Origin of the sequence: Pedobacter zeae, assembly GCF_014196715.1 — a bacterium.
Classification (GTDB): Bacteria; Bacteroidota; Bacteroidia; order Sphingobacteriales; family Sphingobacteriaceae; genus Pedobacter; species Pedobacter zeae.
In genome coordinates, this window is record NZ_JACIEF010000001.1 from 1,437,641 (window position 1) to 1,495,311 (window position 57,671).

General features: G+C 42.1%; 36 protein-coding genes and 1 pseudogene (1 of these 37 cut by a window edge). 16 read left to right on the forward strand and 21 right to left on the reverse strand.

Features of this window, described 5'->3' with window-relative positions; translation table 11 throughout:
- From GGQ60_RS05980 to GGQ60_RS06025, 10 genes are all read right to left on the reverse strand, one after another.
- Nucleotides 1–2,779, reverse strand: the 5' portion of a protein-coding gene (locus GGQ60_RS05980) for a DUF5107 domain-containing protein (RefSeq protein ID WP_183760831.1). The gene continues 524 nt to the left of window position 1, outside the view; only the first 2,779 of its 3,303 coding nucleotides appear in the window; its start codon is at nucleotides 2,777–2,779; the stop codon falls past the left edge of the window.
- A 63-nt stretch (nucleotides 2,780–2,842) separates the two neighbouring features.
- Nucleotides 2,843–4,249 (reverse strand): sugar porter family MFS transporter, encoded by a 1,407-nt coding sequence (locus GGQ60_RS05985; protein ID WP_308421186.1) that lies wholly within the window; start codon nucleotides 4,247–4,249, stop codon nucleotides 2,843–2,845.
- 510 nt (nucleotides 4,250–4,759) lie between these two features.
- Nucleotides 4,760–6,937, reverse strand: coding sequence for an alpha-galactosidase (locus GGQ60_RS05990; RefSeq protein WP_183760836.1), 2,178 nt, complete (start codon nucleotides 6,935–6,937; stop codon nucleotides 4,760–4,762).
- Between the two features lie 33 nt (nucleotides 6,938–6,970).
- Nucleotides 6,971–8,848: a glycoside hydrolase family 97 protein gene (locus GGQ60_RS05995; protein WP_183760839.1), complete on the reverse strand. Its 1,878-nt coding sequence runs from the start codon at nucleotides 8,846–8,848 to the stop codon at nucleotides 6,971–6,973.
- Nucleotides 8,849–8,880: 32 nt separating this feature from the next.
- Nucleotides 8,881–9,912, reverse strand: coding sequence for an aldose epimerase family protein (locus tag GGQ60_RS06000; RefSeq protein WP_183760842.1), 1,032 nt, complete (start codon nucleotides 9,910–9,912; stop codon nucleotides 8,881–8,883).
- Nucleotides 9,913–9,949: 37 nt separating this feature from the next.
- Complete coding sequence (locus GGQ60_RS06005; RefSeq protein WP_183760845.1) at nucleotides 9,950–12,280, reverse strand: glycoside hydrolase family 95 protein; 2,331 nt, start codon at nucleotides 12,278–12,280, stop codon at nucleotides 9,950–9,952.
- A gap of 79 nt (nucleotides 12,281–12,359) precedes the next feature.
- Nucleotides 12,360–13,571 (reverse strand): DUF4998 domain-containing protein, encoded by a 1,212-nt coding sequence (locus GGQ60_RS06010; protein ID WP_183760848.1) that lies wholly within the window; start codon nucleotides 13,569–13,571, stop codon nucleotides 12,360–12,362.
- A gap of 28 nt (nucleotides 13,572–13,599) precedes the next feature.
- On the reverse strand, nucleotides 13,600–14,796 hold the full coding sequence (locus GGQ60_RS06015) for a DUF4959 domain-containing protein (protein WP_183760851.1): 1,197 nt from the start codon (nucleotides 14,794–14,796) through the stop codon (nucleotides 13,600–13,602).
- 69 nt (nucleotides 14,797–14,865) lie between these two features.
- On the reverse strand, nucleotides 14,866–16,797 hold the full coding sequence (locus GGQ60_RS06020) for a RagB/SusD family nutrient uptake outer membrane protein (RefSeq protein ID WP_183760853.1): 1,932 nt from the start codon (nucleotides 16,795–16,797) through the stop codon (nucleotides 14,866–14,868).
- A gap of 23 nt (nucleotides 16,798–16,820) precedes the next feature.
- Complete coding sequence (locus GGQ60_RS06025; RefSeq protein WP_183760856.1) at nucleotides 16,821–20,120, reverse strand: SusC/RagA family TonB-linked outer membrane protein; 3,300 nt, start codon at nucleotides 20,118–20,120, stop codon at nucleotides 16,821–16,823.
- A gap of 383 nt (nucleotides 20,121–20,503) precedes the next feature.
- Here GGQ60_RS06025 and GGQ60_RS06030 point away from each other — a divergent pair, with 383 nt between their 5' ends.
- From GGQ60_RS06030 to GGQ60_RS06040, 3 genes are all read left to right on the forward strand, one after another.
- Nucleotides 20,504–21,403 carry an AraC family transcriptional regulator gene (locus tag GGQ60_RS06030; protein ID WP_183760859.1) on the forward strand — a complete coding sequence of 300 codons (900 nt, stop codon included), beginning with the start codon at nucleotides 20,504–20,506 and terminating at the stop codon, nucleotides 21,401–21,403.
- Nucleotides 21,404–21,674: 271 nt separating this feature from the next.
- On the forward strand, nucleotides 21,675–22,673 hold the full coding sequence (locus tag GGQ60_RS06035; protein WP_183760863.1) for an MBL fold metallo-hydrolase: 999 nt from the start codon (nucleotides 21,675–21,677) through the stop codon (nucleotides 22,671–22,673).
- Between the two features lie 405 nt (nucleotides 22,674–23,078).
- Entirely contained in the window at nucleotides 23,079–23,843 is a 765-nt protein-coding gene (locus GGQ60_RS06040; RefSeq protein WP_183760866.1) for a methyltransferase domain-containing protein, read from the forward strand.
- A 439-nt stretch (nucleotides 23,844–24,282) separates the two neighbouring features.
- Here GGQ60_RS06040 and GGQ60_RS06045 read toward each other — a convergent pair whose 3' ends face one another.
- The 5 genes from GGQ60_RS06045 to GGQ60_RS06065 all read right to left on the reverse strand — a co-directional run bounded on the left by GGQ60_RS06045 (nucleotide 24,283) and on the right by GGQ60_RS06065 (nucleotide 32,731).
- Nucleotides 24,283–26,964, reverse strand: a complete 2,682-nt coding sequence (locus GGQ60_RS06045) for a PQQ-dependent sugar dehydrogenase (RefSeq protein ID WP_183760869.1) — start codon at nucleotides 26,962–26,964, stop codon at nucleotides 24,283–24,285.
- Nucleotides 26,965–26,975: 11 nt separating this feature from the next.
- Nucleotides 26,976–27,857 (reverse strand): sugar phosphate isomerase/epimerase family protein, encoded by an 882-nt coding sequence (locus GGQ60_RS06050; RefSeq protein WP_183760872.1) that lies wholly within the window; start codon nucleotides 27,855–27,857, stop codon nucleotides 26,976–26,978.
- 1,380 nt (nucleotides 27,858–29,237) lie between these two features.
- Nucleotides 29,238–30,041, reverse strand: a complete 804-nt coding sequence (locus GGQ60_RS06055; protein WP_183760875.1) for a hypothetical protein — start codon at nucleotides 30,039–30,041, stop codon at nucleotides 29,238–29,240.
- Nucleotides 30,042–30,402: 361 nt separating this feature from the next.
- On the reverse strand, nucleotides 30,403–30,690 hold the full coding sequence (locus GGQ60_RS06060; RefSeq protein WP_221235885.1) for a hypothetical protein: 288 nt from the start codon (nucleotides 30,688–30,690) through the stop codon (nucleotides 30,403–30,405).
- Between the two features lie 97 nt (nucleotides 30,691–30,787).
- Entirely contained in the window at nucleotides 30,788–32,731 is a 1,944-nt protein-coding gene (locus GGQ60_RS06065; protein ID WP_221235886.1) for a family 43 glycosylhydrolase, read from the reverse strand.
- 456 nt (nucleotides 32,732–33,187) lie between these two features.
- Between GGQ60_RS06065 and GGQ60_RS06070 the strand changes: the two genes are divergently transcribed.
- On the forward strand, nucleotides 33,188–34,270 hold the full coding sequence (locus GGQ60_RS06070; RefSeq protein ID WP_183760879.1) for an RICIN domain-containing protein: 1,083 nt from the start codon (nucleotides 33,188–33,190) through the stop codon (nucleotides 34,268–34,270).
- 589 nt (nucleotides 34,271–34,859) lie between these two features.
- Nucleotides 34,860–38,888, forward strand: a complete 4,029-nt coding sequence (locus tag GGQ60_RS06075) for a hybrid sensor histidine kinase/response regulator transcription factor (RefSeq protein ID WP_183760882.1) — start codon at nucleotides 34,860–34,862, stop codon at nucleotides 38,886–38,888.
- Nucleotides 38,889–39,124: 236 nt separating this feature from the next.
- Here GGQ60_RS06075 and GGQ60_RS06080 read toward each other — a convergent pair whose 3' ends face one another.
- Both GGQ60_RS06080 and argS read right to left on the reverse strand, forming a co-directional pair.
- Nucleotides 39,125–39,898, reverse strand: coding sequence for a sulfite exporter TauE/SafE family protein (locus GGQ60_RS06080; RefSeq protein ID WP_183760885.1), 774 nt, complete (start codon nucleotides 39,896–39,898; stop codon nucleotides 39,125–39,127).
- Between the two features lie 78 nt (nucleotides 39,899–39,976).
- Nucleotides 39,977–41,743, reverse strand: coding sequence for an arginine--tRNA ligase (gene argS / locus GGQ60_RS06085; protein WP_183760888.1), 1,767 nt, complete (start codon nucleotides 41,741–41,743; stop codon nucleotides 39,977–39,979).
- A gap of 419 nt (nucleotides 41,744–42,162) precedes the next feature.
- On the opposite strand from argS, the gene GGQ60_RS06090 reads away from it, so the two are divergent.
- The 5 genes from GGQ60_RS06090 to GGQ60_RS06110 all read left to right on the forward strand — a co-directional run bounded on the left by GGQ60_RS06090 (nucleotide 42,163) and on the right by GGQ60_RS06110 (nucleotide 48,404).
- Nucleotides 42,163–43,608 carry an arginine deiminase family protein gene (locus GGQ60_RS06090; RefSeq protein WP_183760891.1) on the forward strand — a complete coding sequence of 482 codons (1,446 nt, stop codon included), beginning with the start codon at nucleotides 42,163–42,165 and terminating at the stop codon, nucleotides 43,606–43,608.
- Between the two features lie 124 nt (nucleotides 43,609–43,732).
- Nucleotides 43,733–44,644, forward strand: coding sequence for a citrulline utilization hydrolase CtlX (gene ctlX / locus GGQ60_RS06095; protein WP_183760894.1), 912 nt, complete (start codon nucleotides 43,733–43,735; stop codon nucleotides 44,642–44,644).
- Between the two features lie 61 nt (nucleotides 44,645–44,705).
- Nucleotides 44,706–45,284: a PhnA domain-containing protein gene (locus GGQ60_RS06100; protein WP_183760897.1), complete on the forward strand. Its 579-nt coding sequence runs from the start codon at nucleotides 44,706–44,708 to the stop codon at nucleotides 45,282–45,284.
- Nucleotides 45,285–45,955: 671 nt separating this feature from the next.
- Nucleotides 45,956–47,344 (forward strand): arginine decarboxylase, encoded by a 1,389-nt coding sequence (locus GGQ60_RS06105; RefSeq protein WP_183760900.1) that lies wholly within the window; start codon nucleotides 45,956–45,958, stop codon nucleotides 47,342–47,344.
- A 163-nt stretch (nucleotides 47,345–47,507) separates the two neighbouring features.
- Nucleotides 47,508–48,404: a DUF72 domain-containing protein gene (locus GGQ60_RS06110; RefSeq protein WP_183760903.1), complete on the forward strand. Its 897-nt coding sequence runs from the start codon at nucleotides 47,508–47,510 to the stop codon at nucleotides 48,402–48,404.
- 39 nt (nucleotides 48,405–48,443) lie between these two features.
- On the opposite strand, the gene GGQ60_RS06115 is transcribed toward GGQ60_RS06110, so the two are convergent.
- Nucleotides 48,444–48,941: a DUF1579 domain-containing protein gene (locus GGQ60_RS06115; protein WP_183760906.1), complete on the reverse strand. Its 498-nt coding sequence runs from the start codon at nucleotides 48,939–48,941 to the stop codon at nucleotides 48,444–48,446.
- 78 nt (nucleotides 48,942–49,019) lie between these two features.
- Here GGQ60_RS06115 and GGQ60_RS06120 point away from each other — a divergent pair, with 78 nt between their 5' ends.
- The 6 genes and pseudogenes from GGQ60_RS06120 (at nucleotide 49,020) to GGQ60_RS06145 (ending at nucleotide 56,044) form a co-directional block, all read left to right on the forward strand.
- A complete protein-coding gene (locus GGQ60_RS06120; RefSeq protein ID WP_183760909.1) occupies nucleotides 49,020–49,733 on the forward strand; it encodes a 3'-5' exonuclease in 714 nt (237 codons plus the stop codon).
- Nucleotides 49,733–49,993 (forward strand): Imm32 family immunity protein, encoded by a 261-nt coding sequence (locus GGQ60_RS06125; protein WP_183760912.1) that lies wholly within the window; start codon nucleotides 49,733–49,735, stop codon nucleotides 49,991–49,993. The genes GGQ60_RS06120 and GGQ60_RS06125 overlap by 1 nt, the downstream gene beginning before the upstream one ends.
- Nucleotides 49,993–51,699 carry an ABC transporter ATP-binding protein gene (locus tag GGQ60_RS06130; RefSeq protein ID WP_183760915.1) on the forward strand — a complete coding sequence of 569 codons (1,707 nt, stop codon included), beginning with the start codon at nucleotides 49,993–49,995 and terminating at the stop codon, nucleotides 51,697–51,699. Before GGQ60_RS06125 ends, GGQ60_RS06130 begins: the two co-directional genes overlap by 1 nt.
- Nucleotides 51,700–51,864: 165 nt before the next feature.
- A pseudogene (locus tag GGQ60_RS06135) lies at nucleotides 51,865–52,742 on the forward strand (sialidase family protein).
- A gap of 149 nt (nucleotides 52,743–52,891) precedes the next feature.
- Complete coding sequence (gene rnr / locus GGQ60_RS06140; protein WP_183760918.1) at nucleotides 52,892–55,024, forward strand: ribonuclease R; 2,133 nt, start codon at nucleotides 52,892–52,894, stop codon at nucleotides 55,022–55,024.
- 45 nt (nucleotides 55,025–55,069) lie between these two features.
- Nucleotides 55,070–56,044: a polyprenyl synthetase family protein gene (locus GGQ60_RS06145; protein ID WP_183760921.1), complete on the forward strand. Its 975-nt coding sequence runs from the start codon at nucleotides 55,070–55,072 to the stop codon at nucleotides 56,042–56,044.
- 111 nt (nucleotides 56,045–56,155) lie between these two features.
- Here GGQ60_RS06145 and GGQ60_RS06150 read toward each other — a convergent pair whose 3' ends face one another.
- The 3 genes from GGQ60_RS06150 to rplU all read right to left on the reverse strand — a co-directional run bounded on the left by GGQ60_RS06150 (nucleotide 56,156) and on the right by rplU (nucleotide 57,613).
- Nucleotides 56,156–56,617 carry a DOMON domain-containing protein gene (locus GGQ60_RS06150; RefSeq protein ID WP_183760924.1) on the reverse strand — a complete coding sequence of 154 codons (462 nt, stop codon included), beginning with the start codon at nucleotides 56,615–56,617 and terminating at the stop codon, nucleotides 56,156–56,158.
- Nucleotides 56,618–56,833: 216 nt separating this feature from the next.
- On the reverse strand, nucleotides 56,834–57,250 hold the full coding sequence (gene rpmA, locus GGQ60_RS06155) for a 50S ribosomal protein L27 (protein WP_183760927.1): 417 nt from the start codon (nucleotides 57,248–57,250) through the stop codon (nucleotides 56,834–56,836).
- A gap of 51 nt (nucleotides 57,251–57,301) precedes the next feature.
- The gene (gene rplU, locus GGQ60_RS06160; protein WP_039476071.1) at nucleotides 57,302–57,613 is read right to left on the reverse strand and encodes a 50S ribosomal protein L21; all 312 of its coding nucleotides are present in this window, start codon (nucleotides 57,611–57,613) and stop codon (nucleotides 57,302–57,304) included.
- Nucleotides 57,614–57,671: the final 58 nt, after the last annotated feature.

The window sequence follows — 57,671 nt, forward strand, 5'->3', positions numbered from 1 at the left end:
GCGCACTGTCAAGGTAGCTTACCGCTAGCTCGTAATTTCCGTTACCTATGGCCCGTTTGGCAAGTTCTACCAAAGCACTAACGTATTGGATAGCTACTTTACCTTCACCTCCCTCCCACGGATGGAAAATCCTGTTTTTCAATAATTCAAGGGCTTCCTCATGCTTACCCTCAAGATTCAGCAGGGTGACGTACTCCAGATAAACATCATCCCTGCCGGCAACCATATTTTTGTTTTCATGAAGGAAATTAAACCTGAAACCGAGGTCTTTATTCACCCTTTTATATAACTGATCGAGCTCCATTAAAATGCGCGCATCACTTTTATCCAGTTCAAATGCGCTTTCAAGCCATGCCACTGCCTGTTCATGCTTATCTGTTTTATTGTAATAAGCTAAAGCCAGGTTTCGCTGAACGGTTGGGAAATCCGGATCGATCGCAATCGATTTCTCCCAACAGCTGATGGCTTCGTTGTAATGTTTAAAAGCATACCAGAAATTGCCCAGGTAATAAGGTGCCTTCGCATCTTCAGGGTTTTGCAATATGGCCTGTTCTAAGGCGATAACAGCTTCGATCTGATTCGGGAAACAATAGCCTGGATGGGCAGCAGCGGCCTGGTGTAAAGTGCTTTTTGCAAGTTTTTCGTTTCCATTTTTACTGTAAAACAAAGCCAGGTAATAATAAGCCAATGGATAAACATCTTTTTGCTGCCCGATACCGGAATTTAACAATAGAATAGCCTCATGATATAAACCTGCAGCGGCATAATCAAGTGCATATTCGATGTAAGTATGAATGTTTCCCCTGATCAAAGCATGTACCTCGGTTAAATCGGATGGTTTCTCAGATAAAAGATATTTCTCGAAGCGGATACCAAAATTGAAGCGATCGTTTTCCAAAAATCCATCAATTGCAGCCTGTGCTTTTTGGGTTTTGCCCAGTTTGCGTAAAATCACCACCTGCAAGTGCAGTGCCTTTTCATCGTGGGTATTTTTGGAAATTGATTTTTCAATATGGGTCAAAGCGCTTTCCAGGTCACCTTTGATCACATCAAGCTGTGCAATATGGAAATAACCTTGATTTTGCTGAGCTGCATTCCAGATCGATTTATAAAAAGCATCATAAGCTTCTTCAAATTTATCCTGAAACTTTAACGATAAGCCGAGGTTAAAATAAGGTTCGCCATCATAAGGGTTCGGGTTGCGCGCAGTAAGCGTTTTAACTGCCTTTTTAAAGAAGGCTTCCGATTCGGCGAACTTAGCACTTCTTAATTTTAAAAGGCCCACAGCATTGTTGCACCTGGTATCGCCATCATCCCTACTTAAAGCTTCCAGGTAATAATCTAAAGGATTGTAAATGGCATGCCGGTATTGCTCCAGATGCAGGCCGGTTAAGAAAAGTTGCTCGTTGTTTTCGATATCTGCAGGGGCCTTTGCAGGTTTTGCTGCTTCAGGAATACCGGTTTCATTTTCGCCCTCCCATTTCCAATCCACCAAAACATTGCCTTTTTCATCGGTAACACTGATGTGCAATGCTTCAGGATTTCCTTCAAAATCGATTTCTTTTTCATAAGATACGGTTGGTGCTGCATCGTAGCCGTCGTTTAACAATTCGCGGTCGCCATCTTTTAGTAAAATCCTGGTATTGGGATAAAGTCCGGTAGTATACACCTTTACGGTCAGTTTTCCGTCGGCCTGTTCCATATTAAGCATGGCATTTTTGGTCGCATTTTTCACCACTCCCAAATCGCGATAAGGAATATAATACTGCACAAAATCCTTATATTCGCCCGGCATGATCCAAGAAAAATCGGGTTGGTTATCGGTATAAACACCACACATCAGTTCGATATATGGCCCGTCCTCGTCGGTAAGGTTACGGTCCCAGGCCTGCCCGAAATCGCCATTGCCCCAGGTCCACTGCTTTTTACCCGGTGAAATGTGGTGATTCGCTACATGAAGTAATCCGCCTTTACTATCGTTTTCATATCCACCCACAAAATTGTATTTAGACGAAACCGCCATATAAGAAGTTGGCACCGGGATATTTTTATAACGCGAAATATCAGTACCGGGCGAATAATCTACTTTGTAATAGGTTCCTTTGGCAATCGGGAAAGAAGACACATCGCGTTTGCCATGATCGAAAACCGCATTCACATCAGGTGGAAAAACAGACTGGTAATCATCATTTACCTTAACCGCAGGGTTTGCCCACCATAAAAATGTTTGTGGAAAAGGTGTTCTGTTATACAGCTGCCCTTTAATTTCAAGGTAATTTTTATCGGGGTATAGCGTAAAGCCAATGGTTCCTTTTGTACGGAACATCCTTTCTACCTCGCTACACCAAACGGTTGCGCTGCCATCTTCGTTTTCTTCGAACAGGGAATCAACCGGATCGAAAGTAGAAGGACGATGGTGTTGTGGCCAGTTAAATTCGATACCACCTGAAATCCACGGACCGGTTAACCCCACCAAAGCCGGTTTGATTACCTGGTTATAGTAGATAAAATGCCGGTTTTTCGTCTTATCAAAAGCCATCTGAACCCTTCCGCCCAGTTCAGGCAGGATCATGATCTTCACAAAAGCATTCTCCAGGTAAACAGCCTGGTAGGATTTATCAACTTTCTCATCGGCAATTTTCTCGATCACAGGGTAAGGATAAACAGCCCCACTGCTGCCCTGGTAAACTCTTTTTTCAATAAATACCGGATTTTTTTCCGGCAGTCCAACTTCGTAGGTTGGGATAATAACAGCTTCTGTCCAAACTTTAACTTTCATATTTTTGAATGAGCATTTTATAATGTTAATAGGTATTTATAAGGGTATTTAATCAGGAGAGGTTTAATGTCCTATTAAACTGGTTTCCAGTTCTTCTAAAGTCTGCCCTTTGGTTTCTCTCACCTTGCGTTTTACAAAAAAGAATCCCGCCAAACAGATTACAGCGTACAGGTAAAAAGGGCCGAATGCACCGAGCCATTTGGCTAAAATCGGGAAGGTGAACACCAGTACGAAATAGGCACTCCACAGGGCCACAATGGCCACGGATGAAGCTTTACCCCTGATACTGTTCGGGAAAATTTCTGAGATCAATACCCAGGTAACCGGGGCCAGTGAGGTGGCATAAGTAGCAATGGCCAGCAATACGAAAACCGAAATCAGGTTGGCCTGGGCATTACTTTGCAATAAGAAGGCTAAGATAATGTACAATACCGATAGGCCTAACGAGCCGATGAGCATTAATGGCCTGCGGCCAAGCTTATCAACCTGCCACATGGCAATAATGGTAAATACCAGGTTCACAATGCCGATGGCTACAGTTTCGAAAAGTTGCCTGTCTAAATTTGCACCAACCGCTTCGAAAATGGTTGAAGTATAGTTAAACACCACATTGATACCGCATAATTGCTGAAAAACGGCTAAAGTAATACCCACCACTACAGCCGGACGGATGGCTTTTGCAAAAACAGCCCGGTAACTCTGCTTTTCTTCACCACCATCCATTGAAGTACTGATTTTGGCAAAAGTTTGCGCTACAAAATATGAATTGCCGATTTTGTTCAGCACTTTTTTAGCCTGGTCTATTCTCCCTGACTTGATCAGCCAACGCGGGCTTTCTGGTAGCCATAAAACGCCTAACAGAAACAATGCAGCCGGCACGGTACCTAAACCGAACATCCACCGCCAGGCATTTACACCATAATCGGCCAGTTTATAATTAATTAAATTGGTAACTAAAATCCCGATAACGACGGTAAGCTGGTTAATTGCCACATTCCTGCCGCGTTTTTCGGGTGGCGAAACTTCGGCAATATACATCGGGCTTAACATAGAAGCCATACCTACACCTACACCTGCTGCAAAACGCATCAGGATAAAAACAGTGAGATGATGAGCGAGCGCCATTCCGATAGAGGATGCCGCAAATATTAATGCGGCAAGCATTAATCCCGGTTTGCGGCCCTTACTATCTGCAATATTACCCGCTATCAGGCAGCCCACGATACATCCTAGCGCCAAAGAGCCTGTTAAGAAACCCTCCCAATAAGCATTAAGGGCAAATTCGGTTCGTAAAAAGGGTAAAGCACCAGAAATTACAGCAAAGTCGAAACCGAAAAGGTATCCACCCAATGCGGATATAAAAGATATTCCCAGGATATAAGCGTTATTGTAAGCAACTTTTTGATTGTCCATTATTCGTTTTATTTGGTTAGCAGATTCGATATCAAGCTGATGTTCAAAACTAGTTATCCGATTCTAAGCATCCAATATGCCAGGCAAGCTATTTAATGGATTATTAGCGCAATAAAATGGAGAATATGATCATACCATTCCGCTCAGATTTTTAACCAACCTTATCGTATTAAAAGTAAAAAAATAATGCTCCAGGTCAACAAATCCCAATGCTGTAATCGAAGAATATTTGTCCTTTACACCTTTGTTTAATGTTTTTTCACCACATCAGTTTGCCTTCCAACACCGAGAAGAGCATAACCCTACCTATGTTCAGGCGGCTGGCGGTTATCCTTAAAAATGGATTATTTCTACAGCTACCGCATTATAAAAGCAGATAAAACATCTTCCCGGTCGATGGCTGGAAAACATGTCATCGCAGACCTCTTATTTAAAGTAACTGAGCGATGAGCAGGCAACGGTCGAGCTGGTGCACTTAAGCAAAAAAACCTTAAGACCAACAAGGTCTTAAGGTACAATGTAATGATATTTCTACCTCACCGCATGGCTGGATGCGTTAAAAACAACTTACTGTGCTTCAATTTTCAGAACCACACTCGTCCTGTTCTGGTTTACATCGGGGTTAAAGCCAATTTTCATCAGAAAATCTCCAGTATAACTTTTCGTACTGTCTATTGATGATTTAACGCCCGGATATACATTAATCTCTGATAGCTTATAATTTTTAGCGGGATCCAGGCCATTAAACCTGATCGGCAATTTACTGCCCTCACCATAGCGGTTGCTAACCAAGTAGTTGAAAACGATGCCGTTTTTTTTATCTTCACTAAGGTAAAGCATTGAGGCTACGCTGCTTTCCCTCGGATTGGAAAGCCTATACTGGTCGCCCTGCCAGATCACCGGTTTAACCTGGTTATAGGTTTTAATAGCCTCCTGGCAAAAGGCCAAATCTCCTGCAGACAGATGACCAACCACAATATCAAAGCCCATCTTCCCCATCATGGCTACATCTGTACGGAACTTAATTGGCTGTTTGCCCCAGTCGGTAACATGGTTGGAGCTGGAGATTGCTGGATAGAAGTAAGAATACTCCCATTGCATAAAGATGCGCTCTAAAGGATCGGTATTATCGCTTGGCCAAAACTCAGTGAAGTATTGTAAGGCTCCATAATCAACCCTTCCGCCACCTCCAGAGCATAACATCATCGGCACCGCCGGGTATTTCTTTCTGATGCGCTCAAGCACTTTGTACAATCCGCGTACATATTCGATATAAAAATGCGACTGGTTTTTAAGGCTTACCGAATGCGCATTGTAAATTACCGCGTTACAGTCCCATTTAATGTAGGCCAGCTCAGGGTTTTTGGTAAATAGATCATCTACCACGCCGAAAACAAAATCCTGTACTTTCGGGTTGGTTAAATCGAGCACCAGTTGATTACGGAAATAAAATTCTTCCCTTTTGGCTTGTTTAACCACCCAATCAGGATGTTTTTCGTAAAGCTCACTTTTAGGATTCACCATTTCGGGTTCAATCCAGATCCCGAATTTTACATCGTTGTTTTTGGCTTCTTTCACCAATGAGGCAATCCCGTTAGGTAGTTTCTTTTTGTTTTCTTCCCAATCACCCAAGCCGGCCACATCACCGTTACGGGGATATTTGTTTGCAAACCAGCCATCATCAAGCAAAAACATATCAACCCCGAGCTTTTTGGTATCTTTTATCAATCCGGATAGTTTATGCTCGTCGAAATCGAAATAAGTGGCTTCCCAGTTGTTCAGCAAAGTTAACCTGGTGCCTTTGCCATCCAGTAAACGGTAATTGCGTGCCCACGATTGCAGGTTTCTGCTTGCAGTACCTTTACCGCTACTTGATAAAGTGGTGAGAAAAGAAGGCGTGCGAAAGACCTCAGCTGGCTTTAAGCTATAATCAGATACATAATTATTAATGCCTGAAATGATCCTCAAATTATCCAGCTGATCCAGCTCCAGATCGGTACGGAAGTTGCCGCTATAGGCCAGTGTGCCATAAAGTACCGTGCCCTCGTTTTCTGTGGCTGGTTTATCCATCGATACCATAAATACGGGAGGCTGGAACAGGTTTGCACGCGTACCCAATTTCGAATCGAGTGTTTTGATCCCGTGGGTAATTTTACTTTCTTCGGGTTGCATTTCTTTCGCCCAATCGCCATGGTACTGGGTTAAGAAAAAGGATCCTCCCCTTAAATACAGGTTGGCAGAAGCAAATTTATGCAGGGTTACATTACCCTTCCCGTTATTTCTGATCTCGGTCCATTGCTCTACCACATTTTCATTGTAATAAACTTTATAGTAAAGGGTAGTTTCGAGGTTATATACCGGGTCTTTTAATACCATACTGGTGATGGCAACATTGTCAGATTCTTTTTTTACACTGTGACCAACATAATGCAGGTCAAGGGAATTATTGCCATCGGCATGGGTAACTGAAATGGCCGGTTCGAATAAATTCCTGGTACCGGAAGTGGTATAGGCCTCATCATTTACGCCGGTATAATCGCTCCCTTGTTTGTATGCGGTTAATATATTGGCATAATCGCTTTGCGAAGCAAGTTTTGGCCCATAGTACACCATTTTAACATTGGTTTTGGTATCTACCTGTAGCACCATGGCATTCTGTTTGGTTTCTATGGGAATAAGCGTTTGTGATTTTACTTCCAGCAAACATAACATCAGGCCCGAAAATAAAGTAACCGATAATTTCATATCATTTAGGTTCTGTGGATAAAAAAATTTTAATTAAGGATGGATAACTATTACAAAACCGCCACCCTTTGCCATATTGAGGGGCAGTACGGTTTTTGGGTTCACGGTGATGGTTTTGTAGCTGTAGGCGCTTGCATCGGTATTGGCATTTGGCGCATCACTATAAATTTCGGCCTGGAAATGTCCTGGTGGCAGGAAAGAAAAATCGACATTTACCTGATGTTCATTCCAATTGCCCATACCGCCAACATACCAGGTTTTGCCTTTCCTTTTGGCCATTACTACTTCCTCACCCAATTTAGCCGAGAGTACTTTTTCTTCGTCGTAAACTGTTGGCACTGCCGATAAATAACGCATCACGGTATCTTCTTTCATATAAGCACTTGGCGAATCGGATAACATGGCCAGGGGTTGGCGGTAGATTACATACATGGCCAGTTCGTGGCAGCGTGTGCCTTGCCCTGAAGGCAAGCCCTGATCAATGGGTTTAAAAGTTTCTTTGGTTTTGTTGCGCATTGCCCCTGGTGTATAATCAAACGGACCTGCCAGCATGCGGATAAAAGGCGTAAGCAGCTGCAGATCGGGATTAATGGTGTAATCCCATTTATCGGATTCGGCACCCCTTACGGCTTCATAATTCACAATGTTCGGATAAGTTTTTTCCAGTCCGGTGGGTTTACTGCAACCGTGAAAATTGATCATCAGTTTCCTTTTGGCCGCTGCTTTGGCAATAATTTCAAACCATTTAATGGCTTCCTGGTCGTCGCGGTCAATAAAATCTACTTTTAAACCTGCGGCCCCCAGCGATTGCACAAAATCGAGGTTTTTATCCAGGTTTTTAAGTAAGGTAGTGGCCACACACCACAAAAACACCCCTACATTTTTCGATTTCGCATTGGCAATAACCGCTTTAATATCATTTTTAGGATTAACCTGGGTAAGATCGTAATTGTTAGACCAACCTGCATCTACCATTAAATACTCCAGTTTGTATTTTGCAGCAAAATCAACATAATAGTTATAAAGGGCGGTATTCCGGTTATCCATTCCCGATGGAATCGGAGCACCCGGCAATAGGGCATCGTGCCACCACTCCCAGGCGGCTTTCCCAGGTTTGATCCATTGCGTATCCTTAATTTTTGATGGCGTAGCCAGCTCAGTAACCAAACGATTGGTTAGTAGCTGTTTATCATCTGTAGCGATAATGGCAATACGCCAGGGATAACTCCGCTCACCGCTTGTTTTGGCAATAAAAGGAAAACGTTGTTTCACCACCGATACAAAATTGCCCCAGCTACCCGGTACGGTAAGCGATGGCAACTGTGCCCATTCGCCAACAAAGCCTGCTTTCTCTTTTTTCACATACATTCCCGGATAGTCGAAAAGATCTGATTCGGCCACAATAACTTTTGTACCGTCTTGATAAGCAAAAAGTGCAGGTGTAGTAGCCCTCTTTCCCACTGCAATGCTTTCAACTGCATCCGATTTAGTGTAAACACCTTCCCAGGTAGTATAATTGTCGGTTTCCTGCAGTACTGCAGCAGCATCCGGCCTTACATTAAAAGTAGCGGTTTCGTTAATTACTTTAACCGAATCTTTTAGATGCGTAAGAAAACGGTAAGCAAACCCTTCGTTGTATAACCTGAAAACCACATCGTAACGTTTGCCAAACTTTAACGTTAAAGAATTATAACGAGCGGTTTTTTGTTCCAATGTTTTACCCGGAATATCACCACCACCCAGCTGATCATTTTCCATTTCCATGCCTATTGGCGAAAAAGCTATAATTTCATTTTGTTTGCGCGTAATCGAATAGCCTAAAGTGTTACCACAGCTAATGTTTACGCTCATATTTCCATCAGGAGATTTCAGGACATAATTTTTCTGCGAAAAAGCGGTCTTACTGGTCAAAAACGGCATTAAGAAAATAAGTAAAAAAGGTCTCATCGTTGTATAGTATCGAACTGGTAAATAATTTTTTGTTGGTAAACTGCTCCTTTCTCTATGGCCACGGCCGGTGCAATAGGCTGGTTTGGCGCATCAGGGTAATGCTGGCATTCCAGGCATAAGCCGTTAAATGCAACATAGGGTTTGCCATGATGGCCTATCCCTGCGGTATTTAAAAAATCGCCGGTATAAAGCAGCACTCCGGGACTATCGGTAAAAACTTTTAATCTCCGGCCTGAAATTTCATGCAAAAGTTCTGCAGCCAGCACCAGTTCGGCCGGTACTTTCTTTGCCAAGAGATAATAATTATTCAATCCCTTGTTATCATTTTCAGCCATTACGCTGGCAACCGGTTGCCCACTAAAAGCGTTTTTGCCTACCGGGATGATCATCCCGGTAGGCAGATAATCTTTATTCATTTCAAGCATTTCTGTTGATGGAATGCTTAAGCGGTGGTCGAAAATATCAGTATGTTTACCGCTTAAATTAAAATAGGCATGATTGGTAAAACTTACTATGGTTTTCTGGTTGGAATGGGCCTTAAAATCGATTAAAATTTCGTTTTTATCTGTTAATTCGTACGATACGGTGCAATGCAGATCGCCGGGAAAGCCACCTTCGCCTTCTTTGCTATATAATCTAAATAGCACCTTATTGCCCTTTACCTCGTAATAGAAAAGCTTATTGCTAAAACCGCTTGCCCCGCTATGATTGATATTGGCACCGTCGTTGACATCCAATTGAAAGGTTTTACCATCGAGTACAAACCTGCCCTGGGCAATGCGGTTGGCAAAACGGCCTATGGTCGCCCCAAGGTAATTCTGGTCATTAAAATAATCTTCCAACTGAGTAAAACCCAACACCACATCAGCAAACAAGCCATTTTTATCGGGCATAATTGCCGACACCAGGCTTGCTCCATAATTACTGAGCGAAATGGATGCACCGTGTTTATTGCTTATTTTAATAAGATTAGCCACACCAGGCCCTGTAACAATATTATCTTCTTTTATATGGGTAATGGTCATGATCTGTTTTTGGTAGGTTGAGGGATAAACAGTTTATTTAACCTGTTTTTTTTGAAGAAACCACATTGATCATTTTTCCGTTCACTTTAACCTTAACAGGATTGGCATTGGCCGAAAAAACCTGGTATTGGGTTACCACACCATCTTTCCAGCTTACATTAACGGTATAATTGCCCCTGGCCTTTAAACCCTTAACACTGCCGTATTTTTTCCAGGCATCGGGTATGGCAGGCAGCAGGTTAATATAACCCTCATGGCTCTGGATCAGCATTTCTGCGATGCCTGCAGTAGCACCAAAATTCCCGTCAATCTGGAAAGGAGGTCCGGCCGATAACAGGTTATCGTACAGCCCTCCGCCTGCTCCGTAATTGATATCGGTACGATGGGTAGGTTTTAACAACGCTCTGAATAGTTTAAAAGCCCTGTTCCCATCGCGCAGCCTCGCCCAGAATAAGAGTTTGTAAGCAATTGACCAGCTTGGCCCGTCATCACCCCGAACGTTAAGCGTTTTTTTAGAGGCTTCGGCCAGATCAGGGGTACCGTCAACCGTAATCAATGAGGCAGGATAAACGCCATAGAGATGCGAAATATGGCGGTGTTGCGGATCGGTTTCCTTGTAATCTTCAATCCACTCCATTATCCGCCCATCTTTAGAAATCCTAGCTGCGGGTGGTAACAAACTCAATTGATGCTGAAGCAATTTTTGCAAAGTTTCATCTTTACCCAATTTTTTAGCTGCTTCAATTACATTGGTAAAGAGCTCCCTTACAATCTGGTTATCAATGGTTGGGCCCATCGTTACATTGGCTGTTTTTCCATTGGGCAGGTAAAAACTATTTTCGGGCGATACTGAAGGGGAAGTCATCATCCAGCCGGTTTTAGGGTCTTTAACCAATACGCTGCTATAAAACTGCGCAGATCCTTTAATAATCGGATATATTTTTTTCAGGTAGTTGATGTCCTTACTAAAGGCATAATGATCCCAGAGGTTATTGCAGAGCCAGCCCGAGCCGGCATTGGCAACACCCCAGGAGGCACTTTCACCCGGTTCGGTAAAGCCCCAGATATTGGTAATTACGTGTGCAATCCAGCCATCGGCCTTATAATAAGCCTTCGCTGTTTTTTGTCCGTTAGGCACCAGGTTACCTACAAGATCAACTAATGGAAGATTAAGCTCAGAGAGATTTACCACTTCCAGCGGCCAATGGTTCATTTGAACATTCACATCTAAATGATAGTCCCCATTCCATGGGGTATGAATTTGGTTGGCCCACAGCCCCTGTAAATTTGGGGGCAACAATCCTACACGTGTACTCGAAATGCTCAGGTACCTTCCATATTGAAAAAACAGGGCTGGCAACTGTAAATCAGATTCAGGATCCTTATAGTATAGTGCTAAACGTTTATCGGTACTCAACAGGCTGTTTTTGCCTGTACCCAGATCAATATCCAACCGCTTAAACATCTGCTGAAAGGCCTGCCGATGTTTTAATTTTTCGACAGCATAATGCTGTTTAATGGCCTTATCCAGCAAAAGTGCTGCATGCTGCCTGAATTGATGATCCTTATAACTGGTTTTTACCGATAAATAAATGGTAAGCATATTGGCCTTTGTGATTTCAAGTGCATTACCATCTTGATTGATTTTACCTCCCGAGATTACAGGATCCAACAATGCGAGGTACTCCATCCCTTTACCATCTATGCCATTATCAAGCTGGCCGGAAAGCGCAATCCTGTTGCCTCTTACCTGGCTCTCCCCACGTTCAGGACGGCTAAGTGAAAGTTTACAATTGATCTGTCCAGGTTTATCGGCAGTCATCCTGATTACGGCCACATCGCCGCTGAAACTGGTAAAGTATTCCCTCCTGAAATGTACATTATTCAGCGTATAATCAGTGGTAGCCATGGCATCGTTAAGCAAAAGTTCCCTTTTGTAAGTAGCAGGTGTTTTTTCCTTCCCTTCGTATTGGTATTGGATATCCAAGTTGCCCAGTACCTGAAAACAGCCCCAGTTGGCACCACCGGATCCCTTTCCGGTACACACAAAATTTTGATTAACCAGGTTTTGGGCCTCGTCATTTTTCCCTTCAAGAATGAGCTTTCTGATGTCGGGCAGGGTTTTATAGGCTTCGTAATGATTAGCATCCTGCGGTGCGCCAGACCAAAGTGTAATATCATTGAGTACAATATGCTCGCTGTTTATGCCACCATCGGGCATCATGCCCAAACGGCCGTTGCCCAGAGGCAATGTTTCTTCCCAGCGGCTTGCAGGTTTATTGTACCAAAGTTTAAAAAGTTTACTTTGGGCAAAACTATGCGATAGTGCAAAAAGCAAAATAAGAAAGCTACAGATTAATTTTTTCATGGAAAGTAGTGGGCAATCGGATCGGATAGATAAGCTACGCCATCTGTTGATCGCTCAAAGATGGCGCAGCAGTATAAAATTAGTTACGTTGATAAAAACTGAGCTCGCTAAAGTGGAGATAACCTTCGCCGCCCCAGGTTTCGAGTACCTTAAACCGGACATACCTGTATTTTGGAATGGAGGCAGGGAATACAAACTTCTCGCCCGCCTGCGCAAATGCCCTATCCTGATCGGTATTCTGGCCTTTAGGCAGCCCAGATGGCTTAAAGGAAGTAAAAGTCTGGAGTTTTGTCCAGCTATCCCAAGTGCCGTTTGGATTGGGATTATTGCTGGCCCAAACCTCAAATGTTTTAATGTTCCCCACGCTGTATAAAGCATTTTCGCGCTGCCAGAGCCTAAAGTTATCCAACTGCACCTGTACACCAAGGTCGATACTAAACCATTGTGGCATACCCGATCCTCCGGTATGGAAACCCTGGTCTTGCCCCTTAATGTTATCCCAAACATTTGGCAATACCCAACCGTATTCTGATGGGCTATCGGTGGGCAGGTTTAAATTCCTGAAAAGTGATTTATCACACTCGGTAACTTTAATTATTGTCGGAAAATCAGAAAACTGTGCGGCACTAAAAGTATCAATTGATCCGGCTTCAGGATAATATGAAGAACGGTATTGAATGGCGGTACCCGCTTTATAATTCGGAATAACAATGGCATTATCATTTGCAGGTAATTGCCTTTCCTCTATTGCGCCAAGGATATTCGTATAGCGAATCGTAGTCGACACATTCATCGTATCCCTTTTATTAAAGTTTAACTTTAAAGTACCATCTGCCTGGAACACATAGGGTTCAGTGCTATTCACTCCCCTGTTTAATAAGGTAGCAATATAGGTTGCTCCGTAAACCCTTACATTGTTGATTTCGGTTGCAATGGATTTATTGCCATCGCTATCGTACGATAGCACCGAAAAGCTGTATACATATTCGTCCAGGTTAGGAATAATGACCTTTACTACATCACTGGGATTATGCGTGGTTGCCGGCACTTCCAGCTTACTGGCTCCATTGTTCCAGGTAACCATGTATTTGGTAATACTCGGATCCGGACTCGGGTTCCATACGAGCTGTGCCCGCAGGTTACCTGTATTGTAGCCTGCGTTGGCAATTTTACCTGAATATTTGATCTCTTTGTTTTCCAGAAAGGCCTTGTAATCATCATCGTACTTTTTACAGCCAATGAAAATAACGGACACGAAGCAGATGAAAGTGATATTAAATATAGTTTTCATGATCTAGTTCTTAATTGAATATTATTTATTACAACGGACTTCCATACAGGCTGATTTCCATGGCATTTACATAATCCAGTCCTCCCCAGGTTTGGGTACACTCATACCTGATGTACCGTACCTGCTGGGCAGCCCTCGGCATTCTGAAATTTACGCCCCTGGCTACAAAATCACGGTCTGCGGCATTGGCCTGGTTGGGTGCTAAACCCGAAGGCGGATTGGGGAAAACAAAATTACCGAGGTTAACCCAATCGCCTGCTACAGTACCTTCTGCCGAGTTGCTTGGCAGGCTTACATCAGCTGGGTTTACTTTGTTAGAGCCCCATAGGGTAAATTTGCGGGTATTCTGGTAGCCATAAAAATCAGATGGTCTTTGCCAGATGATGAAACGGCTTATTTTAGCCGATACACCAAGGCTAAAAGTGCCCATACTTTTAGGTGCACTTAAGGTATGCCAACCCGGATCGCCAAGGTTACCATCAAAGAAATAGCGAAATTCCCAGCCGTAGCCAATCGGGGCATCACTGGGTAAACGGTAAGTAGCAAACTTGCTTTTGTCCAGCAGGGTCTCAAATAAAGGTGTAACAGTTTTAATCACGGTATCGGATGTATTACCGAAACGGTCTTTAGTGTACACACCCACTTTATGGGGTACGGGATCAAGATTTCGGATGGAAACGTCTATGGTATCTGAGCTTACATACTCCGGTTCCTGCTCATCATACGATTTTGTTTTATCGTTATAAACCAAGAGGTGCACCGAAAGCGGCGCCCTGTTTTTGTTCAGCCCGAAAAAGTTCGCCCCGCCAAAATCAGCAGTAATGTTAAACCCGGCATTAACCTTAATATAATTCGGGGTTTTGGGATGCACTTTTACCACTACCGGATCAGACATTACATTGGCGCGGCTTACCGCATATAAAGTAACCTCGTAATCCTTTTCCTTTGCAAAGCCATCCACCATAATGGTATCGGTATAATAGCTTGATTTCGTTTCCCTGGTACGGTTATCGTTTATGGCATAACGGGCTAAAACGTATAAAAGGTTTTTCGAATTGGGCAAGGTATAGGTAATTCTTGCGGCACCATCGATGTTTTCGACCTTGGTATTGCTTACCGGACCTGGTTTTGTCATATCGTCAGAAACTGCCTCGAAACTGTTTTCTGCAGTTTTACAAGATGCAAACAGCAGCGATACCAGGGCGAGTGCCCATGTCAAAGACATCAGGCTTTTTCTGTAATTATTTTTTTTCATCATCATCTATCATTAAATGTTCATCTGCAAAATTCATTTCTACCAGAACGGGTTCTGTACAAGGTTCTCATTAATCACCACTTCCGAATTCTTGATCGGCCAGAAATAATCTTTCAGGCCAAAAAACGGTACGGCAACCGTTCTTGGCCGGTAATAATTTACGGTACTTCCCTCGTTTACATTCCAGCCTTGCAAAGGTTTGCTCAATACACCTTGCAACTCTTTCCAGCGGCGTAAATCCCAGCCACTCTGGCCTTCAAAACAAAGCTCTATTCTTCTTTCCTGGTGGATGATCTCCCGGCGGCCTTCTTTGGTATCTGGTTTGGTCGGATTTTTCGAATAGTTTTGCCACGAGGTGCTTACGCCCTGTAAACCGGCCCTGCTACGTACTTTATCTACCCACGATAGTACTTCGGCCTTAGGCGCGGTTCCCTCTTCATTCAGTGCCTCGGCATAAAGCAAATAAAGACCGCCAAGACGTACCACCGGCAAATAGAAGGTTTCGAACTGGATACCATTATTCATGATAGAAAGGTAAGGAACCAATTTTTTAGGCCAGTAACCGGTAATGTTGGTGGCAAACTGGCTTTTTGGTCCGGCTATGGCAAATGGTCCCCTGGCCTGCACATAAAATGCATCGCTTTCGTTACGCTTATCGTTCCCGAACCAGATCCCCCCGTCAAAACCTAAATCGGCATAAAACCTGGGTTCGCGGTTAAAGTTTGCTTTTGCCGTTTCGTAGCCCAGTTTGATATACGATTGATTATCGGCATCGCCAAACTGCGTGGTATTGCGGTTGGCATAATCGAATGTACCGGTATTATCCTCGTTAATGGGTACACCATTTTTAGTATAGAACAGTTCGGTAGTGGAAAGCGGAACCGACCAGTTGGAAGGCTGTTCGTTACCAAAAGAAACCGCATCTGAAGTTAACTTGGGAAACGCATAACCCTGATATTCGAAACCATACTGCGATCCCCATATCAATTCGCGGTTCTGATCGCGCTTTTCGCCGGTTACCATCTGTATGGTCAGCACGCGTTTTAATTTATCCGAAACATTTTCGACCTTGTTGGTTGGCACCTGGTTATACAAAGCGCCTCCCTGTGCTTCAAACTCATCAATAGCGGCTTTACAGGCTTTTGCCGCCAGGCTCCATTTCTGCGGATCAACAACCGTAGAAAAAAGGTTTTTGCCATCCTTATCTTTAAAGTTCGCAAAATCCGGATTACCGTTAAACAAAGGGCTCGCTGCCGTGGTTAATGCCTCTGCTTTTAAGGCCAACCCCATCGATTTGGTGGCACGGCCATATTCTAAAAGCGGATTCACCACCACTGATGGCAGATCAGCAACAGCTTCGTTGAGCAATTGATCTACGTAAGCAAAAGATTCATCAACAGTAGCTCGTTTAACCTTTGTGTTCTCAATCGAACCATCAATGGGGCGGTTTTCTTTGATGAGTACGATCGGCCCGTATAGCCTGATGAGGTAATAGTGATAAAAAGCCTTTAAAAATTTGATCTCGGCAATCCATCTTTTCTTTTCATCATCTTTCAGATCAAAAGGTTTATTGATGTTTTCGAGCATAATGTTACACCTTCTCAGCGCAACATAAATATTCTGCCCGCCGTTATTACCGGTCCAATGGTCGATTACCGGGTTTGATACATTCTGTACCCCACCCCTGATCAGTTTAAAACCCGGGCCCGTAATTTTATTGAAAGGATTATCGTCCAGATTTGGATAAATAATTTCAGAAGAGGTAACAAAGCCCACATTGTTTACCACCTCGCGGTTTAAGCTCTGAAAGGTGTTGTAGCAGCCAAAAAGGTAATTTTCGGCCTCATTTCTGTTCGAAAAAGCATAATCGAGCGTACCAACATTATTGGGAACAACATCCAGGTATTTTTTGCATGATGTACCTGAAATACCAAGTACAAGCAGGCACACTATTTTATAATAGAATTTCATGTCATTTATTTTATAGGTAAGCATTATAGATTTACATTTAACCCGAAATTGAATACTTTCTGGATCGGGTAAGCGAATCCGTTGCCGCCCAGTTCAGGATCCCACATTTTAAATTTACTCCAGGTAACCAGGTTAAGGCCATTCAGGTAAAAGCGGCAATTGGAAAGCCTCAGGCTTTTTAAGACGTTTTTCGGAAGGGTATAACCAATTTCTATCGATTTTAACCGGATAAAACTTCCATCCCTTAACCACCATGAACTTGGCTGCATGTTATTGGCCACTACCGCCGAGCTGGTACCCAAACGCGGATAGGTGGCAAATAAATTCTGATTTTCTTCCGACCAGTGGCTATCTGCATAAGCCTGCAATACCTGCGCCCTGCCTTCTACATAAGGTACAGTACGCTCCAGGAAGGGGCTGGTTTTTGCCGGATCGATAAAAAATGATACCCTGGCCTGTCCCTGAAAAAATGCAGACAGGTCAAATCCCTTGTAACCGGTTGAGAAACCAAATCCATATACCGTTTCCGGTGTGCTGGGATAGCCCATAAATGCCATATCGAGATCATCTATCCGGCCATCGTTATTTAAATCGCGGTATTTAATATCTCCCCCTCTCGGTACAGCACCCGTAATCACATTCCCATAAGCATCACTGGTGTTAAATTGCTGTGTAGGAGAGTTTTTTACCTCGGCGTCATCTACGAACAAACGTTCGGCAATGTATCCATAGCCCCTGCTAATCGGCTGACCGATGAAATGCCTCCAGGTTTCAGGATAATTGGGCTCTTCTATATAGCCATACTTATTGGTAGAGTAAGTAAAGTTTCCTCTTATCGAACTCCAAAGGCCATTATCAAAGGTTTTCTTATAATCAAGAGATAAATCGATCCCCTTCGAGTCTACTTCACCCAGGTTGGTTAACACATCCGTTTCAAAACCCTCGGTAGCGGGGATATTACGTTTACGTAGAATATCATAACGGTGATTTTTATAGATCTCGGCAATGATGTTAAAGTTTTTTAACAGCGTAATTTCTGTCGCCAGATTGGTTTGTCTTGAGGTTTCCCAGGTAATATTGGCGTTGGCATAACTCCTGATGGATACGCCATTAAGCTGATTGCCATTATTGATACCGAACTGGGCAAAGTTACCGCCATTCAGGTTCACATCCGAAAGGTAGAAAAAACGTTGCGAGCCAATGGCGTCATTTCCAACCAAACCATGGCTAAAGCGAACTTTTAAGCGGTTAACAATATCATTTTTAGGCCAGAAGGCTTCGTTTGATGGTACCCATGCACCGCCAATGGTAGGGAAAAAACCGTAACGGTGTTCTGATGAGAAACGTTCAGAACCGTTGAAACCAAAGTTAAATTCTGCAAAATACCGGTCTTTAAATGAATAGGTTGCCCTGCCGGCTACCCCCATGTTACGGAAAGGCAATGAGTAAGGCAGTGTAGTGGTATTGGTGCGCGGATCTTTCGCACTGGAGTATAGTGTCTGCTGCGCGGTGCCGATAATGGTCGAACTTATGGTATGATTGCCGAATTTGCGGTTATAATCCAAAGCGCCCTGAAAATAGAAAAAAGAGTTGGCATTGGGTTCGCTCCTGTTGTATACCAGGTATTCGGTAGGAACATTGTTTGCCACATTATTTTTAGGGTTAAGCCAGGTTAGGGTATAACTATTGCTTAATTTATCGTAACTGCCGGCACTGTAAAAATATGGCGAATAGGCCAATTGCGAATCGAAATAAGAATACCGGTTGGTATTGAATATGGTTCTGAGTTTAAGCCCCTCGGTAATGAATCTGAAATCCTGATTAAGCTCCAGCTGGGCCGACATTCGCGATTCTGAAGAACTTTTATGTCCTTTCAGAAGCTGCGCATAAGGGTTTCCGTTAGGATAAAGTATGCTGTTATTTTGGGTACCATCAGGCCCGCCTACATTTCCGAACAGGATGTGGTTTGCACCTGCATTTGCCGCATCGGCAGGATAATACGCGGGGAACAATACCGGGCTTGCATGAGAGGCAATTGCATACAAGTCAGAAGCAAAGGATCCGTCTAAGGTAATTGGGCCATTATAATCGCTAAAGGTACCAGATAGCCTTACCACCAGCTCAGTTGTTTTACTGAGGTTGATATTGATATTGGAGCGCAGCTGGTAATTTTTAAAATTAACATTGTTCTCGTTGTTGTTGCGGATATCTGTTTTTAAGATGCCGTTATCAATATTATACGAACCTGAAATGTAATATTTGGCAACACCGCCACCACCGCTAATACTTAAATTATTCCTTTGGGTACTGGCCCGGTCTTTAAACAGCATATCGATCCAGTTAACGGCAGGGTATACATAAGGATTACTACCCGGACTACCGTTTATTGTTGCACGGGTATTGTCTATTTTAGTCTGGTTAAAAGGCAGTGGCAGCGATGGATTGCGTGTTAGAGACGCCTCGTTAAAGAGTTCCATATACTGGATCGGATCAACCAGGTTAAGGGTTTGGGTAGATTGTGACAAGGAATATTCACTTCTGAAATTGATCTTCGCCTTACCTTCCCTACCTTCTTTGGTGCTCACCAAAATTACGCCGTTGGCACCGCGTGCACCATAAAGTGCGGTAGCACTGGCATCTTTTAAAATCGAAAAACTCGCAATATCATCAGGTTGTAAACGCGCCAGATCGTTTGGAGTTAACTCCACATTATCGATCAGGATCAAAGGATCTTGTTTATACCCGAATGTAGTTACCCCACGTATAAAGAAAGAAGCATTATCCTGCCCGGGCTGTCCGCTACGCTGGTAGGCAATAATACCAGCGGCCTGGCCGGCAAGTGCCGTGGTGAGGTTACTGGCCGGAATTTTTAAATCGCCGGGCTTAATGGTGGTTACAGAACCTACCACCGCTTCTTTTCGCTGTTTCTGCCCCATGGCAACAATTACCACCTCATCGGCCATCTGTACCACTGCTTCTTTTAATACGATATTATATACAGTACTTTCGGTTATTACAACCCGTTTTGGTGCATAACCTACTAAGGCTACCCGGAGTGCACCACCTTTGGCTACATCGATTACAAACCTACCGTTGTTATCGGTCTGTGTACCGGTTTTACTGTTTTCGACCGTTATGGTTACGCCGGGCAAAGCCAATCCCGTGGTATCGCGAACAGTTCCGGTAACCGTTGTCCTGGTCTGCGCAGTTCCCTGCAAACCAAGCAAAACAAAGAACAAAAACGGGATGCACTTCAGCATATTCCCAAAAACATGCTTCCAGCAGAGCCACCTCATGTCCAGGCTAGTAAAAAATAACTTCATAAATGATTTGGTTAGGAATTTTTAATTATTGTTTATAGGTCTATTCAACTCATTTTAACCCTATTGTATCGAGCGGGTAAAACTTTTGTAGCGTTTGGGGAGATTTTGTAGGCTTGTTATCATATCAGTTATATTTGGTATGGTAAACTTATAACAGACAACTTCCTTTTAAAATGGATAAACCCCGAAAAAAGATGGACAATACGATCATTACATCAGGATTTTTCCCTTAGAAAATAAATAGCCTATTTTATGTAAAATAAATTCGGTTTTAACCTGCAAAGGCCTATATTTATTGTCGCGTTTTAGCCATAGGTCAATCACCTAACGTTCTATTGGCAATCGCTAAGCGCATCCCTGTATACCCATTCCTGTTAAAATTAATGGAGCAAAAAATCATCGAGCCTCGTAAAAAAATTAAAGAGGGTTTTATCGGCCAGAAACGGATTGTACTTCCGCCCAATATCAGAAAGAAGGTGGTGAACAACCCCATTATCAAAACTTTTTACTTAACGGCCATAGGTCATTATCCGAAGGCGGCAAATCATGATATTGAACGCAAACTGGGCAGTAAAGATTACATTTTCATCTATTGCACAGAAGGTTTTGGCTATATCCACATTCTGGGCAAAAAATTGCTGTTAAGTCCAAACGCTTATTATATCATTCCCAAAAATGTAAGCCACCGTTACCAAAGTCATGAAACAAACCCATGGAGTATTTTTTGGGCACATTTTAGCGGTGAAATTGCAGAAAGCATTTTTAACCGTTTTGCAGAAGGGAACCTTACACAGGTTCAGGAAGTTCCGTTTGTAGAGAGCCGCATCAGGCAGTTTAACTTAATTTATACTTTGCTCGAACAAAGTGTAGCTGAAAAAGACATGGAAATCATCAACATTAAGCTGCTCAATTTCTTGTCTTCGTTCATCTATTATAAAGAAGTAAACCCCGATGTTTACAATACCAGTTCCATCAGCAAATCCATCCTCTATATGAAGAAAAACCTGAAGGAAAAGTTTACCGTCGAAGACCTGGCCATGCAGCAGAACTTATCGGCATCACATTACCTCAGGTCATTCAAACAGAAAACAGGCAGCTCGCCTATCAACTATTTTAACCAGCTTAAAATACAGGAATCCTGTCAATACCTCTATTTTAGCGACATGAGCATTAAAGAAATCTGTGCCGAGTTGGGTTTTTCCGATCAATATTATTTCTCCCGTTTATTTAAACTCATTACCGGCATATCACCATCCCGCTATAAAAAACTACACAAACGCTAACCGTTGTTTTTTTTTTTGACAAAGTATTAGCGTTAACGCAGATGCAGCCCATCCTATAAAGGCATCAATCCCCTATTGATGTTTTCTTGCTTTCAGCGCCTGTTCAGGTGTGCAGGAAATACTCTATTATTTAACTGGCCGGCATCCGGGCACCTGCGATCATTAATCCAAAATAAATTATATTTAAAGTATTAAAAATCGAAATGTAACTGGCTCAAATTAGTCGTTAACCCTATGCCTTACGCTAACCTTAAAAAACATAATCTATAAAATGAACAGAAGAACACTTTTAAAAAGCGGTTGTTTCGTCGCAGCCGCATCCTTAATTCCACCAACTATCTTGGGTAAAACCCTTGCTAAAAAAGAAATTTCTGCCGGCAGACAACCTGCAGGTTTTAGGAAACTTAAGCTGGGCGAATTGGATTTATTTGTCCTCTCAGATGGCTATATCAGGGATACAAATGTAGCCGATTATTCGCCAAGGGCTGATGTGGCCCGTTTGAAATCTATCCTCAAAAACAATTTCCGGCCGGTTGAATATATTGATATGGCCATGAATATTTTACTGGTAAAAACCAATGATAAACTTATCCTGTTCGATAGCGGAATGGGCATTTTCGCAGATGCAAACACAGGCAAAATTTTAAAGAGCCTGGCAGAAGCAGGTTTCAGCCCCAGCGAAATTACCGATATCTTTATTTCTCACGCCCATCCGGATCACATTGGGGGTTTAATCGGGAAAAATGGAACGCTTATTTACCCCAATGCAAAGCACCATCTCTCAAAAACCGAATTCGATTTTTGGATGCGCGCAACAGAAAAAGATTTCCAAAACAGCGGGTTGATCAAACAGTTGGATTTTTTAAAAACACTGTTGCCGGCCATCAGAAATATTTTAACCAAAATTCAGTCGAAAATTAGCTATTACGATTACCAAAAGCCTTTGTATGGTAATTTCAGTTTTATTTCCGCACCAGGCCATACCCCTGGAATGACTTTGGTTAAAATAACATCGGGTAACGATGAGCTTTTAGTCGTTGCCGATTTGGTGCATAATGACCTTATCCTTTTTCCACATCCGGAATGGGGATTCAGTGGTGATACCGATCTGGACATCGCCATTGCCTCACGAAAAAAAATCTTAAATCAGCTGGCCGAAACCAAAACCAGAATAATTGGCTACCACTTACCATGGCCAGGCCTGGGTTATGTTAAAAAAACAGGTGATGGATTGGCGTGGGTACAAGAGGTGTTTTATACCCCTACATAGAAATTTCGCTTTTTTTTTGATTCTGTTGTTTCTGTAGTCGCTTATACCTGATGCATGGGATAAAAGATGTTTTAAGGTGATGCTGTTTGTATTATGGCCGGGTTAGCTTATACCTGACCACTAAATTTCAACACTGCCCGATCTGGTCAGTAAGAAATTTTTAGAATAAGCAAATGCGAAACGCATGTACACTTTTGCCGAAATACCCTCATTGATATGGTCTAACTCTCGATTGCTCAAGTTTGTTATGTTTTAAGTTAAACATAAGATATAGAATTTTTATGAACTTGCAATTTTAGAAATCTGAACTATATTTGATTTTATCAATGATGACTAGTGTAAAGTAATATATCATTGCCTTCAACAATTATTAATTTGTGCGAAACTGCACGCTAATCAGCCCCTATGCCCTGGAATCCAGAAACATACGACAAATTCAAAAACCTGCGTTATCAGCCATTTTTTGATTTAGCTAACTTCATCCAGCCTACTGAGAAAATGAAAGCCATCGATCTGGGCTGTGGAACGGGAGAGCAGACGGCGATTCTTGCCGAAAAATTCGAAAACGCGATATTTCTTGGCGTTGATACCTCTATTGAAATGCTCGAACAGTCTAAAAAACTAGAAAGCGATCGGCTACATTTTCGACGATCGTCAACTGAAGCGGTCATCGATAGTAATGAGAAATGGGACTTGATTTTTAGTAATGCAGCCCTACAATGGTCAAAGGACCATAAAGAACTGTTCCCTAGCCTAATTCGCATGTTGAATCCCGGAGGACAGTTTGCCGTGCAAATACCGGTTCAAAAAGAGAATGTACTGAACAAGATCCTTTTCGAATTGGTTCAGGAAGAACCTTTCGCTAACTTCCTGAATGGATGGAACCGTCCCTCCCCGGTCTTAAGCATGGACGAATATACGCAGTTACTTTTTGACCAGAGACTCAAGGATATCCAGGTCATACAAAAGGTTTATCCACTTATAGCCCAGGACCACCAGACATTATACAACTTCATTTCCGGTTCATCATTAATCCCCTATCTGGAACGTCTTGAAGGCGAACAACAGGATTTTTTTATAAAAACCTATCAACAAAGGATAGCGGAACATTTTCCAAAGCTACCTGCTATTTATGCATTCAAAAGATTACTTTTATTCGGTCGGCTATGACTGGCGACCGAGGATCATAAATAAATATAAAGAGAATGTTGAGCTACCTAGGGCCTCATCGTTAATAATCAAGTTTTTTGTTGAAAAGATAATTTGAAAGCTATCATAACCGCTTCAATTAAAAGCATGCGTATAGACAGCTTAATGCTAGTTAATGCTAGGTATGAATGGCAAAGGAACCACTAGCTGTGCAACTACGAGTTACAAATTGCTGCTTTTTACCTAAAAATTGATTTACAAATTGTGCCTGACTAAATTTCAAAACTGCTCTGTCTGGTCAGCATCAAAAGAAATTTTTAGAATAAGCCATTTTGAACAATAATGGAAGAGGCAATTTCTGTTTCCAAAAATTGCCGCTCCACCTAAAAATAACGACTTCTTAAAAACATGTTCAACTTCTATCAGTTGGTAAGGGGCTTACCATTTGATCCTATAAAATTTACCGGGGAACCATATTTATAGCCTTAACCTCTACCCCTGCCTGTAAAAAAACAAGATAGATATCGAATACACCTTTGCTATTTTCGATGTCAGCAAGCGCTTTATTTCCAATGGCATGGCCTGTGCGGCCGATTAGCTTTCCGTTAGGTGAGCCCAGGTGAACCTCAACCTGACCCGGTGCTGATTTCTCGCCAATTATTTCAATCGCTTTTAGATCGGTAAGGTCTGTTTTCGGAAACACCAGATAAGCACCTTTCGCTGAAACGGTAACCACCGACCTGTCTTTACTGAAGTTAAAGTCTTTATGGTTATCCCATTCGTTAACCGGATAGTAAGGGCTCCTGAGTACCACAACATCTTCAGCCAACTGTGAGGGTAAATTTTTAGCACCTTTATCTCTGTATGCCGCCCTAAATATAAAATTCCCGTGGTTGGTCTGGCCAGGCGGAATAGTAGTGGTATAGGCACCCTTCACCGGAAGACGCTCCTGGGCAGTCTGTTTATCGTCCAGACTGAGGATGTATTTTACGATGGCATCAACCTCTGCCACCGGCAATGAAGAATGTGCCGGCATCATCGCGTCTCCCCAAACACCCGAACCGCCATTGATTACTTTTTTGACCAAACGATCCTGGGCTGTTTTATCGCCTTTGTATTTTTGGGCAACAAGGGTAAAAGCAGGTCCTAATGATTTAGCGGTGAGGTCATGACAGGCTTTACAGGTACTTTTTTTCATGAGCGCCTTCCCAATCTCAAATTGTGCAGATGCATCAAAGCGCTGCTGATTCTGGGCAATGGTGGTCATATCATAACCTTCAGAAAGATAATTGATCGACACCGAAACCTGCGATGGCTTAATTCTTTTATCTGCTAAACTTCCGTCTTCCTTATCATTTACCTTTACGCTATAAGTAATGGTCTTGCCCGGAAAGTAAAAGCTCGAATTCCCCCTGATAAAATCGAATTTTACCACCGGAGATGCATTACCTGCTGATACCTCAACTGCTTTACTGTTTTTTGCACCCGATGGATCGGTAACAGTAAGTGTTGCTTTGTAAATCCCGGGGGCAGATAACAGCATTTCAGGATTTGGCACCCTGTAAACCCACTTGAGCATCTTGTCTTTGGTAATGCGCCATTCATATTTTAATTGATCACCATCATAATCCATTGTTCCAACGGATGACAATTTCACTTTTAAAGGCAGTGCTCCCGAAACTTTATCTGCGCTGACCTGCACGATGGGTTTCCTGTTTCCTCCATTATATTCTATTTTAATGAGTTCTGCTTCGGGGTTATCCTTAAAATAGCCGTTACCATATTCGAGTACATATAAGCTTCCGTCCGGACCAAATTTCATATCAATGGGTCCCCTTAAGGTGAGATCTGGCATAAAGCGTTCCATAGATTTATAGTTCCCTTCCTCATCCATTTCTACAGTGAGTATCCATCCCCGTACCCAATCTGTAATAAACCACCTGCCTTCATAATAGGCAGGAAAAACGTGTGGACCAGCAGAAAAGTCAGATTGATGAAATATCGGTCCGCCAACGGCACTTCTTCCTCCACTCCCCATCAATGGGAAATATTCACTTGCCCCATAAGGATACCATATCAATGAGGTTTCAGCAGGTGGCAGTACATTTAAACCGGTGTTGTTCGGGGAGTTATTAACCGGACGGAGCGGATCGTAAAGTTCGCCTGATTTTTTTGTATTAAAATCGTAATAGCGGTAAGCAAGGTTGTTCCCGATAAAATAGGGCCAGCCAAAGTTTCCGGCTTTTTTGGCCCGGTTAAATTCATCGTATGAGGCCGGCCCTCTCGATTCTGATGCATTGGAGCCATCCGGACCAACTTCGCCCCAATATAACCAGTTGGTTTTGCTATCAATGCTCATCCGCCAGGGATTTCTGTTGCCTATGGTATAAATCTCGGGCCTGGTTTTGGCGGTGCCTTTTGGAAAAAGGTTACCTTCAGGGATGGTATATGTCCCATCCGGCTCCGGATGGATCCGCAGAATTTTGCCTCTCAGATCATTCGTGTTTGAAGAAGATTTCTGTGCATCGCGTGCACTTTCGCCGGCACGTTCATCTATTGGTGTAAAACCGTCAGATGACCTCGAAAAGGTATTATCGCCTGTACTCAGCAATAAATTTTTATCCTTGTCGAACAACATTCCCCCTCCCACATGGCAGCATTCTTCACGCTGTACCGGCACTTTCAACAATACTTTTGCAGAAAGCTGGTCAACTTTGGCCCCTTTCCAGGTATACCTTACCAAACTGTTAACAGCCTCACTCCCCTTAACAGAGTAATAAGTATAGATCCAATGGTTCTTTTCAAAATCCGGATCCAAGATCACGCCCTGAAGGCCATCTTCACCTTCTTCCCTTTTCCCATTCTTATCAACATATTCGGTACTCACAGGAATTTCTGCAATAATATCAAGGTGCTTAGTAACCGGGTTGTATACCTTTAGCCTTCCTTTTCGCTCAGCATAAAGAACCTTTCCATCTTTCAAAATCTGAAACTGCATCGGCTCTTCTAACTTTTGTGCCAGCACGATTTTCGTAAACCTGTCTGTCTCCGGTTTATTCCCTGCCTGGGCGTTCACAATGCTTCGAAGAAACAAGCTTAAAAAAAACAAAAGGAGCATTCTTCTGAAAAAAAATATGGTCATGCGATATAACATTAAGGTTTTTGAATAGATTCGCGGAAATAGGCAACGCTTTTTGCAACATCTGCGGTATTATTATCCCAATTATACTCATATTCTGCAGATATGATCCCTTTAAATTTCTGCCTTTTTAATTCTTTAACAATTGCGTCGACATTGGTGGCGCCAGTGCCCCAGTGTACATCGTGTGCATTTTCGTCCTTTCCGTTCATATCTTTCATATGCAGGTGGAGCACATGGCCTTCAGCCTTTTTTAAACAATCAAGCGGATCAAGGCCCGAATGAACCCAATGCCCGAGGTCTGCACACAGTCCCAGCTTTTTACTTTTTCCTTTAATGGCATTCAGAATAATATCAGGGTTCCAATACCTGGAAGGTTTAGCATGATTGTGGATCGCAACCTTTATGTTATATTGCTCACAAAGGTCTGAGAGCAGTTGCATATCCTTTTCTTCCGGCTCTGCGGTGATCGTCTCTAGCCCCATGGCCTTGCCAAATTCAAATATTTTAATCCAATCGGCTTCATTGTCCGCCCCGATTACACCAAAGGCAACCATTTTTACATGGTGTTTCTTAAGCTCTTCAAGAATAAGGTTCCGCTTGGCCGGCTCCATATGGTAGTCCATTTTCCCAGGAATCCCGCCGCCTATTTCCTGTCCGGGAAAGGCTTCGATATAGCGCAATTTACAGCTATCGGTCTTGGCCGCGGCCTCCATAAAACTGAATCTGTTAAAAGTAAAGGCCTGTGTTCCCAATTTCCAGCCCCGGCGTTCTTCCTGGTAACCGGTTGTAGAGGTACCGGTAAGCCCTGTGCTTCTGCAACCGGCGGCAACTGTAATCAATAAAAGGCCCATACCATAAATCAGGTGGGAAAGTTGGTGTTTGTGAAAATTCATATTGTATACTGCATTATTTATAACAGGCTGCACGATAGCGTTTACCGATTTTAATTAGGAGCCACTGCATACCTGTGTTTTTTGTGAACGGAAGGTTATGGAGTTAGTGTAGCGGAATGCCCCAGGTGTTGATCTGCTTCGGATATTGCATTATTCTGTTTAATTTCTATTGCAGAACCGGGTAACGATTGAGGAAAAGCCAGACCGGGCCATTCTCTTTTTCCATTGGCCATGGGTTTTTACTAAATCTGCAAGCTCTTACGCAATAGTAATTGGATCCGAGCCCTATTGCACGGACTTATTCCTGCGCACCTTAATGGATAAAATGCCACCGGCATTAAGGTTAGAAACATGAGTAAAGGCCCTATATTGAGCAAGGATTTTACAATATCATTCAACATACCACAGCTATTTGATTAGTGCGGTAAATCTACAATGAAAATAAAACAGGATAAATGGATGATCACGGCCAAAACATGGACAATATTACCACAGCAATCCGGGTATAAAATATGGCTGCATCATCATTAGGGTTCTGCCTTACAGCAAATGAAACCAGCTAAACCGATCATCTATATGGCCGAAGCCAACCAACATGCCGGCGAAATTAAAGAGCAGATCGGCAATTTAGCGCAACCAGGCATCCCCTATTAAACTTTAGTTAAGGTTAAATAGATCCGAACTCCTCAGCCCTGCCCGGCGCAAAGCTTTAGCTGTGGCATTTGTTTCAGCGAAGGAGAAATAGGGTGGAAAATTTTATCATATTGTAAACAAAATAAACAGCTAACCATTATTTTACCTAATCCTAATGCTTAAGACAATACGTAGATGGGACTCCTGACCAGTTATTACCTGCGGCATCCTAATTTAACTATTAGGATTTTAAATTGAAATACGCTTTTTATTTCTTAAGTATAGGATTAAGTTCGCACCACTGAGCAAAAACACAGCCACTGTTGATAGTTCAAGTAACTCACATTTTTCGAACGTTTTTTTCCATTCCACTACCTGGAGCTCCCAATTTCGATAATATTCTTCTGTGGTGATAGAGTGGCTTTTTAATTTGGCAAACAATTGTAACTTGTATGCATCGATTTCTCTATTCTTTTTATAATAATGATAATAACATCCACCTAGCGATATACCTATTGCAACAAGGAGTAATTGTATTTTATGATAGATTGATTTTATCATTGAGACCGTTGAACTTTGCAAAGCTAAGTCATTTAGTCAACTGTCGCAACAACTAACAATTATCAGTACTTCATTGCCGATTTAATTGCTCCATATGGTCTTAGTCTAAATATCGGATGCAACTATTTTCCTGAAATATCTAAATAAAATGAAGAAACTATCATTTATTTCAGTCTTCAATATCTTTTACTGTTGTACTTTCCCCGGAATAATGCCTTTCAATAAGGTTCCGATTGTTATGCCCAACCAAGGACTTTTGCGGTATACCCATGCCCTTCGTGCCTCTCCTGTTAGAATATCCATGCCTCCAAGTAGACCAAACTCAATACCTTCATATCGGACTTTGAAGCCGAACACTGGCGAGATTGCAACGGCTTGTGCTTTGGTTGTGTAAACTCCAGGCACTGTCTTTTCGTCTACGCCTACACTGGTCGCATTTAAGCCTAACACCAAATCAGCACTCTTGTTATCGAGCATTCCCCATTTATCTAACCTGTAATTGTAGGCAAAACCGATGGTAACAGCCTGCGTTACATCAAAGTTGCCTCCCTGGTGATTGGAAAACCGAATCTTCATCGGGATCACTAGCCCATCCAATCCAACTATACGCGGCTCTGTAAATCCTGTAACTGCATATTTTGAAAGATCATTTTCTGTGATATAGAAGAAGTCATTATTGTCAGCTTTATCTACATAATGTACTTTAACCGGAATTGATTTTGTACTATCTACAGATGGATCAGTAACATCGCTCTTTGAAGGCAGTATCTTGTATATCCAATTATTCCCTTCTTTGTAACGCAGCTGGAATTTGAGCAGCTTTGTGGAATGGTCGATCTGCCCAGCGATTCTTTTCTCCGTCTTTGTGCCACCATCCCAGCGTTTCATTTCTATATCGGCATACTTGAACGCATAAATCTGATCTTCTTTCTGTGCTTTAGCAGCATAGACAAAACCTAGCAAGAAGCATAATGTAATTATTTTTTTCATGAGATTTGTGTTTGGTTTAGGTATGATTCTGCCACGAATTTATTCCTAAAAGTGCTAACAGAAAATACCCAGTAATAGGTATATTAACCTAAGCAGGTAGCTAAAAATATCAGAACTTAATTAATGAAATTATATTATGCAGCACCAACCCATCATTTACAAATTGTGACTGATAAACTACTGATATTTTTTTTGCCTCTGAATTCTAATTCTTCAACGACATTTGGTTATCTGAATTTTAATTTCTATTTATACAACATACATCCTCAAAATATCATAAGCAAATCTTAAAATCGTTCCAAAAACAACGATCAGGAAAAATACACGTACAAATTTGTTTCCTTTAAGCAAAGTCAGTTTGCTACCGAAAAAAGCACCATGGGCTGAGCATATTGAAATAAGATATGCCGGTAGTATTGAATGAGATAATGGAGGCTAAATTAGTGGCCAGGTTTACAATTTTGGCATGTGCACAGGCAGCAAGCAGCAGGTAATTGAACTTAACCTGCCTGGCATAGTTATAAGCGGCAAGCGAGCTACCTGCCATGGAGGAGATTTGGGTAGTGCCCAAAGGGCTAGCCACCGGGTAGTGTGGCAGATTACGTAAAATGGTAGGAGTTTGGCATAAACCACCGCCATCTACCAGCATCTATACATCCGGTTGCGAAAGTAACTGCATTTCAGAAACAGTTCGACATATGGCCGGACGACCACCAGCAATGAACCGCATTAATGTACCCCACTCATTATTTCTTTCCTACCCCTTCGCTCGACATGATTATTCTTTTAAGCGTTCCGTTTTTGTTATAAAAAATTTCATCTACACAGACCGATCTATGCGTGCTCCCGCCGCCGGGCTGTATGGCCCCATTGTGATAAAAGAAATACCATTTGTTTTTAAAAGCCACGATAGCCTGGTGGTTGGTATCGCTATTCCCGGCAATTTCATTCAGGATACCCTGATATTTCCATGGGCCATCAAGGGACTGACTTGTGGCGTAAGCGATTTTTTCAGGGAAACCAGTGGCATAAGACAGGTAATAGGTTCCCTTCTCCTCATGTATCCATGGAGCTTCTGTAAAATTAAAACCTTTAAAATTGACCCTTTTTACCGCCCCATCAATTTCGATCATATTTTCTTTTAATTTCGCATAATAACATTCACTATTGCCCCAAAATATCCAGGCCTGCCCTTTTTTATCGAGAAAAACAGTTGGATCAATACATGCCCAATAGTTTTTAGAATCAAAACAATCTTTATTGGTAAGAAGGGGTTTGCCGAGCGCATCCTTATACGGACCTTCTGGTTTATCAGCAACGGCAACACCTATGCCCAGCGCGTTGGTGCTGATGTACCAATAATATTTGCCATGGCGTTTAATTACCTGGCCGGCATAAGCATCGCCACCCTTTGCCCACGAAAAATCGGAGAGCTTAAGTGGAACAGGGTATTGTGTCCAGCTTTTCATATCAGTAGTAGAAAAAACCGACCAATCTTCCATTTTAAAACTTTGCTTTCCAGCCCCTGCATCATGCCCGGTAAATAACCATAGTTTTCCCTGATCAACAATTGCTGCCGGATCTGCGGTATACTGGTGCGTGATAATCGGGTTTCCATCTGCTACGAATTGAAACCGATCGGCGGGAAGCTTAGGAATAAGCAACTCACCCGGAACACCTTTCCAGATCGCGTTCAGGTGCCGGGCCTCCTGGCCGGTAAGCCCGATAACGCTTCCATGTCTGGGAAAAAAATTCTTTGTAAATGACAATGGGCTATCACTAAAGTTAAACAGATCAGTACTTTTCTGATATTCGTATCTACCTTTTGTATACAGATCGTACATCAGTACATAATCAGGAGAATTGTTTAGCTTAAAAATGCCCGACCCTTCTACAGGTGTAGTGGTTCCGGCATAAACATCCAGGTATTTAAAATCTTCTACCCAGGGGCCTTGTAACGACCTCGAAGTGGCCTGCTGGATACCATTTTTCACTTCCTTGCCCTCTATTTTGGTATTTCCTTTATAAAAAAAGTGGTATATGCCATCCTTAAACACAATATCGCCATCGATACCGCCGAATTTTGGACTGAACATTAAAGTGGGTTCCTTTTCAAAACCGGTGAAATCCTGATTGGCATAGGCACAATAAAAATCAAGCTTATCATTGTCTTCAAACCTGATGGTAAAATACACCAGGTATTTTTTTGCTATTGGATCATAAATGGTTTGTGGTGCCCATACCCATTTCACCCTTGCAAAAGTTGCAGGATACTGCTTGGCCAAATCGATTGCGCTATGGGTCCATCGGGTTAAATCCGTCGACTTTAACATTACAATCCCGGTATTCTTGGCCCAGCCGTTTTGATCGGTGTTCATATCTGTAGCCGTAATAAAAAATCCGCTGGCATCTGCCTTCCTGATGATATGCGGATCGCGTATGCCTCCGGAGTGAGCAATGGTATCAGATTTTATTACCGGATTATTGAAGTTAAGTGCAGACCAGTTTATCCCATCGGCGCTGGCCGCAAAACGCAGGTGCTCTTGCCCGGCACCCGGCCCCGACCCTTCAAAATAGGCAAAAAGATACCCATCAAATTGATTTGGATGGTTTACCTCCTGTGAAAAACCGCTAAAACAAACCATTATCAGAGCGGCAAGCCCTATGCTACATTTCGTATAAAACTTCATAAGTTCAGATTAAATTACAACCAATAAGACGTTTAAAAAATAGGCCCATGATCAGATCCTGATTAAGCCATACCAGGTGCGAATGTAATTACTTATTGCACTTTGTTCCTTAACTTAAGGCAAAATGGTTGATTTCACCCCCATAATCGGTTGATTTACATCCCCACCTGAAATTTATTGGCTACTATTTTTGAACTGCAAGCGCCATTATTACAATTTCCTTGTATTACCTAACCCAATATAATTATGAGTCAAAAATGTTTACAAACACCACCAGCAAGGCAGCGGCTACACCGGCTAAAAATTATTGCCCGTTAAAGCGGTTTGCCTGGGGCCATCTATCACCCGCTAATACCCGGAGATTTTTTTGCATGCAAAAAAATATTTACGCCTTTGGGAAATATAAAACCCTTGGCAGTTGCGTAAACTGCCATATAAAACCTTAACATAATAAATATGAAAAACCAAATGCTTTTTTTAAAGTTCGCAAGTGTGATTTTGCTTACGGCTTTATGTATGACCAGTTGCAAGAAAATTGCCGAGGTGAATTCCAAAGAGGAAGAAACGTTTAATTCGGCCATAACCAAACGGAAAATCCAAGCCATACAGGCTATTGAAATTCCGCAAACACTTGCAAATGGCACCTTTTATATCATGAGTAGAACCAGTAGCAAGGTAATAGATGTGCCCGGAGGTCAAAATGGCAACAATACCAGTGTATGGCAATGGGGAGGAACAGGCGGAACGAACCAGCAGTGGAAACTTACCGCCTTAGCTGGTGGATACTATAGCATAATCGGCGTGGAAAGCAACCGGGCACTGACTGCTGCCGACAATACAGATGGGGGTAATATTCAGATAAACGACTATACCGGGGCTAATAACCAGCAATGGCAGTTTGTAGCCTTAGGAAGTGGCTATTACCGCATCGTAAACAGGGCAAGCGGAAAGGTACTGGATTTATGGGGATCTTCATTAGATGATGGCGGCGATATCAACCAATATTCCTCGCATGGTGGCGAAAACCAGCAATGGGTTTTGGTGAAGATAAAATATAACGGACAGGTTGGCTGGACATGGACATCAACAAACGGTGTTCCTGCTGATGTGATTACCAGGATAACAAATGCCATGAACGATGCCTGTGCACGATACAATGCTGGTGCAGACTGGGCACCAAGAACACTTAATGTAAGTTACAATACCGGTGTGCCTACTGCAGAAGCCAACGTAAACGGCGATATCCGTTTCGGAGGAAATACAAGTTACCAGAACGTGCGTACGGCCATGCACGAGATGGGACATTGCTATGGCGTAGGACAAACCGGGGGTTGGTATGACCTGACCAATGGAGGAACATACACTGGTGCGAATGGTATTGCAACCATCAGGGCGCTTGAAACACCCACCAGTAATATCAGTGCCGGAGGTGGCCACTTTTGGCCTTATGGATTGAATTATGACTCGGAATGGTCGGAAACAAATGCATTCAGACACGTTAAAGTTGTACGTGCCATGGATTTAGACGGCGTTTATTAGTTAGTTAGATAGATGAATGGCTTATGGGAGCGTTAGTGGAATAACCCAGGTTATACATTGATGCTCCCAAGCTATTTTCCTCAAGGAATATAGCTTGGCCATCTTAAGAGAACGCATTGATTGTATAAAAATCAAATAGGAATGGCGCATCATTAATTTCCTTTCTTTACTCGTCTGTCTTACTTCGGCTTGCTGCCGCCAATGGGCTTCTCCTTTGGTACCAACAAGACCAGCAACCAAGCTAAATCTTTCTGGAAGCTATCAACCTGAACTTGTTTCAGGTTTTTTTATGCGATCAGATTTTTACCTCCCCTTTCAGGTGGGCGTTTCGCTGTTTCTCAGTTGAAATGCCGATGCTGTTACCGGAATATCGCTTGGTATCTTTTACCATGAATACGGCCACGAACAGCGCGTTGATTTCTCAACATAAATGAAAGAAAAAATAAATTAAACGTTACCATAACATTTAACTTAAAATAACTAATTTAGAGGTAACAATGCAGAGCTTATGGCCCATCATTGCTGCTAACCAAATTCATAAGTCTAACCGGGATAGGATCATGGATTCTTCAAAAAAAACTGATTAAGTATGCCAAGATGCCTGCCATTATTATTATGCTGCCTGTTATTTATCACCGGGAATATTACGGCCGATCCATACGAAACGCGCCTTTTTGGTATAAATGAAGGACTCTCCAATAATTCGGTAAGATGTATTTTTCAGGATCATTATGGTTATATGTGGTTTGGTACTTACGATGGACTGAACCGCTATGATGGGAGTGTTGTGAAGGTGTTCCGCAACCGGCTTAAAGATGATTATTCACTTCCGCATAACTATATTTATTGTATTGCCGAAGATGCAGAAAACAACCTCTGGGTTGGCACGGGGCAAGGTTTAACCCTATACAATGCGCTAAGTGGAAAATTTGCGCCGGTATATTATTCATCCCTGCGAGGCAATAAACCTTTCAAATTGCCGATTGCAGTGAATGCCATCGTTTGTGACCTTAAGGGTAATTTATTTATTGGGACCAATGGCGCCGGAATGTTTTACAAAGGTAAGCAAGACAAATACCCTTACCAGGTATTCAATAGTGATAAAAACCATCTCCTAACCCATGCAAATATCACCAGCATAACGGTAGGTGATCAGAACCATATTTGGGTTACGGTAAGCGGGATGGGGTTATACCTTTTCGACGCCAAACAGAAAAAACTGGCTCTGGTAAATACCGGGTTGAAACTGACCAATTGTGTGCTGGCGAAGGAAAATTATTTATGGGCCGGAACCAGGGAGGGCCTCTACCAATTCTCGGTGATTTACGGCAATAAAATGCCAAAGGTCTCGCCCGGGAAAAAGCTTTCCGGCGGAAACATATTGTCACTCCTGCTAAATCCAGGACATCAACTCTGGATAGGAACCGAAGGCCATGGTTTGTCTGTTATGGATTTAAAGACATTACGGATGAACCAAACTAAACCCGCGCCGCAAAGCGCTGCTTATACTAATGGCGAGACCATACCCTACCTGTATAGCGACAGAGATAACCGTAAATGGATAGCCAAATTAAATGGAGGCCTTGTTATTATCGATAGTACAAAAAAGCTTTTCCAAACATTCAGCAACAATCCACTTACCCAAAATAGCCTGATTCACAACTATGTATCCTGCCTGAATGAAAAAGATAACGGCGACATTTGGGTTGGAACAGATGGCGGTGGCATAAGCTTGTATTCCATAAAAACAAATAGCTTTACCCATTTCAGGCACGACCTGGCTAAACCAAAATCGTTAAGCAACAACCTCGTTACCAGTATAGTAACCGATAAAAAAGGTAACACCTGGATAAGCACTTTTGGGGGTGGTATTAACAGGTACAATGAACAGACCCAATCCTTTAACAGGTATCGTTGCATGAATAATGAAGGTAGAGAGAGCAATTATATCTGGCTCATTTACCAGGATCATAAAGATATGATTTGGGCCACCTCAGTTGTTGATGGGGGCATATACAGACTGAACCCTCAAAATGACCGTTTTGAACTCTTTGATGCCAGCCTTTACGATCTTAATGCACTGAAAGAGGATTCTTTCCATCAGCTCTGGGCAGGTACTTCAAATGATTTGGTAAAGATCGATACCCGGGCAAAAAAGCACGTTTATTATCCAGTGGGCAAGCCGGTAAGAGCAATATTCGAAGATCGTGCTAAAAATTTCTGGATTGGTACTGAAGGTGGTGGATTAATCCTTTTCGATAGGGCAAAAAGGAAAATAAAGGCGCAGTTTTCAGATGCGGATGGCCTGTGCAACAATTCAGTACTGAACATACTGCAGGATGACCAGGGATATCTCTGGCTCAGTACTTACAATGGTTTATCCAGGTTCGATCCGCTGCATAAAACCTTTAACAATTTTTATAGTGAAAATGGCTTGTCGAGCAATCAATTTTCTAACAATGCGGCTGTGCGACTAAAATCGGGCGAAATGGCATTCGGTAGCGTGAAAGGTTTTACACTTTTTAACCCGAAAAACTTTCAGGCAAATACTGAAAAACTCCCTGCCCCATACCTGTCTTCGGTATATGTGAATAATCAATTGATTAAAGCGGATGATGAATTAGTAGATCAGACCAATGAGGAAAGGATTTCTGAATTAACCGTACCCTATAATGATGCGGTATTTTCATTTACCTTTTCTGCCATAGATTTTGCAGACAGGGGTACCATAAAATTTGCCTACCATCTGGAAGGAGCCAATAGTGGCTGGATGGAAACCAAAGCTGCGAACCCCGTCACCTTTCTCCGGTTAACTGATGGCAAATATACCCTACACGTTAAACGAAATAATGATATCGGTGGATGGGGACCGGATAACCGCCTGCTTATTATAAATGTACGCCCACCCTGGTACCGAAGCTGGCTGGCCTACCTTTGTTACGTTATTTTCGGTTCTGCGTTAATATATGCTTACAACGGTTACCGGGTACGACAGGCAAACCTAAACTACGAAATTAAAACAGCTCAGGTAAATGCACAGAAGGAAAAAGAACTGAGCGAAAAAAAGTTTGCTTTCTTTACCAATGTTTCACACGAGTTCAGAACACCCTTAACACTGATTATCAACCCTTTAAAAGATTATATACAACACCATCCGGGTGCTGGCAGTAAAGGGGGGCTTGATCTTGTTTACCAAAATGCAAAACGATTGCTTAAACTGGTCGACCAATTGTTACTGTTTCGAAAAGTTGGTGGCGAAAGCGAAGACTTAAAGATTTCGAAACTCCCTTTTTCTGAAATCTGTAAAGAAGTTTATACCAGTTTTTCGGGCCAGGCAGCGTTAAAAAACTTAAACTATCAATTGATAGGCGCGGATACTATGATAGAGCTCTATGCCGACAGGGAAAAGATACAGGCAATCCTTTATAACCTGATTTCCAATGCAATAAAATTTACCCAGCCTGATGGTGAAATTGTAATGCAGCTATGGGAAACGAAAGATACAGTGGAATTAAGCTTAAAAGACAGTGGAATAGGTATTGATGGCGATGTTAAAGAAAAATTATTTGATCGGTTTTATCAAGTCGGGGAAAACAGCGCTGCCTCCGGTTTCGGTATTGGTCTGTACCTCGTAAAGCAATTCATGGATCAGCATTGCGGACAGATTTCTTACCAAAGCCTGGTTGGAATCGGGACTACATTTTTTCTATCTTTCAAAAAAGGGAAAAGCCATTTTGGTAAGCTCCCTGTTTACGAAGACCTTCCATCGGAAACTTACCAAGCCGGAAATCCAACCAAACTAAGCCCGCCAACATTAAAAACGGATCCAAATCTCCTGCTGAATGTACAAGACCTTATCCTGGTGGTGGAAGATAATCAAAGTATCCGGGAGTATATCCAGGGCATATTCAAGAACGATCACCTTGTTATTACGGCTTCAAGTGGCAAAGAGGGACTTGAGCAGGCCATCCAGCATTTGCCCGATATCATTATCAGTGATATCCTGATGGAAGATGGCAGTGGCTTAGAACTCTGTAACGCCATTAAGAACAGCCCCACGCTGGGACATATACCTGTAATTTTACTAACTGCATTATCAGATGTCGAAAACCGGTTAAAAGGGACGCAATGCGGTGCAGATGATTACATTACCAAACCATTCGAAAAGGAGCTGTTACTGGCAAGGGTTAAGGCGCTGCTTGAAAACCGGACCAAACTCCAGCAATATTTCTATAATGAGATTACTTTCAAAAAACAAAACTTTAAAATCTCTCCGGAGTATCGCGAGTTTTTATCTACCTGTATCAGCATTATAGAGCGAAATATCGCAGATGAATCTTTTAATATAAAGAAGTTTTCGCAAGAGATTGGCATGAGTCATTCAGGCCTGTACCGAAAAGTAAAATCGATTTCCGGTCAATCCATCGCCGGATTCATCCGTTTCATCCGTCTTAGAAAATCTGCAGAACTGATGGTCGAATCCAATTACAGCATTAAAGAGATTGCCTGGGAAGTCGGCATTAATGATATCAAATATTTCCGGAAACAATTTAGCACATTATTCGGGATGAATCCGTCTGATTATATTAAAATGTATCGAAACACTCCTAAAAAATAATTATTAGGTTTTATCAAATTCCAGTAGTTTTCGACCAGACCCAGACTAACAACCGCTTTGCTTATTTAATGCTGTGGGTAAGTGTTATTGCTATTTGTCGCCTCCCCCATCCGGTAACTGGTTTAAGCATTTCAGCTATGAAAAAGCATTCGGGATGCGCCACCAACAGGACTAATGGAGCACACACACCAATTGATTTTAATCGCTTGTTTTAAAAAAACTAGGAACAAGCGTTTTTACAGGACATGTACTTTAAAAATATCGTAAGCAAATCTCAAAATCGTTCCAAAAACAACGATCAGGAAAAATACACGTACAAATTTGTTCCCTTTAAGCAAAGCCAGTTTGCTACCGAAAAAGGCACCACCAAGGTTAAAAAGCGCCATGGGTAGGGCGTATTGAAATAACATATGCCCGGTAGAACTGAAATAGATAATGGCGGCCAAATTAGTGGCCAGGTTTACAATTTTGGCATGTGCACTGGCACCAATAAAATCGAAACCCAGCACCGCAATAAAAACCAAAATCAGAAAGGAACCTGTACCTGGGCCAATTAAGCCATCGTAAAAGCCAATACTTAAGCCAAACAAAGCAGCCAGTAAAACCTGCTTAACCAGCGAATGGGTTTTCTCCTGGTGAATACCGAACTGTTTGTTAAAATACGTGTACAGGGCTACTAAAATAAGTACAAGCAATATAAGCGGTTTAATTACCGAATTATCGATCCGGCTTACCAGGTGCGCGCCTAAAAGCGCTGCAAAAAATGCGCTTACCGCACAGGCGGCAAGCACCCGGTAATTGAACTTCACCTGCCTGCCATAGTTATAAGCGGCAAGCGAGGTACCTGCCATAGAGGGGATTTTGGTCGTGCCCAAAAGGGTAGCCACCGGGTAATGGGGCAGAATAAGTAAAATGGCGGGAGTTTGCAATAAACCACCGCCACCTACTATAGCATCTATAAATCCGGCTGCAAAAGCAACCGCACAAAGTAAAATTAACTCAGTTGCCATCAGCCAAGGTGTAGATTATTTCCAATCCTACATCTCCCATTTTTCCATTTTCCATCTCCCATTTCACATGCTCCATCCCTACATCCTCTCCGGAGAAGTGATACCCAAAATTAACATACCGGCATGTATCATATCGGCCGTTTTTTTGCTCAGGTTTAAACGGAATTGTTTTTCCTCCCCTTCTTCCATTTTGAGAATTTGAGGCACTTCGTGGTAAAATTTATTAAACAGCTTGGCCAGTTCATATAAATAATTGGCCAAACTCGCCGGGCTGTAAGCTTTGGCAGCAATGGCAATTTCTGCAGGGTATTTGGCCAGCTGCAAAATCATTTCGAGTTCTACAGGTAAAATCTGGGCAGGTTGGCTGGCTGCCAGCTGGTAGTTTGCCTTTGCCAGCAACGATTTGATCCTGGCGTGGGTATACTGGATAAACGGACCGGTATTGCCCTGAAAATCGATGCTCTCTGCAGGATTAAATAATAAACGCTTTTTAGGTTCTACTTTGAGCAGGAAATATTTAAGTGCGCCCAAACCGATGTTCTGGTAAAGCTCCTCTTTATCCTCTTGCGGAAAATCGCCGGTTTTGCCTAATGCTTCGGTTTTCTCGCGGGCGGTACTTACCATGCTTTCAATCAGCTCATCGGCATCAACCACCGTACCTTCGCGGCTTTTCATTTTGCCGTTGGGCAGATCGACCATGCCGTACGATAAATGGTATAAGCCTTTTGCCCAGCTTTTGCCCAGTTTCTCTAAAATGAGGAACAATACCTTAAAATGGTAATCCTGCTCGTTGCCCACCACGTAAATCGACTCATCCATGCCGAAATCATCGTGTTTCATTTCTGCAGTCCCCAGATCCTGTGTAATGTAAACCGAAGTACCATCGGCACGTAAAACCAGTTTTTGATCCAAACCATCGGCAGTTAAATCGATCCATACCGAGCCATCTTCCTTTTTAAAGAAAACACCTTTGGCTAAACCCTCCTCAACCGTATCTTTTCCCAACAAATAGGTGTTGCTTTCGTAATAAAACTTATCAAAATCGACACCGAGGTTTTTATAGGTAATATTAAAACCGGCATAAACCCACTCGTTCATGGTTTTCCATAGCGAAACCACTTCCTCGTCGCCTTGCTCCCATTTTAAAAGCATGTGTTGCGCTTCCTTAATTAAAGGGGCATTTTTTTTGGCTTCTTCTTCGCTTTGTCCTTCGGCCTTTAACGCATCGATTTCCTTTTTGTACTCTTTATCGAAAATAACATAATATTTTCCTACTAAATGATCGCCTTTTAAACCGGTACTTTCGGGAGTTTCGCCATGGCCCCATTTTTGCCAGGCCAGCATCGATTTACAGATGTGAATACCCCGATCGTTAACCAGGTTTACCTTTACCACCTCGTAACCATAGGCTTTAAGCAGTTCGGAAACCGAATAGCCCAGGAGGTTATTACGCACATGCCCCAGGTGAAGCGGTTTATTGGTGTTGGGCGAAGAATATTCTACCATTACCTTTTTACCGTTCGGTTTATAAACACCAAATCCCGGTGCTAAAATTTCCCTGTTAAATTGATTAAGAAAATAACTTTCGGCAATACTAAGGTTTAAAAAACCCTTTACCACGTTAAATTTGGTAATATCGGCTACGTGTGCCACCAAATATTCGCCAATCTCGGTAGCCGTTTGTTCCGGCGATTTTTTCGAAATTTTGGTAACCGGAAAAACAACAATGGTTGCCTGTCCTTCAAACTCTTTACGGGTTTCTTGTATGTTGATTACACCCTCGGCTATTTCTTCGTTATAAAGTTCAAAAATGGCTTTCTGTGTTTCGGCAATAATAAAATTCATGTGCCAAAAATAGAGAAAAAAGTCCGAAGTCGGGAGTCCGGAGACCGAAGATTTTTTATCTTAAATTTCAATTTTCCAAGCATTATTAGGTCTCAAATCTATCATCTCAATACTCATGTCTGATTTTTTTAAGGGCTTGGAAAGGTGCTGCAGTGCTTATCGGAACCGGTTGCCCTTCTTTTCGCTATAGTCCCGATTGAAGAAATCGGGAGCTGACTCTTCCATAAGGTTTAAGGAGGTTGGTGCTGTGCGGTAAAAAGTCAGGAGTCTGGAAGTCCGCAGTCAGAAGTCTGGTGTCCTATTATTTATCATAAGCTAAACCTCCTGATTTTGTTTTACGTCCATCAAAACTTCGGACCTCCAACACCTGACTTTCTGACTATAAAAAAAATGATAGATTTGTAACAACTAATTTATTTATGAGCGAGCAGAACCCACATTTTAAAGTGAGCGTAAACACCGAAATCGGCAGGTTGCGTAAATTATTGATACACAGTCCGGATAGTGGTTTGGGCAAAGTAGTACCCTCTAAGGCACAGGATTGGCTTTTCGAAGATATTGTGCATTTAGATACCATCCGTAAGGGCGAATACGATTATTACATTAAACTGCTGCTGTATTTTCTTGATCCGGAAAAGATTAAAGGAAAACTTGCTGAAATCGATTCAGAAGCATCCAACCGTAATTTTTACAAACCCAACCACCCTGATTTTCACCGTTCTCAATCAGTAATCGAGATCCAGAACCTGTTAAGTGAAATGCTGGAAGACGAATCCATCCGCAAAAAACTGGTGGCGGCCGTTTGTGCCATTGAAGGCTGTACCTATAAAGTACAATTGGAATTAACCAATACCGACCCCAAACAGCTGGCCGAGATCTTCATCTCAGGTACACTGGCCAACGATACGATGATTTTTGCGCCCATACCCAATTTAATCTTCACCAGGGATGTAGGTACCACGATCAACAACCACATCCTGTTGAATAAACCGGCAAAAAAGGCCCGTGTGCGTGAAACGCTTTTAATGCGTTATATTTTCTTTAACCACCCCTTATTCGAAGCCTACCGCAACAATATTCTCGAAATACCGGATGTAACGATGCACTTTTTACGCCCTGGCGACGAGCCTGCTTTTAGCACTACTTTGGAAGGTGGCGATGTGATGATGGTAAGCCCTAACCACGTATTAATCGGGTGCAGCGAACGGACTTCAGAACACGGAGCCAACGAAGCCATTAAACTCTTGTTTGAGCAGAACGTGGTCGAAAAAGTAACTGTGGTTAAAATACCAAGCAAGCGCGATTACATGCACCTCGATACTGTTTTTACACAGGTTAAACGCAATACATGGGTGATTTTAAATTCGATTGCACACTCTCCTAAATATAACCCTTACGAGCCGATTAACTTTTTAAAGGAACCCGAAAAACTCGAAGCCACCACGGCCATTCAGTTTACGAAAGCTAATCCACAGGAACCGAAACATTTTGAACATGTAGAGGCTTTGTTAGACGATATTAGCCGGAACGACTTAAAAAGCACCGAACCTACTCAAATTATTTACAGTGGGAATAATCAGTTCCCTTACGATTCGAGAGAACAATGGACCGACTCGTGTAACCTGCTGGCCATTAAGGAAGGCGTGGTTTTAGGTTACGACAGAAATGATAAAACCGTTGAAGCATTTAAAGCAGCAGGTTTTGATGTGGTCGATGTAAAAGATCTGATTCAGGATCTGGAAAGTGGCAAAGTAAATACCGAAACCCTAACCGATACGTTAATTTTAATGCCTTCGGCTGAATTATCGCGTGCACGTGGAGGCTTCCACTGTATGAGTTTGCCGATACTTAGAGACAACATTTAAGGTTCAAGGCCTAAGGTATAGGGTTTAAGGTTTATTTCGCCTATATACAAACGCCTGATTTAATGAAAACTCTTTAGGCGGTAAGCAACCTTAAACCTTACGTCTTTTTTTACCTTTAACCATTATGCAGACAACCAATCATATTTTAATGATCCGCCCTGTTGATTTTAAATTCAACGAACAAACGGCCGGAAATAACAAGTTCCAGGTTGCATCTACCGGGACCGACGTACAAACACAGGCCTTAAAGGAGTTTGATGCATTTGTTGCCCTTTTGCGCAAAAACGATGTGGACGTTACTGTAGTAGACGATACGCTGCAGCCCGAAACGCCCGATTCGATTTTCCCGAACAACTGGGTTTCCTTCCATGATGATGGCTCGGTTTACCTCTACCCGATGTTTTCTGAAAACCGAAGGTTAGAACGCCGGAAAGAAATATTAGACGGATTAAAAGACCGGTTTGAAGTAAACCACATCAGCGATTTAAGCTTTTACGAGCATCAGCATGCTTTTTTGGAAGGAACAGGCAGCATGGTTTTAGACCGCACCAATAAAATTGCCTATGCCTGCCTGAGTGTACGTACCGATGAAGAAGTACTGAACAACTTTTGTATGCTTACGGGATACGAACCGGTAGCTTTCCAGGCGGTAGATGCCACAAATTTCCCGATTTACCATACCAATGTGATGATGTGCATCGGCGACCGCTTTGCAGTAATCTGCCTGGATTCGATTCGCGATCCTGAGGAGAAACTAAATGTTACCATCAGTTTAAAAAGCACCGGAAAAGAAATCATCGAAATCAGCCTGGAGCAGATGAACAAATTTGCTGGCAACATGCTGCAGGTAAATAATGCCGAAGGCGAAAGTTTACTGGTGATGTCTGAGCAGGCTTATTTATCGTTAAGTGCTGAGCAGGTTGCCGCACTTGAACAGTACAGCAGAATTATTGATGCCCCCTTGTATACCATAGAACAAAATGGCGGTGGCAGTGCAAGGTGCATGCTTGCCGAGATTCATTTACCGGAAAAGTAACAGGAACCAAAACCTGTTATTCCCAAAAGTTTTATTACTTTCGCCGAAAATTTAAGAAGCCATGTCTTTACTACAAGCGTTACAAACCCGCTCAGGAAATCAATGTGAATTATGCACCGCTGAAACCGGCTTATCGGTATACGAAGTGCCGCCAACCAGCAATGCCAATAGCGATAACAGCGTATTGGTTTGTAAAACCTGTTTAGACCAGATTGAAAAAAATGAACAGCTTGATGCCGCTCACTGGAAAATTTTAACAGAAACCATGTGGTCGGAATTTGCACCTGTTCAGGTGGTGGCCTGGCGCATGTTAAGCCGCCTCAGGAATGAAGGTTGGGCAGCAGACAGTCTTGACATTTTATACCTCGACGATGAAACTCTGGAATGGGCTAAAAAAACCGGCGACCATGAACAAGAGGGAACTGTAGAATTTCATCAGGACAGCAATGGTACCCGTTTATATGAAGGCGATACCGTGGTTTTGGTTAAAACACTCGATGTTAAAGGTTCAACACTGAGTGCTAAACTGGGTACCGTGGTTAAAAACATCCGTTTAGTACACGATAATACCGAACAGATTGAGGGTAAAGTAGAAGGCCAAACCATTGTGATCTTAACCAAATATTTAAGGAAAGGCTAATTTTACTCCAATAGCAGCACCAGCCTCCGTGCCTGATGCGTGCACAATGAACCAATTTATTTTGCCACGGATGCACGGAACACAGGGAAAAACCTCCCCATAAAAGCACACGCTATTAAACCTCAAATAGCTGCAGCGGCCTATTTTAAATAAACCTGATCGGAACGGGCACGAGTGCAACGAGTAAAGTGGAGAGCAGGGCCAACCCTACCCTATAGCAGCGGGAACCTGCTTTCCAAATGCTTAAACAGATCAATTACTCGTGAGTTGATGCGTGCACAATGAACCAATTTATTTTGCCACGGATGCACGGAACACACGGAAAAACCTCCCCATAAAAGCACGCGCTATTAAACCACAACTAGCTGCAGCGGCCTATTTTAAATAAACCTGACCGGAACGGGCACGAGTGCAAGGGGTAAAGTGGAGCGCAGGACCAACCCTACCCTATAGCAACAGGAACCTGCTTTCCTTGCCTATCAAACAAACCCAATACACTATACACCTGTATTACAAATACTTAACAAATCACCCATCAATATTTTTTTCTTAAAAGCCTTTGTACTCAAATTTTGAAGTTAAGCTAAGCGTTTCCTCACCGTAAAAATATTTTCAATAGCGTTTATTTCTCGATTTAAAATTACATTTTTGCAAAAATTATTTAAAAGTAAATGCAGAGTTACTCAGAATTTCTTGATCTAAGTGTTGGCTTTCCACAGGAAGGCTTCGATGTGATAGATGATGAATTATATTTTCAGGATTTAAACCTGATGGAAATGATCGAAACTTACGGTACTCCCTTACGTTTCACGTATTTACCGATGGTGAGCAAGAAGATTCAGCAAGCGAAGATCCTTTTCCAGACCGCCATTTTAAAAAACAATTACCGTGGCGATTATAAATATTGCTACTGTACAAAAAGCTCGCATTTTAAGCACATTGTAGAAGAAGCATTAAAGAACAACATCCACCTCGAAACTTCTTCGGCTTTCGACATGCCTATGGTAGATGCCCTGGAGAAAAAAGGCGCCTTAACCAAAGATACAACCATCATTTGTAATGGCTTTAAAACCTACCAGTATAAACAGTATATCGTGGATATGCTGCATGATGGTTACAAAAACATCATCCCGGTTCTGGATAACAAGGAAGAGTTTAACCTTTATGATGATGAGGTGGAAATGGACGAGCCTTGTAACCTGGGTATCCGTATTGCTGCAGAAGAACAACCCGACTCGCAGTTTTACACCTCGCGTTTAGGGGTACGTATGGAAGATGTAATCGATTTTTACAATAATAAAATCGTTCACAATCCTAATTTCAGGGTTAAATTACTGCATTTCTTTATTAATTCGGGAATTACCGATTCGCCCTATTACTGGAACGAACTAGAGAAATACGTAACGCTTTACTGCAAGTTCAAGAAAATTAATCCTGACCTGGATACACTGGATATTGGTGGCGGTATGCCATTTAAAGATTCGTTGGTGTTCGATTTCGATTACGAATACATGGTAAACGAAATTGTTAAAAGGATTAAAGAAATCTGCGCCATCCACGAGGTAATGGAGCCTGATATTATTACCGAATTCGGTAAGTATACCGTGGCCGAGGCTTCGGGTATTTTATACAAGGTTTTAGGCCGTAAACAGCAGAACGACCGCGAGCGCTGGTTGATGCTGGATGGTTCTTTCATTACCAACTTACCTGATGTTTGGGCGCTGAACCAAAAATACATCCTGCTGCCTATTAATAACTGGGATGCTGAATATGAACGGGTTAACTTAGGCGGCATTACTTGCGACGGACAGGATTACTACAACCAGGAAGCACACATGAACAGTGTATTTATGCCTAAAACCCGTAAAGTGCAGTACCTCGGTTTCTTCCATACCGGTGCTTACCAGGAGGTATTGAGCGGCTATGGCGGTATACACCACTGTTTGTTGCCTAGCCCTAAACATGTGTTGATTCGCAGAAACCGCGACGAAAGCTTCAACTTTGAAGTTTTTGGCGAAGAACAGAACAGTAAGCAGGTGCTGAAAATTTTGGGTTACTAATTCCGTTCAGTTGGGGTGTACAGGTTGGAAATAGCTAAACATAAACTTTCCACAATAAGCTAAAGCAAGGAACAAGTTTCTTATTTTTACAATATATAAATACCTTAGTTGAATAAGCTAAGGTATTTTTTTGCCTTAAACCTGATCACTAAACCATAAAAAAATGCAATTCGGTAAAGTAGACGACCCTTCGATCATAGATTATACCCTTCCGGCGGATGCCCCGGAAACCGCAACAATTTTAGCGGCCAATAAAACCAAACAGGATTTTAAAGCCTTTGTAGGTTGTGCAAAATGGAATAAAACCGATTTAAAAGGTTTTTACCCAAAAGGAACAAAAGACGAACTAAGCTATTATGCCACCCAGTTTAATTCGATTGAATTGAATGCCACTTTTTACGGCATGCCTACCCGCGAGCAGGTAATCACCTGGACGCAAAAAACCCCGGCAGATTTTAAATTCTTTCCAAAATTAACCAATACCATTAGTCATTTTAAAAGGCTCATTAACGTTAAAGAGCCGGTTGAGCAATACTGCGATGCCATTAGTAATTTTGAAGATAAACTGGGCATGGCTTTTCTCCAGCTTCACGATAATTTCAAACCCAAGGATTTCGAAAGGCTAAAAATCGTTATCAACGAATTTCCAAAGGTAATACCACTGGGCGTTGAAGTGAGGAATACCGAATGGTTTACCAACCCTGCCATTGCAAACGAATTTGCCAGACTTTTCGAAGATAACGGCATTGCCAACATCATTGTTGATACGTCGGGCAGAAGAGACATGCTGCACATGCGTTTAACTACGCCAACGGCTTTTGTACGTTTTGTTGGAGCCAATGATGATGAAATTGATAAAAAACGCTTAGATGACTGGATCGAAAGAATTGTAGCCTGGAAAGCGCAAGGTTTACAGAACCTATACTTTTTTGTACACCAGAATGTAGAACTCTCTTCTCCTCTATTTTCGGCTTATTTTACCGATAAACTGAATAAAGCAGTCGGAACCGAGTTAAAAATACCGGTAATGGCCAACCAGGCTTCGCCAAGTCTGTTTTAATTTATAACCTATCAGGTTTTAAAACCTGATAGGCTTAATTTATTTCCTTCTATAAACCGTTTCTGTAGCTTTTGCCTCTTCCCCATCGGGTGAAATATTATAAGCTGTAAGCACAATTTCATCGGCGCTGTTTATGGCTAAAACGGTACGCCAGCCCCAAAGCTGCTCGCCATATTCCGGACTGCCGTATTCACCAAAAACGGAGAAACCATTTGCGGTAGCCTCGCCGCTCGAATGCATAACCTGCGTACCCATATGAAAACTATCTACCCAGCTTGTTGTAAATCTTTGGTAAGGAATATCGAAACCGATAATCATTTTGCCTTCAAAAGGTTTGCCTTCTAAACTTCCCTGGTAATCGAAAGAGATAAACCGTGCCCCTAAAATGGAAGTGATCTCGCCTTCTGATGGTGATTCGTCTGCCAGGATATCTTTTTCAAACCAGGTTTTGGTAGTGCCACTCCACCGGCCAACCAGCTTTTGTAATTGTTGATGAGCACCTTCTGCTAAAGATTGCTCGAATTTACTTTTCGCCATATCCAAACTTATAAAATATTAGCCAACTGCAGTAATTATAAAAGGAAAACTGTAAATTGATAATTGAAAACTATTTGTATGTTAAAAACGCTAGATTTAAACCAGGTAATGGTGCTCGATATCGAAACCGTTCCACAATACCCATCTTTTCAGGATGTGCCGCCTCATTTCCAGGAACTTTGGGAACAAAAAACACATTACCAAAGAAATTCAGAACAAACGGCCGAAGAGTTTTACGAAAAAGCAGGCATTATGGCCGAATTTGGTAAAATTATCTGCATTAGCCTTGGCATTTTCTATACCGAAGAAAAAACGAACAAACTACGCATCAAATCTTTTGCTGACCACGATGAGCACACAATACTCTCCCAGTTTTCGGCATTGCTTAATAAACAGCCGGCTACCTTAATGTTTTGTGCGCATAATGGAAAAGAGTTCGATTTTCCTTATTTATGCCGACGGTTATTGGTTAATGGGATAGAAATCCCTGTTCAACTGCAACTTTCGGGTAAAAAACCCTGGGAAGTTAACCATATTGATACGATGGAACTCTGGAAATTCGGCGATTACAAACATTATACTTCTTTAAACCTTTTAGCGGCCATTCTGGATATTCCCACTCCAAAAGACGATATTAACGGCTCGCAGGTAAGACAGGTGTATTATGAAGAAAAAAATCTCAATAGAATTGTGACCTATTGCCAGAAAGATGTAATTACTACTGCACAGGTGTTATTAAAATTTAAAGGTATGGATATAATTCCGGAAGAAAATATTACCATTGTAACCTGATGAAAGAATTAAGATTAAATATTCCTCAGTATTCCACCGAACATGGCGCTGTTTCTAACTGGGAAGATGGATTTGTAATTAAAAGCGAGGTAGTAAAAGATCAGATTATTATTTCAGCGAACCACGCGGGCTTAGTCTCTTTAGCAAAACATTTGCTTTTTCTCGCGCAAAACGAAACTCCTATAAATTGTCATTATCATTTAGATGAATACAATAGCTTAGAAACCGGGTCGAAAGAAATTGTAATCTACAGAATTTAATGCTAAACGTTGAGAATTTAACTATCGATTTCTACAACCAGGAAGAAAAATCCTGGTTTAAAGCTGTTAAAAAAATCAGCTTTAACGTAAAAAAAGGCACGGTTTTAGGTATTGTGGGCGAATCGGGCTCAGGGAAATCGGTCACTTCTTTTTCGATCATGCGTTTGCATGACGAACAACTTGCTAAAATTAGCGGCGATATTGATTTTGAAGACATCAGCCTGTTAAACTTAAGTACCAACGAGATCAGGCAGATCAGGGGCAATCAGATCTCGATGATTTTCCAGGAACCTATGACTTCGCTGAACCCTGTTTTTACCTGCGGCGACCAGGTGGCTGAAGCCATTATCCTCCACCAAAAGGTAGATAAGGCTGAAGCTAAAAAACAAACTATTGCCTTATTTAACGAAGTGCAGCTGCCCAGACCTGAAAAAATATTTGACAGTTACCCGCACCAGATCTCAGGCGGACAAAAACAGCGGGTAATGATCGCCATGGCTTTAAGCTGTAACCCTAAGCTCCTCATTGCCGACGAACCCACAACAGCATTGGATGTAACCGTCCAAAAAACCATTTTGCAATTGCTCCTCAAGCTCAAAACAGAGCGTAACATGGCCATGATCTTTATTTCGCACGATTTAGGTGTGGTAAACGAAATTGCCGATGAGGTTGCCGTGATGTACAAAGGTGAAATTGTAGAACAGGGAGCAGCAAAATCGATATTCGAAAATCCGCAACATCCTTATACCAAAGGTTTGCTTGCCTGCAGACCCTCCCCTCATTTACAATTAAAGAAATTACCGGTTGTGGCCGATTTTCTAACCGGAAAAATCGACGATGCCTCAGCACATTTACAGCCCTCAAACCAGTTAACGGCAAGCGAAATTGCTGCACGCAGGGAAAAATTATATGCCAGGCAACCCTTACTCCAGGTCAAAAATCTCTGCACCTGGTACCCCATCAAGAGCGGTCTTTTTGGAAAAACGACCGATTACGTTAAAGCGGTTGACCAGATTAACTTTGAAGTTTTTCCGGGCGAAACCCTCGGTCTTGTAGGCGAATCGGGCTGTGGAAAAACCACCCTGGGCCGTACCATCCTCAGGTTAATCCAGCCCACTTCAGGCACTGTTATATTTAACGGGCAAGACATTACACACCTGGATAAAAACGAACTGCGAAAACTCCGAAAAGATATCCAGATCATTTTTCAGGATCCCTATGCCTCGTTAAATCCCAGACTTAGCATCGGTCAATCCATATTGGAGCCCCTGCAGGTACACCGGCTTTATCAAAACGATGCCAAACGCAAACAGAAGGTATTGGAACTGCTGGATAAAGTTGGTTTAAAAGCTGAACATTTTAACCGGTACCCCCACGAGTTTAGCGGTGGCCAACGGCAGCGGGTGGTAATTGCCCGGGCTTTGGCCCTGCAACCTAAATTTATCATCTGCGACGAATCGGTATCTGCTTTGGATGTTTCCGTACAGGCGCAGGTTTTAAACCTGATCAAAGATCTGCAACGCGAATTCGGACTCACCTATATCTTCATTTCGCATGATCTGGCTGTAATAAAACACATTTCAGACCGTATTTTAGTGATGAACAAAGGGAAAATCGAAGAAGAAGGTTTTCCTGAACAACTATTTTATGCGCCTAAAGCAGCTTATACAAAAAAACTGATCGAGGCTATACCCGGACATTTATAATCGAAAATGATTAAATATTTTTCAACTGCTTTTACCCTGATTTTTCTCGCTTTAAATGTTGATGCACAAAAAGTAGAAATCATTCAGTCGACTCCTGTTTTCGAAAAGGCTCCTTCCGAGGCCTGCCATGCCTCAAACCTGGTTGATCTGGGCAAAGGGAAAATAATGGCCGCCTGGTTTGGTGGTAAACACGAAGGAAGTAAAGACGTAGTCATCTGGTCGTCAATAAAAATCGGCACACATTGGAGTAAGCCTGTCGAAATCGCTGATGGGATAATAAATGATACCAGCAGATTGGCCTGCTGGAATCCTGTTCTTTTTAAAACAAAAAGTGGCACGCTTTTTTACATTACAAGGTGGGTTTAAATCCCCGTAGCTGGTGGGCCGAATATAAAACATCGGTTAACAATGGCCAAACATGGTCGAAAGCACACCAACTGCCTAAAGATTTCTTGGGGCCAATTAAAAATAAACCCATCCAACTGGCAGATGGAAGCATCCTGTATCCTTCGAGTACCGAAAGCCAGGACGAAAAAACATGGCATATCCACATCGAAAAATCTGATGCCAAAGGTAAAAACTGGAGAAAAATCAATATCAACTGCGATACCTTTGGCGTAATTCAGCCATCAATTCTCATTCATCCCAAAGGTAAATTACAGCTGCTTTGCAGGAGCCGGCAAAATGTAATTGTAGAAAGCTGGTCGGCAGATGGCGGCGAAACCTGGTCGAAACTGAAACCCACGCAACTGCCCAACCCCAATTCGGGCAGTGATGCCGTAACCTTAAAAGATGGCCGGCAGCTGCTGGTTTACAATCCGTTAACAGCCGGTAAAAACTGGTGGGAAGGTCGCTCCGTATTAAAACTTGCCATATCAACCAATGGCGAAAACTGGGAAGATATTTACACCCTCGAAAATCATTTAAAAGGCGAGTACAGCTACCCGGCCATTATCCAGGATGAAAGCGGAAACATTCATATCAGTTACACGGCAGAACGTAAAAACATCAACTATGTTGAACTTAAATTAACCGAACAGTAGTAAAGCAGTCCGCCCCAAGCTCCATCTTCTGTTTTACCTCATCCATCTCAACGCTTACCCTCCCTCAAGATCATCTGCATTACATTTTATACCTTAAAACCTGCCACTTCCCTATCTTTTCTGTATCTTCGGTAAATTCAGTTTAGCGTATGGCAAAGAAAAAGTCGGCAAATATAAAATTGGTTCTGAATCAATTGGTTAGTGATATTTTTGAAAAAAATAACAATCAGCTGCTTAATTATAAACAGGTTTCGGCAAAATTGAACCTAAATGATCAGGAATCAAGAGAAACGATTTTAGAAATTTTAAAAGAGGGAAAAAATAACGGAATTTTCTTAGAGCCCCAAAAAGGGAAATTTAAACTTAAAGAACTGCAGAATTTCATTATCGGCACGGTTGATATGACTGCCGATGGTTCTGCTTACATCGTCCCTGAAGATGAGTTCGAAAAAGATATTTTTGTGGCACCACGTAAGCTTAAAAATGCCTTACATGGCGATACGGTTAAGGCTTATGTATTTGCGAAAAAAAGCGGCCGTAAAAACGATGGCGAAGTAGTCGAAATTATTAAAAGGGCAAAGTCTGACTTTACGGGCGTGATTAAAATTTCAGACCGTTTTGCCTTTGTAATTGCCGACGACAAAAAAATGATGCATGATATTTTTGTACCCCTGGCCGATACGCATGGTGCAAAAAGTGGCCAAAGGGTTTTAGTTACCTTATCTGATTGGCCCGAAAGTGCTAAAAATCCTATTGGGATTGTTAAACACGTATTGGGCAACCAAGGGGAGAACAATACCGAAATGAATGCCATCCTGGCGCAATATGGTTTTCCTCTGGCGTTTCCACCACAGGTAGAAAGAGAAGCCGATGCCATTCCGGAAGAAATTCCGGCAGAAGAAATTGCAAAAAGAAAAGACTTTAGAAATATATTAACCTTTACGATAGATCCGGCTGATGCGAAAGATTTCGATGACGCCATTTCTTACCAGAAACTCCCTAACGGGAACCACGAAATCGGTGTACACATTGCCGATGTTTCGCATTATGTCATCCAGGGGACAGAATTAGACAAAGAAGCGTACAGCCGTGCCACTTCCGTTTACCTGGTAGACCGTGTAATACCGATGCTGCCCGAACGTTTAAGTAACGGTGTTTGTTCGTTACGTCCAAATGAAGATAAATTGTGTTTCTCGGCAGTTTTCGAGCTTGATGAGCAAGCCAATATCCAAAGCGAATGGTATGGCCGTACGGTAATCCATTCAGACAGGAGGTTCAGTTATGAGGAAGCACAGGAAGTAATCGAAAACAAGGCCGGAGATTATGCCAAAGAAATCCTGAAGCTGAACGAACTGGCCTACATCCTTCGCGACCGTAAGTTTAAAAATGGAGCCATTAGTTTCGAAAGCACCGAAGTAAAGTTTAAGCTCGACGAATCGGGCAAACCAATTGGCGTATATGTTAAAGAGCGCAAAGATGCCCATAAACTGATTGAAGATTATATGTTGCTGGCCAACCGGAAAGTGGCTGAGTTTGTAGCGAAAAAAGCAAAAGGTAAAAACAAACTTACTTTTGTTTACCGCGTGCACGATTCGCCAAATATGGAAACCCTGAATACTTTCGCCACATTTGCTTCCCGTTTCGGTTATAAGATCAGTACCAAATCGGATAAAGAGATTGCGAAATCGTTAAACAACTTAATGAACGATGTAGAAGGAAAGAAAGAACAGAATATTTTAACTTCACTCGCCATCAGATCAATGGCAAAGGCTATTTATTCGACCAAGAAAACCAGTCATTATGGTCTGGCTTTTGAATATTATACCCATTTTACTTCCCCTATTCGCCGATACCCCGATGTAATGGCGCACAGGCTCTTACAAACTTACCTGGATGGAGGAAAATCGGCAGATATGGAAGCTTATGAAGTTGCCTGCGTACATTCTTCGGCAATGGAGAAAAGAGCTGCCGATGCCGAACGTGCATCGATTAAATACAAACAGGCCGAATACCTTGAAAACAACATTGGAACTGAATATAAAGGCATTATTTCGGGGGTTACCGAATGGGGCATGTACGTAGAAATTGAAGAAAACAAATGTGAAGGTATGATCCGTTTACGTGATATATCTGATGATTTCTATGTTCTTGATGAAAAAAACTACTGCATCATCGGTCAGCGTAAAAAACGAAAATACCAGTTGGGCGACGAAGTGATGATCAGGGTTAAGAAAGTGGATCTTTCTAAACGTCAAATCGATTTTACCTTAATTCCTGATTAAAAATTAAGACATTTGTGCCCGAAAACACAATGTTCAAAGCAAAAAATGCATACTACAGAACAATTACAGCAAATTTTAGATACTGCAATACAAAATTTAAAGTTTCCGGATCATCCTAAACAGCTTTACGATCCGATCACTTATATTATTAACCTTGGCGGAAAGCGTGTAAGGCCCTTACTGGTTTTAATGGCTACCGAATTATTTGGTGAAGATGCAACCCAATCGGTTCATGCCGCCATGGCCATTGAGATTTTCCATAATTTTACGCTTGTTCATGATGATATTATGGATAATGCCCCGCTCCGCAGAGGACAGGCTACGGTACACGAAAAATGGAGCACCAATGTTGCCATATTAAGCGGCGATGTGATGATGGTGGAAGCCAATAAAAACCTTGCTAAAGTAAATCCCATCTTCCTGAAAGACGTTTTAGATACTTTCAATGCAACTGCTCAGGGTGTTTGCGAAGGCCAGCAGCTGGATATGGAATTTGAAGGCCGCAATGATGTAAGTATTGATGAGTACATCAACATGATCAGGCTGAAAACGGCGGTGTTATTGGGAGGAGCGCTAAAACTGGGGGCTATTATTGCCGGTGCTTCAGAAAAAGATGCAGATCTCATTTACCAGTTTGGAGAAAACATCGGGATTGCTTTTCAGTTACAGGACGATATTCTGGATGTATATGCCGATCCTGAAAAATTCGGAAAACAGGTTGGTGGCGACATCATTGCCAACAAGAAAACTTTCCTCCTGTTAAAAGCTTTCGAATTGGCGGATGGCGAAACCCGTGCTTCATTAGATAGCTGGACCTCTTATAAAGAATTTAACGCACAGGAAAAGGTAGATACCGTTCGCCAGGTTTACGATACGTTAGATATTCAGCAAATTGCCAAAGAACACATGAACCATTACCGCGATAAAGCTTTGGCCTTATTTGCGCAGATAAATGTGAGCGATGAAAGAAAAGCAAACCTGTTAACGCTTACTAACCAGTTAATGGCCAGAGAGTATTAAAAAAGGAAGCTAATCGCAGACCCATCATTTCGAGCAGGATGGAGAAATCTAATTCTATAGAGCTCTCCATTCCGCTAGGATCCAGTTGAGATGAGGATTTGCGCTTAAGCTCTATCCCTTAACCAGCTTATACTTAATCCAAAAATCAGCTGGTTGAGTGGTAAATTCCCCGCCCTCCCGGGGTCTTTGACCACGGCCTCCACCCATAACACCACGGCCACCGCCCATTCCGCCCATACCCCTTCCACTACCCGAAAAACCGCCTGTTCTGCCCCCACCTTCTGGCTTACCTGCTGTATTAATATTTAAGGTAATGCCTCCACTTAGTATGCGAAAAGTAGTTTGCGGGTCGAGAGATTCGATAATAAAGTAAAGGTTTTGATCATCATTAGCAAGGGCAAAAGCCAGCCGTGTAGCATCATTATACTGATTAAGCGGCTCGTTCCATTCGTTCGATATGCCATCGGCCTTAAACGGCTTTACCATGCGGATATTTTCTTCTACCTCTTGTGCATATAATAAGTGGCCGGAAATAAGTAATGCGATTAATAAGGATATTTTCTTCAGACTCATGGGATTTGTTTTAAAATCAATACCCAAATCTAAAGGCCTGAAATGTTAATTTTTGTTATTTAACAGGGTTTAACAAATAAGTCGGGAGTCGACAGTCAGTTAAATGATGGTACAAGCTAATAACCAGTGAATCAATAACTAATGAACTAATCACCCATATAACAAAAAAAGGTCCTGATTTTCACCAGAACCTTTTTTTGTTATACTTCTTACCGGTTATTCTGCAGCTGCAGCTTCTTCAGTAGTTTCGTCTTTTTTAGCTGCTTTTTTCGCAGGTGCTTTTTTAGCTGGAGCTGCTTCTTCTGCTACAACTTCTTTCTTTGCAGCCGCTTTTTTAGCAACTGGTGCCTTAGCTACCGGTGCTTCGATTTCAGTGTTAGTGATCGGAAGGATGGAAACGTAAGATTTGTTGTCTTGTTTCTTTTTGAAAACAACCGTACCATCAACTAAAGCGAATAAAGTATGGTCTTTACCAATACCCACGCCTTTATCAGGATGGTGTTTTGTACCACGTTGACGTACTAAAATGTTTCCTGCAATAGCTAACTGACCACCGAAAACTTTAATACCTAAACGCTTACTATGCGATTCACGTCCGTTTTTCGAACTACCGGCTCCTTTTTTGTGTGCCATGATTTTATATTTTGTAACCCGCTAAATGCGGATTATTGGGTTAACAATTAATTATAAAGTGATGTCTGAGATTTGGATCTTCGTGAAAAACTGGCGGTGACCATTTTTCTTTTTATAACCTTTTCTACGTTTTTTGTGGAAAACGATTACTTTATCACCTTTTAAATGAGATACGATCTTAGCTGAAACTTTAGCACCTTTAACTGCAGGAGCACCTACAGTAATTGCACCACCGTTGTCAACCAACAATACATTATCAAATTCAATACTAGCGCCTTCATCTCCTTGTAATCTGTGTACAAAAAGGTGCTGGTCTTTAGCAACTTTAAATTGCTGCCCTGCTATATTTACTATTGCGTACATTGTTTAAATATTAGTTTTTTTAATTTTTATTTAACGAGGTGCAAATATAGAACAAATT

Bases quoted from the DNA above. Each gene is read 5' to 3' on its own strand.
- GGQ60_RS05990 (WP_183760836.1), bottom strand. From the start codon at position 6,937: ATGAAATTATCGGTTACTTTATTTTCGGGCCTGATGTTATGTTTGCTG.
- GGQ60_RS06000 (WP_183760842.1), bottom strand. From the start codon at position 9,912: ATGACCATTACCCATATAAAAGAAGATAATATTGTTACAGGGCCTGGT.
- GGQ60_RS06005 (WP_183760845.1), bottom strand. From the start codon at position 12,280: ATGAAAAAATTAATCTGTAGCTTTCTTATTTTGCTTTTTGCACTATCG.
- GGQ60_RS06010 (WP_183760848.1), bottom strand. From the start codon at position 13,571: ATGAAAACTATATTTAATATCACTTTCATCTGCTTCGTGTCCGTTATT.
- GGQ60_RS06015 (WP_183760851.1), bottom strand. From the start codon at position 14,796: ATGTCTTTGACATGGGCACTCGCCCTGGTATCGCTGCTGTTTGCATCT.
- GGQ60_RS06020 (WP_183760853.1), bottom strand. From the start codon at position 16,797: ATGAAATTCTATTATAAAATAGTGTGCCTGCTTGTACTTGGTATTTCA.
- GGQ60_RS06025 (WP_183760856.1), bottom strand. From the start codon at position 20,120: ATGAAGTTATTTTTTACTAGCCTGGACATGAGGTGGCTCTGCTGGAAG.
- GGQ60_RS06030 (WP_183760859.1), top strand. From the start codon at position 20,504: ATGGAGCAAAAAATCATCGAGCCTCGTAAAAAAATTAAAGAGGGTTTT.
- GGQ60_RS06035 (WP_183760863.1), top strand. From the start codon at position 21,675: ATGAACAGAAGAACACTTTTAAAAAGCGGTTGTTTCGTCGCAGCCGCA.
- GGQ60_RS06040 (WP_183760866.1), top strand. From the start codon at position 23,079: ATGCCCTGGAATCCAGAAACATACGACAAATTCAAAAACCTGCGTTAT.
- GGQ60_RS06045 (WP_183760869.1), bottom strand. From the start codon at position 26,964: ATGACCATATTTTTTTTCAGAAGAATGCTCCTTTTGTTTTTTTTAAGC.
- GGQ60_RS06050 (WP_183760872.1), bottom strand. From the start codon at position 27,857: ATGAATTTTCACAAACACCAACTTTCCCACCTGATTTATGGTATGGGC.
- GGQ60_RS06055 (WP_183760875.1), bottom strand. From the start codon at position 30,041: ATGAAAAAAATAATTACATTATGCTTCTTGCTAGGTTTTGTCTATGCT.
- GGQ60_RS06060 (WP_221235885.1), bottom strand. From the start codon at position 30,690: ATGCTGGTAGATGGCGGTGGTTTATGCCAAACTCCTACCATTTTACGT.
- GGQ60_RS06065 (WP_221235886.1), bottom strand. From the start codon at position 32,731: ATGAAGTTTTATACGAAATGTAGCATAGGGCTTGCCGCTCTGATAATG.
- GGQ60_RS06070 (WP_183760879.1), top strand. From the start codon at position 33,188: ATGAAAAACCAAATGCTTTTTTTAAAGTTCGCAAGTGTGATTTTGCTT.
- GGQ60_RS06075 (WP_183760882.1), top strand. From the start codon at position 34,860: ATGCCAAGATGCCTGCCATTATTATTATGCTGCCTGTTATTTATCACC.
- GGQ60_RS06080 (WP_183760885.1), bottom strand. From the start codon at position 39,898: ATGGCAACTGAGTTAATTTTACTTTGTGCGGTTGCTTTTGCAGCCGGA.
- argS (WP_183760888.1), bottom strand. From the start codon at position 41,743: ATGAATTTTATTATTGCCGAAACACAGAAAGCCATTTTTGAACTTTAT.
- GGQ60_RS06090 (WP_183760891.1), top strand. From the start codon at position 42,163: ATGAGCGAGCAGAACCCACATTTTAAAGTGAGCGTAAACACCGAAATC.
- ctlX (WP_183760894.1), top strand. From the start codon at position 43,733: ATGCAGACAACCAATCATATTTTAATGATCCGCCCTGTTGATTTTAAA.
- GGQ60_RS06100 (WP_183760897.1), top strand. From the start codon at position 44,706: ATGTCTTTACTACAAGCGTTACAAACCCGCTCAGGAAATCAATGTGAA.
- GGQ60_RS06105 (WP_183760900.1), top strand. From the start codon at position 45,956: ATGCAGAGTTACTCAGAATTTCTTGATCTAAGTGTTGGCTTTCCACAG.
- GGQ60_RS06110 (WP_183760903.1), top strand. From the start codon at position 47,508: ATGCAATTCGGTAAAGTAGACGACCCTTCGATCATAGATTATACCCTT.
- GGQ60_RS06115 (WP_183760906.1), bottom strand. From the start codon at position 48,941: ATGGCGAAAAGTAAATTCGAGCAATCTTTAGCAGAAGGTGCTCATCAA.
- GGQ60_RS06120 (WP_183760909.1), top strand. From the start codon at position 49,020: ATGTTAAAAACGCTAGATTTAAACCAGGTAATGGTGCTCGATATCGAA.
- GGQ60_RS06125 (WP_183760912.1), top strand. From the start codon at position 49,733: ATGAAAGAATTAAGATTAAATATTCCTCAGTATTCCACCGAACATGGC.
- GGQ60_RS06130 (WP_183760915.1), top strand. From the start codon at position 49,993: ATGCTAAACGTTGAGAATTTAACTATCGATTTCTACAACCAGGAAGAA.
- rnr (WP_183760918.1), top strand. From the start codon at position 52,892: ATGGCAAAGAAAAAGTCGGCAAATATAAAATTGGTTCTGAATCAATTG.
- GGQ60_RS06145 (WP_183760921.1), top strand. From the start codon at position 55,070: ATGCATACTACAGAACAATTACAGCAAATTTTAGATACTGCAATACAA.
- GGQ60_RS06150 (WP_183760924.1), bottom strand. From the start codon at position 56,617: ATGAGTCTGAAGAAAATATCCTTATTAATCGCATTACTTATTTCCGGC.
- rpmA (WP_183760927.1), bottom strand. From the start codon at position 57,250: ATGGCACACAAAAAAGGAGCCGGTAGTTCGAAAAACGGACGTGAATCG.
- rplU (WP_039476071.1), bottom strand. From the start codon at position 57,613: ATGTACGCAATAGTAAATATAGCAGGGCAGCAATTTAAAGTTGCTAAA.